Raw genomic sequence first — 57,671 nt, 5'->3', positions numbered from 1 at the left:
TGTTGATGAAGAGGTTTATCAAACACAAGATGCCATTATATTAGTGCCAAATGTTTTAGAGACACTACAGCAATTGGCCAATTATCATCGCAAACAACTTAAAGCTACAATTATTGGTTTAACAGGTAGTAATGGTAAAACTACAACCAAAGAGTTGATATTTGCTGTACTCTCTAAAAAATACAAAACCATTGCCACTAAAGGAAACCTTAACAATCATATAGGAGTACCTTTAACCCTACTTTCTATGCCCATAGATACTGAAATGGGGATTGTAGAAATGGGTGCAAACCATCAAAAAGAAATCGAATTTCTTAGCAATATCTGCGAACCAGATTTTGGATACATCACTAATTTTGGAAAAGCACACCTAGAGGGTTTTGGCGGAGTTGAAGGTGTCATTAAAGGAAAAAGTGAGTTGTATCAATTTTTAGAGCAGAATAATAAAATTGCGTTTATCAATCCTGATGATAAAATTCAGGTTGATAAAACTAAAAATGTCACAACCATTCCTTTTCAACCTAGTATAGCTTTAAAAGAAGCAAATCCTTTAGTGCAGTTATACTATGATAATCTAGTTATAAATAGTAATTTAATTGGGACTTATAATTACACGAATATTGCAATTGCAATAACTATAGGAAATTATTTTAAAGTTAAGGATGATGTTATTAAAGAAGCGATAGAAGGTTATGAATCTACCAACAATCGTTCTCAAATCATCAATCAAAATTCTAATGTAATTATTCTAGACGCTTACAATGCAAATCCATCAAGTATGAAAGTTGCCTTAGAGAATTTTCAAGCTTTAAAGGCAGATCACAAAATTGTTATTTTAGGCGATATGTTTGAGCTGGGTGATGCCAGCTTACAAGAACATCAACAGATTGTAAATATGGCTACCCAAATGAATTTTAATGGCTATTACTTTGTTGGAGAACACTTTTATCAAACTAAAGAAAATGAAAATCTCTTTAAGACGTTTGATGACTTTAAGAATGACTTTGAAGATAATATCCCTAATAATTCCTATATACTCATTAAAGGTTCTAGAGGAATGCGCTTAGAACGTGTTGTAGAGCTACTTAAATAATATTATTTTTATGATATTCCAATAGATTATCAATGGGTCTTTGAATAATTCCAGTTATTTGAAGGTTGTTTTTTTGAGCTACTTTCTCTAAAGTTTCTCTGAAATAATGGGCAATTGAACCAATGAAGTACAAAGGTGTAGTTGTATCTTTCTCAAAAGGTAGTATTCTATATTTAAAGAATTCCCGAAAGCCTCTTTTAATAATCTTTTTAATGTACTTCTCCTCTTTAAATTCAAACATAAACTTCGCAAAAGAAGCTAAATACATATTCGGATTTGGCATTCTATAAAGATTCTGTTTGATGTAATCTGCATCTAAATTGAATTCATTTTCAAAACGCTCTGCCATAGGTTTAGGCATTTTGTTATAGTAATATTCCCTTAGAAGCACTTTTCCAAAATAATTACCACTAGCTTCATCCATCAAGACATAACCTAAAGAAGGAGTATTCATTTGAACAGTTTTTCCATCAAAATAACAACTGTTAGAGCCTGTTCCTAAAATACAAACTAATGCAGGTTTTTTACCTGATGCAGCATACACTGCTGCTAACATATCTTCTGCTACATGTACTTTAGCATTTATAAAAATAGCTTCCATGACGTCTTGTAAAATTTTAGACGGCTTAGGAGTTCCACATCCAGCTCCATAAAAATGAATTTCAGTAACCTCATCTTTAATATTGATAAGTTGAAACATATTTACAATTCTGTTGTTCAATTCCTCTTGCTCTACAACAGCCGGATTTAAACCAAGGGTTCTTACACGAAATACTTCATTTTTATTCGTATCCAATGCTATCCAATCTGCTTTTGTAGATCCTCCATCTGCAATTAAAATCATAATACTGCTATTTTTGTCAAATATATTGCAAGTTATTTTAGTGAGCAATAGTATTAAAAACTTCAATCGTTTTCGTTATTATTTAACACAATTAGAACCTTCTAATATTGTAAATTTGCACTATAATTTGATATTTATGTTATTTTTTAAAAAGAAAGAAATTCTGTTAACCGAATTTTTCCCTTCTAATTTTATTGATATACATTCCCACTTACTACCAGGTATTGACGATGGCGCAAAAGATATCGAACAATCAATAGGTTTAATACAAAAAATGGCTTCTTATGGTATTAAAAACTTTATAACTACTCCACATGTTTTAGGAGATGTATACCCTAATTCTTCTGAAACTATTTTAAAGAAATTAGAAGAAGTAAGAGCAGCCTTAAAAGATCAAGGTTTACCAGATATCAAATTAAATGCTGCTGCAGAATACATGATGGATGAACAATTTTCAGCACTATTAGAAAAAGATGATATTTTAACTTTAAAAGACAATTATATTTTAGTAGAAATGTCTTATTTCAGTCCACCTATAAATTTATTTGACGTTTTATTTCAAATTCAGCTAAAAGGATACAAGCCTGTACTTGCTCACCCTGAAAGATACAATAGCTACCACAACAATTTTGAGATTTATTACAAACTTAAAAAAGCAGGATGTCTGTTTCAATTAAACTTACTTTCCCTAACACCTCAATATGGAGATAGTGTTACCAAAACCGCAGATCGTTTACTAAAAGAAAATTTATACGATTTTGTCGGTACTGACACCCATCATAAAAATCATTTGCATTTATTAAAAAGTATCAGCACTAAAAAGAATCTTAAAAAGATTAATCATTTGTTAGAAAATAATCTAAAGTTTTTAAAGTAAGAAGTTATTTACTAAACACATCAACTTTGATATTTATCATTTGGATCTTGTGGAGAGATCTCAAAATTATCATTTGATTTTTTTATTTTCCTGACATAAATTTAATTCGAAGTAGGATTTATGAATTTACTTTTTCGACATACTTTTATCATCTGTAGAAATTCAAAATTTATAGAATGTTTAGCGTCCAAAGAGCGCAGTGGTCTGGACTCGTTAATGGAATAAATTGTAGAATTTAAAAATGATAAAATAAGTCTAGATTTTTTTGATTCTTTTTTCATCAATGGAAAAAAGAAGAGAGTTGAAAAGAAATTTATCCATTCCGCTAAACTAAGCTTCGCTCAATACTTTAGATTGAATACCTTTTAATCTCAGTATTAGTCGAAATGACAAATAGTATTTTCTTTATAAGTTCCAATAAAAAAAAGGAAACAATACTGCTTCCCTTTTTTACTCGATTAAGAACTAAATATTCTTTTATACCAAGGTTTGGTTACTTCTTCCAAATAACCATTACCATAGCCATAACCGTAGCCATAGCCATAGCCACGTTTCATGTCTGTATCATTCAAAACAAAAGCCATATTTGGTAATTTTTTCTCTTCATATAATTTCTGAGGAACTACTAACATTCTCTTATCTAAGTAGTTTGCCCTAGAAACATATAACACCATATCCGCATATTTGGAAATTAACAAAGTATCTGTAACTAAGTTTACAGGTGCTGTATCCACAACAATATAATCATAATCTTTCTTTACTTCTTCCATTAATTGTTTTACACGATCTGTCAATAACAATTCAGCTGGATTTGGTGGAATCACACCAGAGGCAATGATATCTAAGCCTTTAATCTCAGGTATAGAAAACTTTAAATCGTCCAAAGTAAGCTGGCTATTCGTTATGTAATTCGTAATTCCCTTGCGTTCGGCTAATCCTAAGTATTCTGTTACTTTCGGAGCTCTTAAATCCATTCCTAATAACAATACTTTTTTACTCGATAAGGATAAGGCTGCAGATAAATTAATAGAAATAAACGACTTTCCTTCACCACTAGTAGTAGAGGTAATAAAAATAGTTTTCCCCAGATTATTCGTATTTTCAGGCAACATGAACGCTAAATTGGTTCTAATTAAACGGAATGCCTCAGCAGTACTTGTTCTAGCATTATCACTAATTACAATTTTCTGTTCTGTTTCCGAATGTGGCACATCACCTATAAAAGGCACTGTAGTCAATTGTTCAATATCCTTACGAGTATGAAGCTTAGTGTCTAATAAATTTTTCAGATAGATAATTACGAAAGGAATAATAACACCTAATAATAAAGCCACTAAAAATATAATTTTCTTTTTAGGTGCAACAGGAATATCTGAACCATAAGCATAATCAATAATCTTAGCATTAGGTACAGTTACTGCTAATGATATGGCAGTCTCTTCTTTTTTCTTTAACAAATATGAATACAACTCCGAGTAAATTTCTTTCTGACGCTCAATATCAATAATCCCTCTTTCGATTAATGGAATGTTCGCTATTTTAGCATTCACTTTTCTCGCTTCATTATTTAATTGCGATAGTTGAATTTCTAACGAATTTTTTAAATTCGCAATACTCGATAATAAGTTTTGTTGCAAGGTATTTATTTGATTTTGTATCTCAATCAAACGTGGATTCTTAATACCAGCGGTTGTTAATAAAGTGTTTTTTTGCAGTACCAAGTCATTGTACGATTGAATGGCTGCAGATATACTTTCATCGGTAAACCCTAAATTTGTAGGCAGCACGTCATTGTCCTGTGCTTGAACCTTTAATTTTTTCTGTATCCAATTGGCTAAGCTTAACTGACTTTTTAAAGTAACAATTTGTTGGTTGTTTCGAGTTACTTCTTCCAAAGCCAACTCGCCCTCTGTTGATAAACCTGTAATACCAAATTTGGTTTTGTAATTCTTAACGTTATCCTGTATTGAGGCTAAATCATTTCCTACACTAATTAATCGGTCTTCTATAAACTGTTTGGTTTTCTCGGAAACAATATTCTTATCAGAAATAGCATCTAGATTATACTGTATCACTAATTCGTTTAGAATATCCTCTGCTTTTCGTTTTACTGGATTGGTTAAACTTAAATTCAATACACTAGAGTTTTTATCCACAGGTGAAACATCTATTTTTTTAAGATATTCATCAATTAACTTATCCTTATTCAAAATTGAAACAAAAATTTCGAAATCTTTATTAAATTTATCCTCAGAATGTAAAATCTTAAAAGTTCCTATCTTATTGGAAATTGGTTCACCAAATTGATAATATGATTTTAAAGCCTTGTCCATATCAAACAAGTTGAAATTTTTAGCATCTAAGATTTGAACTATGAATGTAGTATCCGTTAATTCAAAATCTTGATTTCTATCAATAAATTCCAAACGAATCGGTGCGTCTAAATAAACTTCTGTTTGCTTAACCCTTCCTTCTACAAAATATTTGGTTGTTAATGCCAAGGAATCGATCACATTGCCAATGATTTTGCGAGATTTTATAATATAAATTTCATTATCGGTATTATTTGTAGAACCTGTTCCTACAATTCCTAAATCTGCCACTGCTTTTAGCTCATCAGAAATCCCGGATTTCTGATTATCTTTAATCATTATAGTAGAGGAAACACTATACGAAGGAGTACTATAACGCAAATACATAAAAGCTATCGTAATTGCTAGTATTACTCCTAACAAAAACCAACGCCAATAACGAAAGTATTTTTCAACCTCTTCACGAATATTTATAGTATCCGTATCTTCATTTTGAAAACTATTCAAATTATCTTTCATATTATCGGGTTATTAAAGTAACTAAGGTAATTACTACACTAGTTATAGAAATGAATAATGAAGTATTTGAATTGGCGGAAGCCGATTGAATACGAGCGTAGTTCTGCTTTACATACACCACATCATTTTGTTGCAGATAATATACTGGTGATGTAAAAATATCTTTTGACAATAAATCAATCTTGTATTGCACTTTTTTTCCGGCCTCTTCACGAGTAATTAAAATATCATTACGCTGCCCAGAAATATTTAAATCTCCTGCTAAGGCTAGTGCATCTAAAATGGTAATACGTTCATTAGGAATATTATAACTTCCTGGTCGTTGCACATCTCCTAACACTGATATTTTATAGTTCGCAATTCGGATATTGATATTGGGATCTTTTACGTAATCAGGGTCCAGTTTGTTCCTAAGCAAATCAATTACTTCGTCTCTCGTCAAACCACCAATTTTTAGTTTTCCCAAAACAGGAAAATCGACTTCTCCATTGGTATCTACTAAATACATTTGCTGCTGTGCTTGGCCTATCGCGCTATTCGTAGACGTTGCATACGATACCGCTGCCAAATTAAAAGGCTGTACTGCCTTTAAATCTTGGGCAGTAATGTTAATTTGTAATAAATCGTCAGGTTTAATAATTGTTTTGTAGCTGTTCGAAACCTTTGACTGGTCTATTTCATCATTTTGAAAGTAGATGATTTCTTTTTTAGAAACACAAGAGCTTATTAGTAATACCGATACTAGTGCTATGATACTTTTCTTCATTAAATAGTTTTTGGCGAAAATAACAAATTTTGAAATGATAGACCTAATTAATATCTAACTTTTCAAACTCAGAGTTATTAGAAATGTATTCAGGAACTATGGTTTTAATTAAACTTACAATTTCAGTATTTGACAAACTATTCTTATGCTTCTGTAAATTCTCAATAACATGTTGCACCCCTTCTTTATGAAATGATTGTGTTTTCGCAATCATAATTTTCTCATGATAGGTTTTTACGGTATTCTCTCCATTGGCGAGTAACTCCTCATATAATTTTTCTCCCGGTCGCAACCCAGTAATTTGTATGTCAATATCCTCCGGATATTTTAAACCAGACAACGAAATCATTCGTTTTGCCATATCAAATATTTTCACAGATTTTCCCATATCAAAAATATACACTTCACCCCCTTGACCCATTGTAGCTGCCTCAAGCACCAATCTACAAGCTTCAGGTATGGTCATAAAATAGCGGGTAATGTCTTTATGAGTTACCGTTAAAGGTCCACCTTTTTCAATTTGTTTTTTGAATAGCGGGATTACTGATCCATTTGATCCTAACACATTTCCAAAACGTGTTGTTGTAAATTTTGTATCCGATTGTTGTTTGCTTAAACAGCTAATATACATTTCAGCAACTCTTTTAGTAGCTCCCATAACATTTGTTGGGTTCACTGCCTTGTCCGTAGAAATCATAACAAAGCGCTCTACCTTATATCGAACAGCTAAATCTGCAACTTTTTTGGTTCCTAAAACATTAATTTTTATCGCTTCATAAGGGCTCTTCTCCATTAATGGAACATGTTTATATGCTGCTGCATGGAAGACGTTATGTGGTTGATATTTTTTAAAAACCTCTCGCATTCTCTTTTTATCTCTTACATCTGCTACTAAAGCAGAAAAATTAAGAACACCATTTAATTGTAGTTCTTGTTGTAAGTCATATAAGGCAGATTCTGCTTGATCTACCAAAATTAAGTGTTTTAAATTATAACGACTTAACTGCCTAGAAATTTCGGATCCTATGGAACCAGCTGCCCCAGTTACCAAAACCACTTTATTATCTACATCTCTTTTTACAATAGGATTATTAATTTCAATTTTATCTCTCCCCAGTAAATCGTCAATATTAATTTGTTTGATTTGATTTGCCTGCAGATCACCATCAATCCAAGTTACCAATGGAGGCACTATCTTTACTTCGACCTCTAAAGCTAACAAGCGATCTGTAATTTCCAATAAACGAGAAGGTCTTATTTTTTGAGTGGATATAATGACTTCTGTTAACTCATTTTTTTCAACAAACTCCTTGCTAATTTTATCAAAGCTGAAAATCTTAATACGATCAATTTTTTTATTAATTTTATTGGGATCATCATCAATAAAACCTAAAATATCGTAATTGTATTTTTTGTCTCTGTTTAAAGCGCCATAGGTAATTATTCCAGCTTCACCTGCACCATATATTAACACATTTTTAATCGTATTTACTTCAGTTGAAATTACATCATAGAAGGCTTTAAAAACATATCTGCTAATAATTAAAATAAAGACAGACACCAAATAGTGAATCACAATAATAGAATTTGGCACTGTAAAATAATTCAACTTAAAAAGTGAATTTAAAGCAACCATAAATCCTAAAGAAATAGTAGCTATAGTTACCCCCAAAAAGACATTAAAGGCGTCTTTGGTTCCTGTGTGACGAATAATTCCTTTGTAAGAACCTACAATGAGAAAACTAATAAAAGCTACAAAAGCTACAACAGGTATTTGAATTAGAAAAGTATCTGTATTAAAGTCTAAACTAATATTAAAACGAATAGTGTAGGCCAACAAAAAAGAGATACAAACTAGGATAACATCAATACATAATACCAACCACCTGGAAGCATATTTATTTAATGTTTTTAATAAGAAACTTCTTAGCATAATAGAAAATTGGCAAAATAACCTAAAGTGCGAATTTACAATATTTTTTAATATATACTTACAGGTGATACAAGGATTTAGCCTACTATTTTCTGTAATTTCCTGAAAATTATTATATAAGCGATTATAAAAACCAAAATCAATCCGAAAAATAATAACCACTGAACTTCTAAGGAAAGCTTATATGTTTTTAGTATGATTAAACTAATACCAAATTGCAGAATAGCATATAAAAATGAAACTTGTAAATGTGTAAACCTAGTTTTATCTACTAATTTTTGATAGATATGATGACGATGTGCTTCAAATATACTTTCTTGAGTAAAAAATTTACGATACAATAGAGTGTTACCAGCATCCCCTCCATAAACAATAACAAAAAGTAACATTAACGGAGATTCTAAATAATACATAAAATACAATCCCGTAAAAAACACCAGAGCACCAATGGCGATACTACCTATATCTCCAGCAAAAAATAAAGCTTTCGTTCTAAAATTGTAAAATCCAAAAATCAAAAGTGCTATAATCGAATATACTATTAAATCACTTTGAAGTAATTGCTCATTTTCATTTAAAAAATAGAATCCAAATAGGACTGATAAACTATACAACCCAGTTATACCATTAATACCATCCATAAAATTGAACATATTTATAATGCCAACCCCAAAGAGTAGTGCTGTGCAATATATATAAATGGGTGAATAAGGTAAACCAATTTCTAGCAAAATAAGAAATACCGCAATGAATTGAAATGGAAACCTTATTTTAGAAGAAAGTGTGTATATATCGTCTAAAAAACTAACAATCGCAATTAAGAAAATACCTAAGGTTAAATACGGATAGGTAAAATTATAAATAAGGTAAAAAAGCAAAACAGCAATTGGGAAAATAATTCCTCCACCTCGAACTGTGATTTTCGTGTGTGAACTTCTTTGATTCGGCTTATCGATTATATTAAATTTAATTGCTAATTTTAAATAGATATAAGATAATACACCTAATGTTAATATAATAAATATATAGTTTTTCATAATTAAACAATATCTTTCAAACCACTTAAAGGGCGATAATTAATTTTTTTTAAAATCTTCCTATTAGAAAATGTTAGAGTACTTGTTAATTTTTCAAATTTATTTGAATTAAAAGGAAAGAGAGGAATTATATCTCCAAATTTACCTATAACTTTAAGAATTATTTTTGGCAATTTTCTTATTTTCTTATTGTATTCCCTTGCTATAGCTGAGTCTATTTCAGCTATTTCCGGGTGATGACAATCTGTATAATTATAAACACCATTTAAATTCAATAAATGAGGAATAACATTAGCAACATCCAATGCCGATATTAAAGAACGTTTCGCTTCTCCTTTTCCTATTCTAAAATAATATCCTTTTTGTATGGCCTTAATTATACTACTTAAATTACCAACAGGATTTTTCCCTGTTATTAAGGGCAATCTTAATATTACGATTTTAATATTATTTCTTTTTCCAAAATCAATCAGAAGTTCTTCCGCTTTAATTTTACTAAGTGCATAAGGAGTATTTCCTTTAAGTGGATGGTTTTCTTCAATTAATTCACCTGAATCGACACCATAAACAGCAACTGAACTGATAAAAATAAAAGTTTTTAGCTTTTTTAAATTTAATCCATCTACCAAATTTTTTGTCCCTATAAAGTTTACTTTAAAAAAAGCTTCTTTTTCAAGCTCGGTTTTAGGGATGACATGTGCTTTTCCGGCAACATGTATGACATAATCTACATCAACCTTTGGTAATGTATCTTTTAGCAAATTAAACTGTATATCGGACTCTTTATTGCGACCAGCTTTAATAATTTCATAATTTTCACTTTCTAAAAAGTTTAAAATAGTACTTCCTAAAAAACCTGAAAAACCAGTTAATAATACTTTTCCCATTATCCTTTAAATTGAAAAAATTTGGGTATAAGTCTGAAAAATGGATATAAAAACTTGTTGACTTTTAAATCATTTTTTTTAAAAGCTCTTATACATTCTACATTTTGATTATAAATATTTTTAAAGCTTTTATTTGTTTCACCACCTAAACGCATTTTCACTAAAGGCTCCTCCAAATAAGTTGTACTTATTTTATATTTATCCAAAAATCGAAGCATAATTTCAAAATCAGCGGCAAGTTTAAAGCGTAGATCAAATAATCCATACTTATCATAAACCCTTTTCTTTACATAAAAAGTTGGATGTGCAGGATGCCAACCGTACCTAAAAGGTTTCTGTTTACCCGTAACCCATCTTCTCACAATTTTATCGGTATCATTTTGAGCTACATAAAATAAGTCAGCATAGACAGAGTCTAAATTGTCACTCATTAAAATACTTACCACTTTTTCAATTGCATGATCATCACAAAATAAATCATCTGAATTTATTATTCCAATAATATCACCAGTAGCCATTAATATTCCTTTATTCATTGCATCATAAAGTCCTTTGTCCGGTTCAGATATCCATTTTGATATCAATGTTTTTCTTTCCTTAATTAATTCTAACGTATTGTCTTTCGAACCACCATCTACAACAATATATTCAATATTCTTATAGGTTTGTGAAGCTACAGAATTAAATGTAGACTCAATAGTTCTTGCACTATTATAGGAAACCGTAATTATTGAAACTTTCATTATTTATTCTCTAAGATATTTAAAATTTTCTTATTAAAAATAACCGAATCATACTTTAAACTTGATTCAGTAATATTATGTTTTTGTATCTTTTTTAGGTTTGAAACACTTCCCAACAAATCTAAAATACTATTTTTTAATGCTTCAACACTATTAGGTTCTATTAAACATCCATTATTACTTGAAACTATGTCTGCCAAATAATTATGATTTGTAGTTATAATTGCATTTCCAAATTTCATAGCCTCGATTATACTTATAGGTAAAGCTTCTGTTTTATAAAAGGTTGGAAGAACAAATATAGAGCTTTCTTCTAGTAATTTTTGTTTGTCTTTACCATGAACTATTCCTAAATAAATAATTCTATTAGGATATTTATCTTCAAGTAAAGCAACCTTATCAGAAAACTTATACCAAATTTCATCTCTGCTCATAAAATCATCAGCCATAGGTTTTCCTGCTATAAATACCTTGGTGTTTTGATTAGTTTCTAAAATAGAGTCTAGTGAGCTTAAAAAAACTAAAATACCTTTACTGTACATTAAATTTGAAAGATATAAAATTTGATTTTTTTTGCTATTTAAATTTATATCCAAACCCATGTAATCAGAAGAATAACAATTCTCAACAACATTAATCTTCATTTTAGTAAACTGATTAAATTGAGACTTCATTGATGGTAAAAGGACAATAGTAGTATTTACTTTATTATATAAAAAAAAAGCTACTTTTCTAAAAAAATTATATGAGTTAATGAAAGTTTTAAAATCAGCCCCATGCAAGTGATTTACAATTCTAATTTTAAAAATATAGGCTAAAAAAATTAAATAAAAATCTTTTATTGCGCTTACTTTATTTCTACTACATGTGAAATAAATTACATCAATTTTTCTTGTCAATAAATAATATGTACTTATAAGGATACTATAAAAATTAGAAATATACTTATTATTATATCTGGTTGTATTTATTAGTATTTTCTTTTTTTGATAATTATCAAACACTTCTTTAAAAGATATAGATTGCCCTGTAATAGGATTAGGGTATGGCCCAAAAAACAATACTTTATTACTTTTATTCATGAATAAAATTTAAATTGATTATATTAAGATTCTACATTAATTTTAACGGTATCCAAACTTCTAATTGGCAAATATAATATATGTTATCTTTTTTATTAGGTATATAGAAAAACTTAATATCCTACATTAAATTTTGAAATCATTTTTTATTGAAATACTAATTGAAAATATTGCATCTTTTAACAGTCGTTTGGAATATTTAAAAATCTTACAATAATATTCAATTTCATTTTTATTTTATCCTTAAAATCCACTCCTTAGCACTAGATATTTTACTTTGGTGAATACTACACCAACCATATTGAGTTTTAATTTTATAGTTATTCACAACCATCATTGGCTCACCATCTGCAAGCAAACTAATTTCTGGTATATTTATAATTGAATCTAAAATAGGGAAATTAAAAACCACTTTCTCCTTTCTACTATTATCAAATTTAATTATAATTGTGTTTCCATCTTCTTTAATTTTGAACTTTGATATAATTGGAATTGTTTTAATATAATTTATTGATTCTATGTTAGGTAGCAACCTGTTTATAATCCTATTTTTAGACCAATTTTTGTTATGTTTAATTTTAAGCAACCCAATATAATTTCTTAAAACAACATTGCCATAAGTGTTTTTATTTCCAAACATTCCTAACCAAGGGCCAAATGTTCCTTTATTTATCATTCCATATTTCTTCATCCAAAATGAAGAAATAATTGGACCAGTTTCGGCAAGATATTTTTTTCGTCCATTAAAAGTAGAAATAAAATAATTGGCTGTTCTATAAATAGTAACTCCAGAATCATTTAATTCACTAGTTTTAGTTTTAATCGCTTTTTTCTGAAAATCTACCAAAGATAGAACCATCCAAAATAAAAAGTGGGAAGTATACACAGAGCTATAATGATAGTCCCACCACAAGTGCTTTTCTTGACCTTTGCTATTATTAAGCATTAAGTTGTTGTTTTCTAACATAATAGCAACTTTATTACTTAGAAAAGAAATGGCTTTTTTAATCTCTAAATCATCCTGTGAAGAAGACAATAAATACAGCCACATGCCCCAAGCAAAAATCTGATTAGTTCCTCTTCCTTGATAATTAATATCACCATCAGGAGCAACTGAATTTAATAGAAAACCCATTTCTTTAGAAAGATCTATTTCAAGCCCTCTACAATTCATAAATTGCAAAACAGCAACTGTAGCTAAATCGTATTGTAAATTAAAACTTTTTCCTTTAGGCAATATATCTTCAATACCCCCATCTTTGTTTGTTGCCCTTTTTATTTTAGATCTACAAGCTTCCCCTATATTCTTATATTTCTCATCTGTAGTCCATTCATATCTTTTAATATTTACATACCAACGCATTGGCAACCAATTAACTGTATCATGATTGCTATCAGAAGTTGAACAAACTTTCTCCTTGATTTGATTACATAATTCAGAATCAATATCTTTTAATATATCAAAAGCGACACATAGTGCAAAATTATTAAAATCGGCATGAAAACTATGGAGTAGTTTACTGGTATCCCATCTTTTAATGACACTTAATAACAAAGTTTTTCCTTTTTTTAATAGAGGTAAATCATCTCTTAAATTACCTAAAAGAATAAAAGCAGTAGCTATATGCGTAGCACCATAATGTGCAGAAATTTCTTTTTTATCTATTGGATCAATAAAACACAGTAAACCATTTTGATCAACCTTAATCCAGTTTTCGCAAGTTTTAAGTGTTAAATTTACCAATTCATCAATTTTTTTCATCACCTATAAATTATTATTTGGTTGTTCGATTTTTAATTGATCTATTACAGTAAGAGTATCGAATGACTCTTTCAAAGACACAAGTATACTCTGCTTCTTATTATTCTTCAAACAGCGTGTAACCTCTTCTACCTCATATTCAAAACCCTGATATTTATACTTATAAACACACTCTTCAATTTTATGACCATTAGAATTAAATAAACTAATTTTGTTAGTTCTATTAAATTGAGAACTCCACTCTATGGATCCTTTTTCACCAATAATGGCAGCTTTACTTTGTGAAGAAAAATTTGACGAAATATTAATAAAAGCCCTCTTTTTTTCTTTTTGAGCTGATATTTGCCAGTCAGAATCTATTCCAAAAGACGAAATTCGTTTAGAAAACAGCATGCGCTCTGGAATACCTTTAAGAAAGGTGGTCATAAATGATATCGCATAAACTCCATAATCTGATAAAACTCCGCCACCCTCATTTGCATTAAATATAGTATCTTTTGGATTAATTTGTTGTTTTTTATAGAAATCTGCTTTAATTAACTCAATTTTTCCAATTTTTCCTGCATCTATCCACTCAAATGCTTTTTTAAAAGTTGGTAAACATTTCATCCACATTCCTTCCATTAAAAAGCAATCATTCTGTTTTGCAATTTGAATAAGTTCTTCGAACTGCTTTAAATTAGAAGTAATAGGTTTTTCACATAAGACGTTTCTTTTTGCCTCTAAACAATCTTTTATGATTTGATAATGTTGTTTAACAGGAGTAGCTATATATACAACATCTAAATTTAAATTTCTATCATTTACCATTTCAAGATAGCCGCCATAAGCTTTGCACTTACCATTCCTAGATGCAAAAGATTGTGCTTTTTCTATAGATCTAGACGCTACTGCTTCTAAAACAGCTACTTTATTTCCATGAATAGTAGCCGATAAAACTTGAGCCATGTTTCCTAAGCCGATAATTCCCCATTTTAAGACATCGGGTTCTTTTTTTACCAAAGGTAGCCCATAAGCAACAATTTTTTTCTGAACAAAAAGTTTTATTCTTTTCAACATCTTTACGATTGTTTATTTATTTGATTCCTATTTACCTCGCTGCTATCTTTAATACCATTTATAGTGTTTTTATACGCTGTATGCATAAAACTTACCATTCTATCTATTTCATTTGACATACTCCCAGCAATATGAGGAGTTAAAAAAACATTCTTTTTTCTTAAAAGAGCAGACCAAGGTCTTATAGGCTCTTTTAATGTTACGTCTAAAAGCGCACAAGCATTTGGTTTTTTACGCATTGCTTTTGCGAGGTCTTTCTCTATAATTTGTTCGCCTCTTCCTGTATTGATAAATGTTGCACTATCTTTTAATAAAGAAAGTACATCCCAATTAATTATTCCTTTGGTTTCCTTAATATTTGGTAAATGATTGGTAATTACATCGCAATTGCTAAAGATAGCATCTAGTTCTTTCAGTTTTATGTTTAGTGCTGTAATTTTTTCATCAGAAATAAAAGGATCGTACACCCAAACTTCTATATGATAAGGTTTTAATAATTCTGCCACTTTAGAACCGATTGCACCGCATCCAATAATACCTACTTTAGCATTGTAATTACCATTTTTACTATTTGTATAGCTACGCCCTTTATTAAAGCTAAACCTCCATAAAGGTGTTTTATATGCTTTTTGAGCTTGAAAATATCCTTTGTTTGCGAGTAGGATTTGTGCGGTTACAAATTCTGCTACTGGAATTGCATTTGCTGTGGCTGCAGAAAAGACTTTAATCCCACAATTTAAAAAAGGTTTGGCAAAATATTTTACTGTTCCAGCTGCATAAAAAACTGCGATTAATGATGGAAAATATGCTATAATTTCATCTTCTGAAAACAAGGGCATATTCCAGGTAGAAAAAATATATTTAACGTTTTTAAACCTACTAGGATTTTCTTTAAGATTTAGTTGTGTACAAAATTCTGTTGAAGAAAAGGCGTCATCTAAATTATTTAATTTGGCCTTTAGGTTTGCTCCATCATTAAGATTGGTTGTTAAGACTATTTTATCCATTTATTTCTCTAAGCTTTTATATAACTCTATTGCATAAGCAGAGGTATACACAAATGCGGTACTTGTATAAAAATTATGTACAACAGCTCCTTCCATACAAAACGAAAAAATTCCTCCTTGAGCCTCTCCTTTATTAGCGGTATGATTTGCACACCATTGTAAAGCTTTTTTAGAGCTATTAATTATTTGGTCGTTAGGTTTTATTTCATTCCAATCCATCAAGTTCTTTGCTATAACAGCAACACCTTTACAATCTTGACCTAAAAAAGGTTTCGAAAAGTTATAAGACCATCCTCCGTCTTTAGATTGTTTTTGCAATATACTTGAAATGGTATCGTCTATAACGTTTTCAATTCTTTTAGTTTTAAGTACTTTATACGTAGGTATTAAACCTTCTAAAGCCCAAGCTTGTCCACGAGCAAACAAACCTCCTACTTGTTTGTTTTTAGAGCTTAAACTGGTGCAAAATGCCTTTTGGGACTCATCGTAAAAAAGATTGATAAATTGGTCCGTAAACTTTTCTAAAAATAACTTGTACTTTGGTTTATTTGTAATATCCACCAAATTAGCAAATAAGGCAGCAGTAAATCCAGTGTCTACTATGGTATAGTCTTTTAACCATTTTTTATTTTTAAAATCATATCCTGTCCAAACTAAGCCATCTTCTCTAGCCGTATCCATAATCCAGTCTGCACATTTTATAGCTATATTAAGATACTCTTCATTTTGAGTAGCCCTATACAACTGAATAAATGCATTATTTGCTACATAAGCCGAATCATTTGGCGCCAATACAGGTATTGGTCCTTTTGCATTATAATCATTTCTAACTATCCAACCTCCGCAATCTAGTTGTTTAGATTTTAGAATCTCTCCCAATTCGATAGCTTTTTCCATTTCTCCCTTTTTACAATATAGTCTAACGATGGCTGCATTTGTCCAGAGCCAACTAGGTAAGCACCATTTATTAATAGTACTAGAAATATAACCTGTATATAGTAAACCTGAATATTTATAGCCTTTTGGAATAACAGAACTTTGTATAAACTTCCCCCAAAAACTAACAGCGTCCTTAAAGCTAACTCCTAAAGATAATTTAGAACTACTTCCTTTCTGAAAAGAATCTTTTAAATGCGGATTACTTGCTAATTCTACAATATTTTCAATCGGAAAAAACTTCTCTTTTTTAACCTTGGCAGGTTCAGTTAAATTATTTTCATTTAGAAAAGCTCCATCTATCTTAATTTCATTTGATTTACAAAAATCTTCGGAAGACGCATTAACAAAACGATATTCGCTTTTTTTTGATTTTCCAAGTAGTAATTTTGCAAGAAAATGTAATTTACATAAAAATTTATAGTAAAAATTTCTCATTTAGTTTTATATAATTAAGTAAGTGAATAAGACATTTTCTGGATTTACTCTTAAATGATAAAGGACCGAATTCTTTAACTTTAGTATAGTATTCTTTTGCTAGTTCATATTGCTTGATTTTTAAAGCTTGTTCTGCAATGGAAATATAATTATGCTTATATATATAGTTTTGTTCTTTTTGAGATAGTCCTTGAATAACATATTTAAATTTAGACAAATATTGCTTTTTAATACTAATCATTTTTTGGACATTAGGCAGATTAAAGTTCTCATTGTTTTTTATAACAAGAACTTCAGTGATTGCCTTTAAGGAATATTTTTGAAATAGACGAACTAAAAACTCGTAATCTTGGTGTCTTAAAAATTTTTCATCGAATCCGTTTAACTCTTCTATTATATTTCTACGAACAAAAATATTAGAACCCGTTGAAAACATAAATGTACATGCTAAAGTTTCTTTTATAAACTTTCCATCAAAAACTTCTTTATGAACCTTGTATCTTTTTCCATTTCGTCTAAATTCACATCCCGTATATACCCCAGCAATGGATTCATTGCTGCTTTCTGCAATATCATAGCATTTTTGCAATCTATCGTTAAGGTATTGGTCATCACTATCTAAAAAAGAGATATAGGATCCTTTTGCGACTGCTATACCTGTATTTCTGGCAACAGCTCCATTTTTATTTTTATTGTGTTTTATGTACGTAATCCTTTGATCTAGACTTGTATGTTTCTGCACAATTTTCTCCGTTAATTGTCTGACCTCAGTATCAGGATTATTGTCATCTACAATAATTAACTCGATATTTTTCAGTGTTTGATTTAAAACACTAATAATTGCATCATTTAAAAAAATAGGCTTTCCATAGGTTGGGATAATAACCGATACTTTTAACATGTCATTTTTTACTTAAAATTATACTTTCTACTTAAATTTTAAAAATTATCCTGTTCTCAAAATCCAAATATTAGTTAAATTATAAAAATATATTTGAATATTTACGCATAAAAGTAATAACCCTTTTTTATATAAGCTCAATAAAGCTAAAATATATAAAACTTTTCCAATAAAATCAGTTTAAAACTACAGATTTATTTATAACCCTTGGGCTTGTAAAAAACCTATATAACTTCATAAGAATAAAAATAGTGAATGGATATGATTGCATAAAAAAGTGATTGCTAAAAAACATTTCTACAACTGCTAAACTCACGCAAGCATAAATGGCTACATCGAAAGGAGATTGCGAGACTTGGTATTTTGAATATACTTTTTTTACAAAAAACCCTAAAAAAAGAGACATAAATACAGAACCATAAAATCCAAAATCTTTATAAGCACAAACTATATAAGTAAACGTATTAAATGAGGAATATGATTCTAGTTCATATTCCTTTTCAAAATCATCATCAAATTGAGCATATCCAAGTAATGGTTTTAAAGTCCATAAGCCTTCTGTGCTTTTAGTTTGAGTTTCGGTCACATATTGCAAATTTGACCAAGCCGTTGTAAAGTACATATACGGTAAGAAAAAACTTGCATCTAATGACCAGTCAACTCCTTGCTGAGAATAATAATGAAGTCCATCATTAGCATCATAATCACCTCGATCTTTATTTGCAAAAGAAAATGCATAAATCATAAAACAAACTCCAATTAGAGAATAAATCAACAGTTTTCGTCTTTGTTTTAGTGTTTTTATATAATATTTTTCGTAAGTAATTAAAAACGTTAATAAGTTTAGGAGAACAATCATTTTTGACTTTCCAAATAAGATAGAACTACCTACAATAAAAGCCACAAAAACGAGCATTATTTTATTTTTACTTTTTACCGCACATGTTATAGCTCCAATAGAAAACACCCATAAAACTGAACTTAAAGAAGGAAAAAACCTAGCACTAAAACCTAACAAATACAAAATTATTGCATGTACTATAAGATGACTAGACAAATTAATTCCTGCATAATATGGCACATTTTTAGCCCCTCTAGTAATTTTAATTGCAAACACAAATGCTGCCATATTTAATATAGCCAACTGGTATGTTTCATGCTTAAGATCTAACATATAAAATGACCCTACATTAACATAAGCCAAGAGTGATAAAGGTGTAATGGCAAAAAGATAAAAAGGATTCATAAACCTAGCTTCCTTTTTTCCTGATAGAATACAGGTTACTAAAACTAAGAATACTGAAAATTTATCTAACAACATTGAATTGAATTGAAAGCTAATAAAAATAGCTAAAAACAATAACGAAAATGTAACCTTCAAATCTTTTCCTATCATAGACGTAATGTAATACTATTTTATATTAATAATTTTTTTGACTTTTCCAACAAGTTCTAACTTCTCTTGTTTAGCTAACCCAAATAAAAAGAATAGAGCAATATAAATACAAACAAAAATTACAATTTTTATAATAAAACCATGCCATTTATTGATATCAATAATAAAATCTACAAGTAGACCAAAACATAATGCTAGTAATAAAGAAGGCAATAGCCGTAAAAATGAAGCTAAAAAGAACTTTTTTATATCTAGTTTAAGTATTTTAATATAAACAATATTGTTAAAGATTATTGAAACAGAATAAGCTATCGCAACAGAAACTGAAACTCCTAAAACACCATAATATTTGGCTAAAGGAAATACAAATAACAAACTAGTTAAGACTTTTAAAATCCCAGAATATGCTAAATATTTCACTTTACTCTGTGCAATTATTGTAGTGTAAGCTATCTGTTGTGGTAAGCTAATATAAGATGGTAAGATCATAATTATAGAACAAATGTATACTATACTAAACTCTTCGCCAACCCACAAGTTAATAAACTGCTTACCAAAGCTAATTAAGCCAATATAGATCATACTGGTCATAAAAATCTGTATTCTACCAACTTTAATCATTAATTCAATAATATTATCCGCTTCCTTATTAGCTATAAGTCTAGAAACTTTTGGTAAAAAAAGCCCATTTATAGCATTTGCAAATAGAAAAAAGTATCCTTCAACAGCAATAGCAACACCTAAAAGTGCAATATATTCCGAGCTATAATAAATACCTAAAATAGAAGGAGCTACACTTAACACTCCTCTTTGAGAAATTGCATAAATGGTAACCCACATTGAGAAAGCTATAATTGCTTTTAAAATACTATTATCCCAATATTCCCAATTGACTTTAACTTCCGTAAATCTTTTTAAAACAATTAACTTTAAACCAATTCTAACAATACCAGCAACAACATTAACAAGCACTAAGGCATATAGCCCATAGCCAAAGTATAAGAAAATTGTCATTGAAGATGCTATTAAAATCTTGTAGAGAAGATCACATAGCTTTAACTGCACAAATTTTTCATGAGCTAAAATTGTACCATCTAAATGAACAAATGGAAAAGAAAAAATACTAAAAATTGCAACAACAGCATATATAAATTCAAATTTCACAAGTTCCTCTGGAGATAAACCCTGAAAAATATTAGGAATAAAAAAATAAACAGAAATAAGAACAAGAAAAATGATTACATCTGCAATAATATATAGTTTATAAGTAACACTTAAGAATTGGTTTACTTTATCTAACCTCCCTTCGGCTAGGTATTTTGACACAAACCTTTGTACAGCATTACCCAAACCAAAATCGAACACGAAAATATTTATTACTGACATTGCAAGTACATATAAACCATAATCTGGTTTACCAATTGAGCTAATCATCCAAGGTGTATAAATAATCCCAATTAGAATAGTTATAAACAATGAAATATAGGACATTATTGCGCCTGCTTTAATTTGACTAATCATCTAATCAAATATATTTAGATTTAGGCACAAAATTGAAATGGCGGAATAGAAATAAATCAATTTTCCCAATTAACTTCTTATAAGTCTCTTTCACTAAAGGTTTTGGAGGAGTATGGCGTATTAGCATTTCTGGTTCATTTGTAAAAATATCATTTGTAAATTCAAAGGACTCAGATGCATCAACTAATTGATTTAAATTATAATCTAATAGTTTATTATTTTTACTTTTAGAATTTACCCCCGTGCCATCTGTTCCAATATTTTTGACTTTAGATATTTTAGGAAATACACAAAACTTATCTTCGAGGCAAATGTAACTTCCTCTTGCTGAATCTCCATAAACTATATTATTCTTTATCATGTTTATTATAGAATAGACAGTTGATGTCTTGTATTTCATTAACTTATTAAAACTTCCTTTATCTTTAAGGAGCTGTTTTAAAAAGTCCAAATTATAATATTTTTTAATATGTTCTTCCTTAGAAAACCATGTAGCATAACCCCAAGGACTTGCATGCTTTGAAATGTAAAAGTTATTTTTAAAACTTTTGGGAAACTCCATAGGGTAGTTATAGCCACATATAAAACTTATTCTATCATCATCTTTAAACTTTTCTAAACCTTTATTTAAAAAAACTAAAAAATTAGGACTAAAAACGTTATCATCCTCTGAAAAGATATATCTATCATAATTAAGTTGTACATCAGCAACAATAGCTCTCGAATTACTATTAGGAAATTTAATCCCATAATTGCGTTCTCTTCTAACAACGATTAACTTTTTAAATAAGTGAGAAGTCTCCTTTTTGTGAAGATACTTACTCAACTTAGACCAACCTGCTCTATATTTATCTGACGGAGGATAATCCAGAGCAACATATACATCAGTTTTGTCAGCCAAAGTACATTTTTCCAACGATTCTAAACATGCCTTAAAGTGGTCTAATCGGTTAAGTGTTGTGATTACTACAGGTGCATATTCGCTATTCATAATTATAATAATATTGAACTTTTTATTTGTTTATTAATCCTAAATTGTATCTAGGCGTTACAATACAACGTGTAATACTTTTAAATTTCACACAAACAAAAATTATCATATTCTAATATTTTGTATTTCAAAACTATTTCGAAATTTATTTTTTTTGTGATGATAGGTTGTCAAATAGTAAAACTTAAATTTAAGTCGTAGAAATCGGTTTTAAATTATAAAATTAAGCAATTATCATAAATTTCTACTACCGCATACTAAATAATAAATTAATATAGTGACTTTTAACTATTACTTTCTTTTAAGAAGTCTAGCTGGATTACCAATGAAAATAGAATTACTAGGAACATCTTTTAATACAACTGAACCGGAACCTACTATTGCAAATTCTCCAATATTGACATTTTCTCTTATTGTTGCATTCGTCCCTATATGAGCACCTCTCCCCAAGGTTACATTACCTCCAACAACAGAGTTAGCTGTAATATGTGAAAACCTCTTCATAGTACTGTCATGTCCTAAAAACGAATTAGGTAATAGTATACAATTATCTTCTATAGTTGTATCTGGAGAAAGTTGAGCTAAAGGAGAAATTAAAACACCGTTACCAATACTACAGTAACCACGAGGTATTATTGCAGTCGGATGAATTAGTGTTGCAAATCTCGATCTAGGTATGTTTAAATTAGATATTTTTTCAAAAACTTCCTTTTCATTTTTCATTCCAATGTAGCCAATAAAAAAATAGATATCTTCATCATCTAAAAATTTAGCAACATCTTTTGATGTGCCTATTACCTTATGTTTTTTATAAACACCTACTGTATCTCCAACTGGAACAAAATCATTTAAAAAACCAAGCATTTCATAAGTTCCTAAGTCTTGAGCTACTGAAGCTGCAATCATACCTATACCTCTTCCTCCAAGTACTATAAGCTTTTTCATCTGTTTTTTTCAATTAAATTTTGTTTATAAAGTATTTTTTTTGCCGATTTTATCATTGGTGGACCAATAAACTTACCATTTATTATTGCTACACCTTCACCTGATTTCTGTGCCTGTTCTGATAATACCAACATTTCCTTAGCACTTTTAACTTCATGTTCGGAAGGTGAATAATATTTGTGAACCAAAGGAATTTCTTTTGGATTGAGCACAAGCATACCTTCAAAACCTAAATTTTTAGAAACAATTAAGTTTTTCTCTAAATCTTCTAAGTCATGAACCCTTATATGAACAGTATCTATAGGAACCTTATTCGTTGCTCTTGCTGCCATTGCTATTATAGATCTTGGAGTAAATAGACTTACATGTTCGGCATCATGTATCCCTTCGAGATCTGTAATAAAATCTTCAGAACCATATGCAATTGCAATAACCCTTTCGGAAGCTAAACAAATTTCTTGAGCATTTAATACAGCTGCTGCAGTTTCAATTAATGGAATAATTTTAAATGTGCCTACAGGAATATTTTTCTCGTATTCAATAGTTTCTAACAATTTATCGAAAAAATACACATCTTCACCGTTCTTAGATTTTGGATACATAAAACCAGTAATCCCTTTAACAGCTAATTGAGCAATATCTTTTAATAGCTCACCACTCTCTCTATCATTTACTCTTGGAAAAATTTTCCTCCCTTTGAGTAATCCAGAATTTAAGTATTTTAAAATTGTATCTCTTGCTACCTGTTTATTTGCCTGTGGTTGCACGGAATCTTCAACATCTAAAAGCAAAACATCTGCTTTAGATTTACATGCACTAGTCATTAATTTTTCATTATGACTAGGAACAAACATAAGGCTTCTTAATAATATTTTTTCCATAATTATGATTTTTTAAATACAAGTACTTTCCTTTTAAAAGAGAGCACATCAATATTATTTTGATTCTTCGCAATTGTTTCTACATAAACAATACCTCTATCATTTTTTGATGTTTCCCATTTATCCAATATTGTAGTTCTTACGTATAAAGTATCATTTATATGAACAGGGCTAAGATGTTTAATAGACTCATACTCTAAATTAGCTATAGCTTTACCACTTATATCTGAAACCGTAATTCCAACTACTAAACTAAAAACTAAAGTACCAACAACTAATATCTTACCGTGTTGTTTTTGTTCTGCATAATCTACGTTTAAATGTATTGGATGATGATTCATAGTCAATAAACTAAAAAAGTTATTATCACTTTCAAAAATTGTTTTAGTCAATTCATGATTTATGGTTTCTCCTTTAATGAAATCTTCATAAAAATTTCCGAAATTATTTTTCATTTACTTAGTGTTTTTTTTTAATATTTCAAGCGCTTTTAAAGCATGTGGTTTTTCTATTACTTCTTTATTAAATACAAATGGAGCAAAATCTTCTCCATTATAATTTTCAGGTAATTTGCTTAAAATATTTTTTGCCCAAAAAGTATCTTCTTCGTTTTGTTTATTTGTTTTTAGCCATTCTAATTGTTTTGGATGAATTATAAATTTTGCATTATAACCATTATCTATACCATTTTTTACCTCATTATTAAATTTTTCTTTATTAAAAATTTCCATTGAAGCTATATCAATTGCAACAAAATCATATGCTTTAGCTATATATAATAATTCTTTCCTAGGATAATCTAACTGATTTTCTTCATGTTTTGCATTTAAAAATGTTGTTAAATCATGAGAGCCAAGTGCTAAACCTATTATATTTTTTAAGTTCTTATTATAATCCATCATTAAAGCGAATCTCATTTCTAAAAGAAGTTTAGGGTGTTCTATTAAAACAATAAACTTAATATCTTGAAATTTCTCACAAATAGTTATAAGCTCTGCTGCAGATTTTAATTTTGGTAAAATAATTAAATTGATTCCATTATCTTTAAACTTTTGAATATATTTTAAATCTACATCATTATCAAAGTCACTTCTAACAGGCAATCTATACCAATAAGATTGATGATTTTCAATAAGATGTAATTCTTTAAAATAAATATCAATATCTTTTTCAATAATTGCATCTTCAAAATCAATAATTATAAAGTTAGGTTTACTTTTTTTGATTTTTTTTAAATTCTGTAAACGAGAAGCTGGTATAAAAAAATAAGACTGCAATTTTTAATTATTTAGTTTATTTAAAATTAAACAAATTTGACTAACATCATCTGAACTAAGATTTGAATATAATGGTAAGCACAAAATTCTTACTGAAATGCTTTCAGATATTGGCATACTTGTTTGGATCACATAATTTAATGTATTGAGGGATGGATAAAAATATCTTCTTGGAAAAATATTATTTTCATTTAATATTTTTTTTGCTTTTAGCAATTGTTGTTCAGTTTTGAAAATAATCGGATAGTAGCTATAGTTCCAAACCGTATCTTCTCTATGTAACATTCTATTTATAGAATCAAATTGTAAGTTATTGTTATAAAAATCTACAACTCTTTTTCTATTCTTAAATATTTCATCAATATGAGCTAAAACTGTTAGGCCCATAGCTGCTTGTAACTCACTCATTTTAGCATTAATTCCAACACCATGAAAATCTTCTGGTCCGTTATGCCCAAAATTATGACTATAAAAAAGTTTTTTATTTAATTCTTCATCATTACAAAAAAAAGCACCGCCTTCACCTGTATGAAATATTTTTGTAGCATGAAAGCTACAAGTGCTTACATTTCCATAATTAAAAATACTCTGTCCTTTATATGTAACACCAAAACAATGAGCTGCATCATATATTACTTTTAAATTATATTTTTGTGCAATTCTTTCAATTTCAAGTATATTACATGGATTACCGAAAACATGAGTCGCAAGAATTGCCTTTGTGCTTTCTGTAATTGCCGCCTCAATTTTAGATTCGTCAATTGTTAGGTATTCTTCATGAATGTCCACAAAAACCGGTGTGCATTTTTCCCAAACTATTGATGATGTTGTGGCAACATAACTAAAAGGTGTTGTAATTACTTCACCACATCCAGCCAAAACATTAAGTGCTATTTGTATCGGTAAAGTACCATTTGTATTTAGAGTAATATTATTTATTCCTAAATGGTTTTTTATTTTTTCTTCAAGTTCTAATACAAGTTCCCCTCTATTAGTTAACCATTCATTTTTCCAAATACGCTCAAGTTGTTTATTATATTCTTTTAACGGAGGAAAATAAGTTTTAGTTACTGGTATCATAAGTTTTTTTGTCTGTTTACTTAATGAAAATGTTTGGTTTTAAAAAAATAATTTGTTCTAATATAAAATTCATAAACCAGAACTTAATAGAATCTTCATCTTAACATTAAAAAGAAGATCTATTCATTAATCTATTATCTTATTCAGATAATCATAGTAATTACCCTTTAAATTTTTAATTTTTTGTTTTAAATCGAGACTTTCTATCCACTTGTATTTTAATGCTATTTCCTCCAAACATGCTATCTTAAGTCCAGTACGTTTTTCTACAGCTTTCACAAACTCCGTTGCCTCGGTAAGTGATTCATGAGTTCCTGTATCTAACCAAGCAAACCCTCTACTCAAAACTTTAAGTTTTAAACTTTTCTTCTCTAAATAAGTTTGATTAACTGAAGTAATTTCTAGTTCTCCACGAGATGATGGTTTAACTTTTTTTGCAATTTCAACTACAGATTTGGGGTAAAAATATAACCCGACAACAGCATAATTAGATTTAGGGTGTGTTGGTTTTTCTTCTATTGAGATAACGTTATTGCTTTTATCAAACTCCGCAACCCCATATCTTTCAGGATCATTTACATAGTTACCAAAAATAACAGCTTTCTGTTCATCTTTAACAACTCTAACAGATTCTTTAAGAATGCTTTGCAATCCAGCTCCATAAAAAATATTATCTCCGAGCACTAAACAAACATCATCATTCTGAATAAAATCTTCGCCAATTATAAATGCCTGAGCTAAACCGTCAGGCGAAGGTTGCTCTTTATAACTTAACTTAATTCCAAATTGAGAGCCATCTTTTAATAGCCTCTTAAAATTGGGTAAGTCATTTGGGGTAGAAATGATTAAAATTTCTTTAATACCTGCTAACATTAAAACTGATAACGGGTAATAAATCATTGGTTTATCATAAATAGGCAGCAACTGCTTACTTACACTTATTGTTAAAGGATGCAACCTTGTACCAGAACCGCCTGCTAAAATAATGCCTTTCATAATTAACTGTATTGCTTTTCGTAGTATTTCAAGTAATCACCATTAATAATATTACTCATCCATTCTTCATTTGCCAAATACCAATCTATAGTCTTAGAAAGTCCTTGTTCGAATGTAACACTTGGTTCCCAACCTAATTCTTTATTAATTTTACTTGCATCTATGGCATATCTTAAATCATGACCTGGTCTATCTTTAACATAAGTGATTAACTTTTCACTTTCTCCCTTTTCTCTTCCTAATTTTTCATCCATTTGTTGACATAATAGTTTAATCAAATCTATATTTTGCCATTCATTAAAGCCTCCAATGTTATAAGTTCCTCTCATTATCCCCTTATGAAAGACTAAATCTATAGCACTTGCATGGTCATCTACATATAACCAATCACGTGTATATTTACCATCGCCATAAACTGGTAATGATTTGTTATTAATAATATTGTTTATAAATAAAGGAATTAGTTTTTCAGGAAACTGATTTGCACCGTAATTATTAGAACAATTTGAAATTACATATGGTATTTTATATGTTTCTCCATAAGCTCTAACAAAATGATCTGAACTTGCTTTTGAGGCAGAGTAAGGTGAATTAGGGTCGTATGATGTTGTCTCAGTAAACAACCCTGTATCTCCTAAAGTTCCATAAACCTCATCCGTACTTACATGATAAAACAGTTTACCTTCCCAATTATTTTGCCATAAATTCTTAAATGAATTCAACAAAATCATCGTTCCCAAAATATTCGTTTTAGCAAAAGCTAAAGGATCTGAGATAGATCTATCTACATGGGATTCGGCAGCTAAATGAATTACACCATCAAATTGATGTGTTTCAAATATGGATTTGATATATTCATCATCTGTAATATCTCCTTTCAAAAATGTATAATTCTCAGATGATTCTACATCAGTCAAATTCTCTAAATTTCCTGCATAAGTTAACGCATCCAAATTAAATATTCGATAATCTGGATAGTTGTTAACAAACAACCTTACAACATGAGAGCCTATAAAACCAGCTCCTCCTGTAATTAATATTTTTTTTGACATATATCTTTAAAATACATTTTAAATTTAATAATTCCTGCTCAGTTACTCAAAAACTGTAGAAGACTTAATATCTATAAATAAAATTTAGAAAAAACTTTTGAATTTTAATTAGTAATAAAAAGACTAATCTCTACCTAAATCTTATTCAGCTTGTTTCAAAATTTCATGACCTGCTTTCAACAAATCTACATCTTTTCTCATCAGAGCAACATCACCTTTCATCATATCTTTAACAAGAGAAGCTAAATCATGCTCTGGCACCCACCCTAACTTTTCTTTTGCTTTTGTTGGATCACCTAATAACAAATCTACTTCCGTTGGTCTAAAATAAGTAGGGTCAATAGATAAAACTTCTTTACCTAATTGTATTTGATAATCTTTGAAATTACAAGCTGTAACAAATGCTTTTTCTTCTACCCCTTCACCTTTAAATTCTAATTCTATACCTACTTCACTAAAGGCCATCCTTACAAAATCACGAACGGTTGTAGTGACACCAGTTGCAATTACCCAATCTTCTGGCTGTTCTGCTTGTAAAATCATCCACATCATTCTTACATAATCCTTAGCATGTCCCCAATCACGTTTTGCCTCTAAGTTCCCTAAATAAAACTTATCCTGAAGCCCTAATGCTATTTTAGCAACGGCACGTGTAATTTTTCTTGTTACAAATGTTTCACCTCTTCTTGGAGACTCGTGATTAAATAATAAACCATTACATGCAAACATATTATAAGCTTCACGATAATTTTTTGTAATCCAAAAACCATAGATTTTTGCAACACCGTATGGAGATCTTGGATATAGTGGTGAATTTTCATCATAAAAACCGCTGCTATTTTTATTTTCTGGTAATCCTCCAAATAACTCAGATGTAGACGCTTGGTATATTCTTGTTTTCTTTTCTAAACCTAAAATCCTTACAGCTTCTAATATTCTGAGTGTTCCTAATCCATCAACATTACCTACATATTCTGGCATGTCAAACGAAACTTTTACATGAGACATCGCACCTAGATTATAAATTTCATCAGGTTGACATTCTTGAATGATTCTCGTTAAATTCATAGAGTCTGTCAAATCTCCATAATGTAATTTCAATCGTTGATTAGGATCATGAGGGTCTTGGTATAAATGATCTATTCTGTCTGTATTAAATAAAGAAGCCCTTCTTTTAATACCATGAACCATATATCCTTTTTCCAATAATAGTTCTGCTAAATATGATCCGTCTTGACCTGTAATCCCGGTGATTAATGCTACTTTCATATAATTTAATTCGCTTCTAACTTTACTTCTTTTATATTCTCAATATTTTCTAAAAACCATTCATAGGTTTTTTCAATTCCATCTTGTAATTCTGTTGAGTATTGCCAACCTTTATGCTGCATTTTTGAAACATCCATTAATTTTCTTGGTGTTCCATCTGGTTTTTCAGAATCCCAAACTATATTTCCTTTGTGACCAGTAACTCTTTGAATTGTTTCAGCCAATTCTTTAATAGTTATGTCTTTACCAGAACCAACATTATATAGGTATTCTGGCAATTTATTCTCTAAAGCATAAACTACTGCTTCTGCCATATCATCTACAAATAAAAACTCTCTCATTGGTGTTCCACTACCCCATAACGTCACATCTGAATTTCCATTAATTTTAGCTTCATGAAACTTTCTTAACATTGCAGGTAAAACATGTGATGTTTTCAAATCAAAATTATCAAAATATCCATACAGATTAGTCGGCATCAAGCTCACAAAATCTTTTTTGAACTGCTTTCGAATGGCTTGACATGCTTTAACCCCTGTTATTTTCGCTATTGCGTACCATTCATTAGTTGGTTCTAAAGAATTAGTAAGCAAATACTCTTCTTTGAGTGGCTGTGGAGCCAACTTTGGATAAATACAAGAACTTCCTAAAAAAATAAATTTATCAATACCCGTTTTTAAAGCACCGTCAATTAAACTATTTTGAATTTGTAGATTTTCCATTAAAAATTGATATGGAAAATTATTATTTGCTAAAATGCCACCCACTCTTGCAGCAGCATCAATAATAGCCTCAGGCTTTTCTGTTTTTAAAAACTCTAAAACGGCTGCTTGATTTTTTAAATCTAACTCCTTACTAGTTTTACCGATTAAGTTTGTATATCCTTTTTTTTCTAAAGCTCTCCAAACAGCAGAACCTACCATTCCGCGATGACCTGCAATATAAATTTTGGTGTTTTTATTCATTACAAACTATTTACCAATTTGAAAATATTCAAATCCCTTATCCTCTAAATTAAATGCATTGTATTGATTTCTGCCATCAAAAATAACTGGTGCTTTCAATTGTGTCAAAATTTCCTCAAAGTCCGGAGATCGAAACTCCTTCCATTCTGTTAATAAAATCAAAGCATCAGCCTCTTGTAAAACTTCATATTTAGAATTACAATAGGTTATGTTTTTTGCATCTTTTAAGTAAAATTCTTTTGACTCCTCAATTGCTTTTGGATCGTAAGCCTTTACATTTGCTCCTCTTTTCTCTAATTCTTTGACGATATAAATAGCAGGAGCCTCCCTCATATCATCAGTTCCTGGCTTAAAAGCTAAGCCCCACAAACCAAAAGTAAAACCTGTTAAATCTTCTCCAAAACGTTTTACTATTTTTTGAGCAATCACTAATTTTTGAGCATCATTAACATTCTCTACAGATTCTATTAGATTTGCTTTATACCCATTTTCTTCAGCAATCTTCTTTAGAGCTTTAACATCCTTAGGAAAACATGAGCCTCCGTAACCTGCGCCAGGGTAAATAAAACTGTAACCAATTCTTTTGTCTGAGCCAATACCAATTCTTACTTTATTGGCATCTGCACCAACCCTTTCACAAATATTCGCAATCTCATTCATAAATGAAATTTTTGTTGCCAACATTGTATTTGCAGCATATTTTGTCATTTCCGCAGAACGAATATCCATAGTGATAAAGCGATCATGCGTTCTAAAGAAAGGTGAATATAATTGCTTCATTTTATCAAAGGCATAATCGGAATCTGCACCAATCACCACTCTATCTGGTTTCATGAAATCATCTATAGCCGCTCCTTCTTTTAAAAATTCCGGATTTGATACGACATGAAACTCAATATTTTCTCCTCTTCTATCCAATTCAATTTGAATGGTAGTTTTCACTTTATCTGCTGTACCGATAGGAACCGTAGATTTATCCACAACAATTAATCTTTTAATCATCGTTTCGCCAATAGATTTAGCAACCGCTAAAACGTATTGCAAATCCGCAGAACCATCATCACCCATGGGTGTACCTACTGCAATAAAAACAATTGCGGCATCACTAATGGCATCTCCTAATTGGGTGGTAAAAAACAAATTCTTGTTTTTTACATTTTTTTGAACCATCTGTTCCAAGCCTGGTTCGTAAATTGGAATAACCCCTTGTTCTAATTTTTGAATTTTATTTTGATCAATATCAACACAGGTCACTTTGTTTCCCATTTCTGCAAAACAAGTACCAGAAACTAAACCTACATAACCAGAGCCTATAACAGCTATATTCATAAACGTGTACTAATTTACTATTTTTCTGTGAAGATATAAAAACAATAATCTTTTAAGGAATTAAAGTTAATATTTAGGGGAAATCTCCTTTTTCTTTTTATTGCAAATATAATTCTATTTAACAGTTAACAAAATGAAATTAACAGATTTCACAATTTGATAAAACAATCAAACAGAACTTATTAAAGTAGTATTAAATTCACCATATTTTAAGTTATTGAAAAAAATGGATGCTTTAAATATTTGAAACTAGCTTCTTGATTTCGAATGGTATGAATAATTTCAATCGATGGTTTGGCTTCATTGATGGCATAACCATTACCTTTTAAAATTTCTTGGTAAGATAACGTATGTAAATCAGTGAATCCATTACTAAATTCTAGTTCCTGGCCATCTACAGTAATAGAACGAAAAGTACGTTGTTGTTTTTCTTTAATTTGTAATGGTAAATCATTTGCATCTATGGATAGAAACCAACGGACTCTAGCATTTTCAAATTCCAAATACCCAGAAGCTCTGTGCGGTTCATGCAGATGTGTTTCAATAGTTTGCACATTACCAAAGATCCAAGATAACATATCAAAAAAATGCACTCCTATATTTGTCGCTATTCCTCCTGATTTTTCTAAAGCTCCCTTCCATGATATATCATACCATTTACCGCGAGAAGTGATATAGGTTAAATCTACTTCATGTTTGGTTTTTGAGTGCTGATTTTTAATTTTGTTTCTTAATTGAATGATGCTCGGGTGCAAACGCAATTGCAAAATAGTATGGATTTGTTTCTCATACTGGATTTCAATTTCTTGTAAGGCATCAATATTCCAAGGATTCAACACCAATGGCTTTTCACAAATGGCATCAGCCCCAGCACGCAATGCCATACGAATGTGTGCATCATGTAAATAATTTGGTGTACAAATACTGATATAATCTAGAAACTGCCCATTTCGTTTTAATTTTTCTATGTGACGATCAAAGCGTTCAAATTCCACAAAGAAATGCGCATTAGGAAAATACGAATCCATAACACCGACCGAATCAAATTTATCTAAGGCACAAACTAAATTGTTGTTGGTTTCTTTGATTGCTTTTAGATGTCTAGGCGCAATATAACCTGCAGCTCCAATTAATCCGAAGTTCTTCATTATAAACTTTTATCTACCATTTCTTTAGGCAATATACCTTTTACATCATATACTACCGAAAGTTCTTTTTTTATTTCTTTTAAATTTATGCTCAGAAACTCATCATGAGCTACCGCCAAAACAATACCATCGTATTTCTTATTTGGCAATTGATTCACTGCTTCAATTCCATAAACCTGATCCACCTCTTTTGGATCTGCCCAAGGGTCAAATACGGTTACCCTTGCACCATATTCCTGTAGCGCAGAAACCACATCGATAACTTTAGAATTTCGAATATCAGGACAATTCTCTTTAAATGCAATTCCTAATACTAAAATACTAGCGTTTTCGATTGGCACCTTCCGTGAAACCATCAATTTAATCACTTGAGAGGCCACATAATCTCCCATACTATCATTAATTCTTCTACCCGCTAAAATAATACCTGGATAATACCCAATTTGCTGCGCTCTCTGGGCTAAATAATAAGGATCTACACCAATGCAATGCCCACCTACCAGTCCTGGTTTAAAAGGTAAGAAATTCCATTTCGTACCTGCTGCCGCCAATACTTCTTGGGTATTGATATTCATTAAACAAAAGATTTTTGCCAATTCATTAACGAATGCAATATTGATGTCTCGTTGCGAGTTTTCAATTACTTTTGCAGCCTCCGCAACTTTAATACTTGTTGCCAAATGTGTACCTGCTACAATAACTGATTGATACAATTGATCGACTTGTTTGGCTATTTCAGGAGTAGAACCTGACGTAATTTTTAAAATGTTTTCAATCGACCGGTTTTTATCACCAGGGTTTATACGCTCTGGAGAATATCCCACAAAAAAATCTGAGTTATAGTTTAAACCAGAGGTTTTTGCCAAAACCGGTACACAAGTATCTTCAGTTACTCCAGGATACACGGTTGATTCATAGATAACAATAGCATCTTTCTGCATTACCTGCCCAACAGTTTCACTAGCCTTTATCAATGGCGTCAAATCCGCTTGATTGTTAATATCCACTGGTGTAGGAACAGTAATGATATAATAATCACATCCTTTTAAGTCTAATGATTGATCCGTAAAAAACAATCCGTTTTCTTGATCATCAACCTTCTTCAAAACGTTTACCAATTCTTTTTTCTCTACTTCCAAAGTCGCATCTACACCTTCTTTTAGAGCTAGAATTCTATCTGGCTTAATATCAAAACCCACCACCGCATACTTTTTCGCAAAAAGATTTGCTAGTGGTAGTCCAACATACCCCAAACCAATCAAACCAATTTTTGTTGTACTCATAAATAATTCCTACTAAATCTAAGGAACAAAAATAAGAAAAAGAAGGGCAAATACAGCCCCTCAAGTGGAAAACAAAAAGCACGAATGTGAAACAAATACATTTTTGTAGTAAAACGAATCAAACCAAAAGGAACATTTGCCTATTTAAACTGTAATATTGGAGCCCAATAAGCTTAAAAAGAAAATAGTCATGAGGATTAAAACTCTTTTACAAATAAGATATTTGTAAACATAAGCTTATTTAAAAAGTATTGATAGTATCTGGTAAAAGTTAAGATACTTTTTAACTAAAGTTACCATACTTTTGGATTGCTGTTTCCTAACTTTTTATCAAAACACAAAGGCAAAAAAAATTGGGATTTGGATGTTTGCACAACCGAAACCCACTTACTATAAGGCTATTTTCTTAGCTCAGGGTATAACTTACGCTAGAAAATACATTTCGCAAACGTTTGTCTGGTCTAAAATTGATATGTGCCTTTTTCACTGCAGCAACAGTCAATTCATCTTCGTTTAAAATTCCTTCTGAATTTACACCAATCTGAAATGAACCCAACTTATCCGGTTTTACAATTTTTCCTTGTTTTAGTTCGTCGGAAATATTGTGCAGTAAAGAAAGTAAAACAGCATAACAATCTGCTTCTCTCACTGTACTTTGATTGGATACTAAATAGGCTAATCGTTCTAGATCTGTTGTTCCTGTTTATACGGCTCGAGCATAAAATTTATTTTCCGCTGTTCTGTCCTGCGGATTAGGACTTGAAATTGATTTCAATTTAATCATCTTCCAAAAAATTTAATTATGAATGCATTACTTTTTTAATGAGGCTATTGCAAATACACCTCTTCCGTACACTTTTTAAAACTCAGTAAATACTACTCTTTTACTCACGAATTTGAGTTAAAGACACCACTATTTGTTAGCAGTAATGGAGTTGTAATAAAATTTAAGTCATTTTGCTTAAACCACAGGATGTTGGCCTGTTTTAAAAATTAAACATTTCCTTGGTAAGCTTTCGGAAGTATTTTAATTTTATGGTCTGAAGATAAAACACACACAACACGAAAGTGTTACCGTTTTAAAAGTCTTAAAGCAACATCTTTAAGGCTTTTTTTATGTCTATGAAATTCTAAGCATCTCATTGCACATTGTAAAGATTAGAACTCTTGCAGGAAAAGTCAATAGTGTTTTAACTTTAAACCCTCAAAGTTTTGAACAACCAAAAATTAACTTTGAACAGAAATAAAATAACAATAAATCAATGTAGTATTATTGAATTTTAGTATCTTTTTTAAATGAAATGATTGCTTGTACTTCATACAAAATATTGAAGCAAAAAGGTGTTTTCGCCATTTAATTATCTATCAGAAACCTAAATTTACATGTCATTTTAGTATCATTATTGATGATATAAAACTGATTAGGTTAATTCTTCTTAAGATTCATAACTCTAAAAACATCTGGTTTTTTCTCGAAATTGTTGATAACTCTGAAATATATTTTGTGAAAATCTGATCAAATTTTTAAAATTTCTTTTTGTTTTTGACTGGTTTTAGTTCGATTTTTATTAAAAAATGTTCATTTTCATTAGTAAGCGATTAGTTTTTAGATCTCTCCACAAGGTCGAAATGACATTTAGTTCTTAAATGTAATTTGTAAACTAACAACATGACTCAATTTGTCATTTCGAGTACAGCGTAAGCGGAATCGAGAAATCTCTTTTTATAATGAATTGTACATTTAGATCTCTCCACAGGGTCGAGATGACAGGTTGGAACAATTCTAACTCTAAAACGAAAAATATAAAAATTCTTGTCATTTCGAGTATTACTGAGATTAAAATGTATTTTAATCGAAAGTAGCAAGCGTAGCTTTTTGGCGGAACCGAGAAATCTCTTTCTAAATCTCAAGTATAATCTTGGGATCTCTCCACGAGGTCGAGATGACAGGTAGGTTTATAAATATAAAGGGATTAGATATCCCTAGCAACCGCTCCTGCAAATACAATCCTGTAAAACGCGATCACAGCCTCTTTTTTTATTTCATCAAAACCGCAATGCGGACATACACTTTTATATCAAAATAAAAAATCCTGTCGATTTCTCGACAGGATTATATTTGAAGTGGGCAATGAGGGATTCGAACCCCCGACCCCCTCGGTGTAAACGAGGTGCTCTGAACCAACTGAGCTAATTGCCCTAAGCGGTTGCAAATATAATACAGATTTTAAATCTACCAAACATAAATTCAAATTTATTTTAAATTATTTCCGCAACTACAAATGTACTACCACCTACATAAATGACATCTTGTTGATTAGCAATTGTTAATGCTTCTTGATACGCTATTTGAACACTTTCAAAAAAATTACCTTTAAGATTGTATTTTGACGCCTTTTGCATTAATGCTTCTGCTGATAATCCTCTTGGAATATTAGGTTTACAAAAATAATAGGTTGCATTTTTTGGAAATAAGGGTAAAATTTCCTCCAAGGCTTTATCAGATACAACACCAAGTACTATGTGTAATTTATGGTAGGTTTCTTTTCGAAGTTGTTGCATTACAGTTAGCAAACCCTCTTTATTATGCGCGGTATCACAAATGACTTTTGGTACTTCTCTTAAAATCTGCCACCTTCCTTGTAAATTGGTATTTTGAACGACATGTAACAATCCTTTTTGGATGGCTTTTTCGGAAACTTTAAAAGTGTCTAAATTATGAATGGCTGTAACAGCCGTTTTCACATTGGCTTTTTGATACTCCCCTAATAAATCTGTTGCATATTCATAATTTGTATCTGAAGCAAAGTGAATTTCAGCGTCTAACGCTTTTGCTTTTTCTAGAAACACATGTTCAACCTCAGGTTGCCTTTCACCTACAACCACTGGAATCCCTGGTTTAATAATTCCAGCTTTTTCTAATGCAATTTTTAGCAAGGTATCTCCTAAAATTTGGACATGATCTAAACCAATATTGGTAATAACTGCTATTTCTGGAGTGATGATATTGGTAGAATCCAATCGACCACCTAAACCGACTTCGATAATGGCAACATCTACCTTCTCATTCGCAAAATAATCGAAAGCCAAACCAACTGTCATTTCAAAAAAGGAAAGCTGTTGTGTTTTTAAAAACGTTTGATGTTTTGCAATAAATGAGGTTACATTTTCTTTCGGAATCTCATCACCATCAACTCGGATGCGTTCTGTAAAACTTTTTAAATGGGGTGATGTATACAATCCTACTTTATACCCTGCCTCTTGCAAGATAGATGCCAACAGGTGAGATGTAGAGCCTTTTCCATTAGTTCCACCAACATGAATGCTTTTAAACTTTTTCTCTGGATGTTTTAATTCCTTCGAAAAAGCAACAATATTAGTTAAGTCTTTTTTGAAAGCAGTTTTCCCTTCCTTTTGATACATTGGAAGTTGCGCAAACATCCAATCCAAGGTTTGTTGGTAGGTCATAAAAAGAAAAAGTATGAAATTATTTTCCTTTTGATTTTAAGTTTTCTTTCTCTTGCACTTCTTTTCTTAATCCACTGCTTGAAAAACGGTGTTCTCTTTTATTAAAGTACAAATCTATTCCTTTTTCTTCGCAGTATTTTCTACCTGTAAATTGCTTACTGGCATACTCTTCACCAATGATTCTTACATCAATTTTAAACGCACGCAATACATCTTCTAAATCTTGCTCTGTAGCATAAGGTACAACCTCATCAACAAATTTACATCCCTTTAATTGAATGTAGCGTTCTACTACAGATTGTACTGGCATGTTTTTTTCAGGACGATCTAAAGTTGGATCTGTTTGTAACCCACAAATTAAATAATCACACTGACGTTTTGCATCTTCTAGCATCGTGATATGCCCTGCATGTAATAAATCGAAGGCACTAAAAGTAATTCCTATTTTCATAATTGATTTTTTCTAAATTTATTTTTTTCCTAACAACCAAGAAGAAGATTGTATTTTATCTCCTAAACCATCAATAAGTTGAATACCTAATTCATTACAAATTGGAGCTTCTGGAATAGAATTATTGTCTTGATCTCCACCATTTGCAAAACCTAATTGATAGTCATCTCCATACTTTTCTTGTAAAGAACGAATTGATTCACATACAGTTCTGTCTTTATCAATAGAAATAATCGCTTTATCTACAGCCTTAATATTCTGTACGATGAACAAACGTTCATCTTCTTTTTGAAATTCTTTAGAACCTTTTAAACCTCTTTGTAAATCGCTATTTACGATAACAAACAACTCATCTGCCAATGCCTTTGCATTGTTAAAATATTCTAAATGACCTTTGTGAATTGGATTAAAATAACCAGAAACGATAATTGCTTTTTTCTTCATTTTTTTTTAAGTTTTGAGTATAATTAAATCCTTTCTAAACAGATTATAAACGATTCAATTACAAATTAATAGTTCACAAAAATCTAAATTTAAAGCTTTTCTCCACCTAAATTTCGACAAATAAACGATATCTATTGTTCATTGTAAAAAAACAACTGATAACCATTTGTAGGCTAAAGATATAAAATTAGGTTTATTTAGTTAACGAAAACTTGTAAATAATTGTACCTGCTTGAGTTGCAGGTGCATTTTTATCTACATTCCATGTGGTTTGTAATGCTGCTTCTTTTGCAGGCTTTAAAAGACAAGGATTTGTATTCGTAGAGCCCTTAAACCCAGGTGTAGCCTTAATCACTTTTCCGTTTCTATCTACTATAATTTCCACAACTACAATACCTTCTTCTTGACATTCAGGTTGTTTTTTAGGTTTTTTCAAGGCCGTTCTTCCTTCTAAATCGTAATCACCCCCAGAACCTTCTTTTGTATTTCCATAATAATTCTTGGAGTTTTTATCGCCATTCTTAGTACCTTTTACACCATCTTTAGTATCATCTCCTTCTCCTTTTTGCTGGCCATCTGAGGTAGCACCATTCAACAAACTATTTAATGCATCTGTAGTTTCTTTTGATGGTTTAGGTTTGGGTTTTGGTACAACCTTCTCTTTCTTTTCAATTTTCTCTACAGGCTCTTTTTTTACTTCTTTTGTTTTTTCTACAACAGATATATCTTTAGCAGTATCGTCTGTAATGATATCTTCTTTAATAATTTCCTCAGGTATTTCCTTTACTTCTTCAACTACCTCTTCTTTTTCAACTACTTTAGGTGTTGGATCTTTTTTAGTTTCTTGAACTGGTTCTCCTTTACCAACTTCAGCATCTCCAAAATTAATGGCTAAGCCATATTCTTCTGGCGGATCTAAATACGTCATTCCGTAATTCAAAATTGCAAAAACAAATAACACCAATAGTATTGATGTGATGATTGCAGATTTTCGTTTATGATTGGTATTTAATATTTGCATTATTCGTTACATATAGATTCTTACTTTCTCAGAAATGAGCATAAAAAGATGATAAGCTAAACTAAATTCAGCTTGACCTAAAAATCACTTTCCTTTTACAGCTAGAATCATTTTTAATTTATTCTTGTTAGCAATGTCTATCACTTGCATTACATTTTTATAAGGTACGTCTTTATCTCCTCTAATAACAATGGTTTTCTTTTTATCTGAACCTACACTTTTCAATATTTCATTCTCTAAATTAAGTGATGAAACCTTAGTTTTATTAATATAGAATTGTGAATTATTGGTAATGGAAACTGCTACTGACTTACTATTCTCTGTTTTACCACCTGCTTTTGGCAATAATACATCAATAGCACTAACAGTTACTAGAGTTGATGTTAGCATAAAAAATATCAACAATAGAAAAACAATATCTGTCATTGATGACATATTGAATGATGGGTCTACTTTATTTCTTCCTCTTAAATTCATACAAAGTTCATCTTAAACAGGTTCATTTAAAAGATCTAGAAACTCAACAGATTTCGCTTCCATTTGATACACCACTTTATTGGTTCTAACTACTAAATGATTATATGTGATGTATGCAATAATACCTACAATTAAACCAGCAACTGTAGTAGTCATTGCTGTATATAAACCATCAGACAACATTTTTATGTCTATTTGTCCACCTGCATTTGCAATTTCATGAATGGCTACAATCATACCAATTACAGTACCTAGAAAACCAATCATTGGTGCTGCACCAGCAACTGTTGCCAAGACTGAAACATTTTTTTCTAGTTCGTAAATTTCTAATTTACCAGTAGTTTCTATGGCTGTATTTATATCTTCTAAAGGTTTACCAATTCTAGAAATTCCTTTTGATATTAATCTTGCTGTTGGTGTATTTTTACTGTTACATAAAGCATTAGCAGATTCTAATTTGCCATTAGAAACGTAATCTTTAATTTGATTCATGAAGTTTTTATCTACTTTAGAAGCTGCTTTTATTGCAAAGATTCGTTCAAAATAGATATACAAAGCCACTGCCAAAAGCACAAATAAAATGGCTATTATTATTTGGCCTCCCAAACCACCATCCATAATAAGTTTATAGATAGACAAGGTTTTTTCTTCTGAAACTGAATCTTCTATTATTGCTGCATTCTCTTGAAAAAATGATATCATTCTTCTTAAATTTTAATTCTATATTACTAACGACTATCCTATGGTAAAATTGTTTCAAAAAGGGTTTACAAATTAAAAACACAAAAAAAATGCCATTCTGAAATTCAAAATGACATTTTTATATACTTATCTGTTGTTTATACAAACATTCTTAAAATAATAAATGATACAGAACCTACTAGGAAACCTACCAAAGCTAACCAAGATATTTTCTTTAAGTACCAAAAGAAATCAATCTTTTCCATACCCATTGCAACCACACCTGCTGCAGAACCAATAATTAACATACTACCTCCTGTACCTGCAGAAAATGCAATAAAATGCCATAAAGGATTATCTAATGGTTCAGAAAACATACCTAAACTTGCTGCTACTAAAGGTACATTGTCAATCACTGCAGAACCTACACCTAATAAAATAACTACTAAATCTGATACTTGAGTACCCTCTAATTCTGTACCCATTAAAGGAACACTGGTTTTTAAACTATCTGCAAAATTGAATAAAATTCCTAACGATTCTAAAGCTGCAACTGCCATTAAAATACCTAAGAAAAATAAAATACTTGGCATTTCTATTTTAGATAATGACGAATGTACAGGACTATGAGCTGCATGCTCATCATGCTCATCTGCTTGCTCACCTTCTACACTAGATAATGAGAATTTTCTTCTACTGTATATTTCTGCGCACGTTGCAACAATACCTAAAGACAACATCATACCTACATAAGGTGGTAAGTGAGTAACTGTTTTAAATACTGGTACAAAAACGATTGCTCCTAACCCAATTAGTAACATACGTCCACTATACTTACTTTTTGGTTTATCTACCTCATTAGGATCAAAATCGATATCACCCTTAAATGCAGGTAACATTGATGCGATAAATGAAGGCACTACCATACATAATAATGATGGTAAGAAAAGGTAAATAAATAACATTCCTGTACTTACTTTATCACCAATCCAAAGCATAGTTGTGGTTACATCTCCAATAGGAGAAAAAGCCCCACCTGCATTGGCTGCAATAATAATTAAACCTGCAAACCAAATTCTATCTTCTCTTGTTTTTACAATTTTCTGTAAAATTGAAATTAACACAATTGTTGCTGTAAGGTTATCTATAATTGCTGATAAGATAAAAGCTAACACAGAAAACATCCATAATAACTTCTTTTTACTTTTAAAGTTTACATAGTTTTTAATGGTAGAAAAGCCATCAAAATAATCAATAATCTCTACAATAGTCATTGCACCTAAAAGGAAAACCAAAATTTCTGCAGTTTTACCTAAATGATGTAATAAGGTTTCTTCTACCAAATGCATTTTATCATCATGCACTAAAGAGGCAAAATTATCTACCAAAGCATGATTGCTAGAATCGAACCAATTAGAGAAGCTGTCTACCCCAAGTGCTACAATTGCCCAACAAACAGCCATCATTACTAAAGCTGGTATTAGCTTATCTAATTTAATATTATGCTCTAATGTAATGGCTAAGTAACCTAATACAAATACTATTATAATTATTGATTCCATATATTTATTTAATTTATATCAATTGTTCTAGCGCAATTTCAAACGCTGTTTCACTAATTTTTGTTTTATAAGGGCTTTTTTCAAATGTTTTTTCTAAAGCTCTTTTAATGGTTTCTGAAGTATCATTAAAAATAGCTTCATCTGTCATTTCTACTCTTCTTTCCATAAAATAGGCAAACACTCTAGCCATTCCACAATTACTAATAAAATCTGGAATTAAACTTACTTGTTTGTCTGTATTCTCCATGATTGAGCCAAAGAAAATTTCTTTATCTGCAAATGGCACATTAGCACCACAAGAAACTACCTCTAAACCTGTTTCTATCATTTGGTTGATTTGCTCTTGCTTGATTAATCTTGAGGCTGCACATGGTGCAAAGATTTCACAAGGTAAGCTCCAAATCTTTTCGTTAATTTCATGAAATGGAATCATGTTATCTGCCACAAGTGTGTTACCATCTTTGTTTAGGAAATAGTTTTTAATTTCTTCAAAAGAAAAACCATCTTCATTGATTACCCCTCCATCTCTATCTATGATTCCAACAACCTTGACACCCATTTCAGCCAAATAATAAGCTGCTGCAGAACCAACATTACCAAAACCTTGCACTACTGCTCTTTTGCCTTTTACAGAACCACCATAAATATCATAGTAATGACGCACAGCTTCTGCGACACCAAAACCAGTAATCATATCTGCAACTGTGTACTTTCTGCTAATGTCTGGTGATAAACTTTCGCTTTCAATCACCTTAATAACACCTAATCTTAACTGACCAATTCTATTGATTTTATCTGCTTCTGTAGGTTTAAAATGACCATTAAAAACACCTTCTTGAGGATGCCAAACTCCACTTTCTTCAGTAATAGGTATTACTTCATGAATTTCATCTACATTTAAATCTCCTCCTGTACCATAATAACTTTTTAACAAAGGAGCTACAGCTTTATACCAGCGTTCTAAAACACCTTTTTTTCTAATATCTAAAGGATCGAAATTAATACCAGATTTAGCACCACCAATTGCAGGACCAGAAACTGTGAATTTTACTTCCATTGTTTTAGCTAATGAAAGTACCTCATTCATATCTAAACCTTTACGCATTCTTGTACCTCCACCAGCTGCACCTCCTCTAAGTGAGTTTATTACTGTCCAACCTTCTGCTTCAGTTTCAGAATCTTTCCAATTAAAGATAATTTCTGGTTCTTTATTCTCGTATTTTTTTAATAATTCTTTCATGTTTAATTTGTTATGATTTATATCAACTTCTGTGTTTTCTAATGCAATTTTTAACGAAATAAAAGTGGCTTAGCGAAGTTAAAGTTGATTCATATTATAAATTATTTTAAGAATTAATAGTACTTACGATGTCAAAGACAAACTTACTGTAAAAAAAGTAATTCTTAAAATAAATAATATAAAAGAATTGTAAATTTCTATGGTAAAATTACTACTCCAGAAGAATGATTTTTGCTAGCCCCAGTTACTGATTGTAAGCAATTCACTTCATCCTTTAATTTTAACAAACCTAGAAAAGAAAACACCACTGCTTCTTTAAAATTAATTAGTTCTTCACTTACCAAATCTATTTGATTTGAAGCATAAAACTGAATTCTTTGCATCAAATAAGTATTAAAAGCACCTCCTCCAGTAACTAAAACTGAATCACTATTAAAAATTACTTTGCTTATTTGTATCGCAATATGTTCTACAAAAGTGTTTAGAATAACTGGCACATCTTGTTCCATTTTATCGACTAACGGGTATATATTTTCTTGCACCCATTCTAAGCCTAAAGATTTTGGAGGTTGTTTGTTGTAAAATTCTAAACTATTTAATTGCTCTAGAAGTGCGTGGTTTAATTTCCCACTAGCAGCAATGTCACCTTGATCGTCATAAGCCAAGCCCAATTTATTTACATAATGATTCAGAACAATGTTCACTGGGCAAATATCAAAAGCAATTCTTTGTTGATTTTGTTGAAAGGATATGTTCGAAAATCCGCCAAGATTTAAACAAAAATCATATTGAGAAAAAAGGAGATCATCTCCAACAGGCACTAAAGGCGCTCCTTGCCCACCCAATTTTACATCTTGGGTTCTAAAATCATAAACAACTTTAGTATTGATAATTTTGGCAATTTCTTTTCCATCACCTATTTGTAAAGTGATTCCTTTATCTGGTTCATGTAAAATGGTATGTCCATGAGAGGCTATAAAATCTACGTGATCAATTTTATGATTGCTGATGAAGTTTTGTATGGTTTGCCCTAAGAACTTTCCATACATCACATCAAACTGCGCTATTTCCTTTTTAGAATTGTGAATTGCATTTTGCAACAACTGTTTCCATTCTGTAGAATAAGCAATCGTATCTGCATGTAAAATCTTAAAATTTTGATAATTAGTGGTATCAAATTTTACATACACCAAATCTATACCATCTAAAGAGGTGCCAGACATTACTCCTATTGAAAAAACATCATTATTCATCATATATGTAAAATTAATAAAAGTCTGTTGAAAATATGTTACGAAATCGATATCTTTGCACTCGAAAATTATCAATATAATAAAACAGATATACAAATGGATTTTAGTTTAACAGAAGAACATTTAATGATTCGTGATGCTGCAAGAGATTTTGCACAAACTGAATTGTTACCTGGTGTTATTGAGAGAGATAACAAACAAGAATTTCCACAAGAGCTAGTTCGCAAAATGGGCGATTTAGGTTTTATGGGAATTATGGTTGATCATAAATATGGAGGAAGTGGAATGGACACTATTTCTTACGTTTTAGTAATGGAGGAATTATCTAAAATTGATGCTTCTGCTTCAGTAATGGTTTCTGTAAACAACTCATTAGTATGTTATGGTTTAGAAGCTTATGGAACAGAAGAGCAAAAACAAAAATACTTAACCAAATTAGCTACAGGAGAGCAAATTGGTGCTTTTTGCTTGTCTGAGCCAGAAGCAGGCTCAGATGCAACTTCTCAAGCAACTACTGCTATAGACAAAGGCGATCATTATGTAATTAACGGTACTAAAAACTGGATTACAAATGGTGGTAGATCTGACGTATATTTAGTTATTGCACAAACAGATAGAGAAAAAGGACATAGAGGAATTAATGCTTTTATCGTAGAAAAAGGCATGGAAGGTTTTGATATTGGACCTAAAGAAGATAAATTAGGTATTCGTGGTTCAGACACACATACATTACAATTTAATGATGTAAAAGTGCCAAAAGAAAACAGAATTGGCGAAGATGGATTTGGTTTTAAATTCGCAATGAAAACACTTTCTGGTGGTAGAATTGGTATTGCTGCTCAAGCTTTAGGTATTGCTTCTGGTGCTTATGAATTGGCTTTAAAATATTCTAAAGAACGTAAAGCATTTGGTACAGAAATCTGTAACCACCAAGCCATTGCATTTAAATTAGCAGACATGTATACAGAAATAGAAGCTGCAAGAATGTTAGTTATGAAAGCTGCTTGGCAAAAAGATCGTAAAGAAAATTACGACATGGCTTCTGCTATGGCTAAATTATACGCATCTAAAGTAGCTATGGAACAAACTGTAGAAGCTGTTCAAATTCATGGAGGTAATGGTTTCGTAAAAGAATACCATGTAGAACGTTTAATGCGTGATGCAAAAATTACTCAAATTTATGAAGGAACTTCAGAAATTCAGAAAATAGTAATTTCTAGAGGTGTAATTAAAGGATAATACATTACTTTATATGTAATAGAAAATCCATCTTTTAATTAAGATGGATTTTTTTTGTGGCACAACCTTTCAGGTCAGGCTTTCTGCACTCGCTTTTTTGTAGAACAAAAAGAGCTCAAACAAACGCTTCAATCCTTTGTGCAGGCTTGTATAAAATCTACAGTTCTAAATCAATGGTATAGAGTTGTAAACCAGAGCCAGGTGCAATAGTTCTAAAAAATTGTCTATCATTATCTTCTTTTAAAGAGTCTTCTATATATTGTAAAGACAAATTTCCTTTTCCTAATTCAAATAATGTTGCCATCATCAAACGTATTTGATATCTTAAAAAACCTTTTCCTCTTACTTTTAGAATATAAGATTCTTCAGGAAAAAAACTAGCAGTAAGAATGGTATTCTCTACAATTGAACAACTTTCAATAGTTCTTTTAAATTCTGTTTTCGCAGAAGGCTTAGTACAATACTTATGAAAATAGTGTTCACCCTCAAAAAGACTCGCTCCTTTTTTCATCAATTCTATATTCAATTCACTTTCCTCATTCACGATAAAAGGCGCTGCAAAAGGATGATTTACAGCTCCAAATGAAAAGTAATAATGGTATTCTTTAATTTTTGGAGCATTAATGATATTAAAACTTGTGGCAACTTCAGAAACAGTATATGCTTTAAAATCTGCAGGGAAATTAGAGTTTAACTTGTTTAGAAATGCATCTGTTTGTAAAACTTCATTGGTAAACAACTGAAATAAATACCCATTAGCAGATACTTTTGCATCTGTTCTTCCTGCCCCAATTGTTTTGTAATCAACATCTTTTAACACAAAAGAGAGGCTTTTATCTACAATATCATGTAAAGTTTTAGCATTTGTTTGCTTTTGCCAACCAGAAAACCTAAAACCGAGAAATCCTAAAGAAATTAAGTAACTTTTTGAATATTTCATAGGTGCTAAAATACAATAATTACATTTTTTTTTACAAAAAGGGCATTTTTATGAATATCCTAAAATTATACTGCATTTTTTTACGAACCTAATATTTTCTATCCTCCAGATAAGCCAAAATATATTTATCTCAATATAACCCCCTTTTTTTTGAGGGTACCCTACTCAAAAACTATGTTTTTGAAATTTACACCCCTTGTTACTTTATTATTAATCAATACATTTACACCGTTCAAATAATAAAAAATCAATAAAAACTAAAAGGACATTATTATGAAAAAAATTATTTTCACTTTATTTTTAGCAAGTAGCTTGTTAGTAAATGCACAAGATGACAAAGGAACTTTTTCTTTAAGTGGTAGCGTAGATGTATATCATACAAGCAATTTAAAAAGTGGTTCTCCAGGATCTGTTGGAATTCTTTATGGAGGTTCTGCAGTACCTAACGCATTTGGTTTAGGTATGGCCAATACAATATTTGCTTATGAAAAAGGAAAAGCGGGTGTTGTTGCAGATTTAGCTTTTGGTCCAAGAGCAAATGCAGCAAATGCTTACGAAGGAGCAATTAACCAATTGTATGCTTACTATAAGCCATCAGAAAAAATTACTTTAACATTAGGTCAGTTCAATACTTGGTATGGTTATGAAGTAATTTCTCCTGCAGGAAACTTCAACTACTCTGTTTCTTACTTATTTAATGCTGGTCCTTTCTCTCATACAGGATTTAAATTAGATTATGCAGCTTCAGAAGATTTATCTTTCATGTTTGCTTTAACTAACCCTCATGGTTTAACTTCTGGTGCAAACCCAAGTAACGATTACCAATTAGGTTTTCAAACAGGTTACAAAGGTCAGTACTTTAACTTAGCTTATGGTTCAGATGGTTTCGGTTTTACAGATGTATTATATTTAGATTATACAGGTGGTTTCGATTTATCTGATTCTTTCTTCTTAGGTATCAATGCTGCTTACGCAAATTCAAGTGATGCTGATGCTGGTTACCAAGGTGTAGCTTTATACTTACAAAACACATTCTCTGATTCTTTTTCTTTAGGATTTAGACCAGAATTTTTCAAAACTACTTCAGGAGCAGGAGATGCTAATGTATCTGCTTTTACATTAAGTGGTAACATTGCTTTAACAAGCGCTTTAACTATTATTCCAGAATTAAGATATGACTCTTCAGATGATTTAATCATTCCTGGATTTCCAACTGAAACTAGTATGACAGGTGCAACTTTGGCTGCTGTTTACTCTTTCTAATACAATTACAACTATTAAAATTAACTAAATTATAAATTATGAGTTTATTACTAACATTATTCCAAGACACTTCTGAAGCTGCTGCAGTTTTAGAACAAGTAAATGGAGATATGGGAATGCTATGGATGCTTATTGCTGGTATCTTAGTTTTCTTAATGCAGGCTGGTTTTACATTAGTAGAATCTGGTATGACACGTTCTAAGAATGCTGTAAACATTGCAATGAAAAACCTATTAGACATTTGTGTAGGTTCATTAACTTTCTGGTTAGTTGGGTATTCATTAATGTATGGAGATACTTCTAATGGATGGTTCTTCTGGAGTGGATTATTCCAAGGAGAAGGAGCAGATTTATTCTTCCAAACAATGTTTGCTGCAACAGCTGCAACTATTGTATCAGGAGCAATTGCAGGTAGAACAAAATACACTACTTATATTGTATTTTCTATTGTAATGACTGCTATCATCTATCCTATTTCAGGTGGTTGGCAATGGCAAGGTGAAGGTTGGTTAACCGAATTAGGTTTTATTGACTTTGCAGGTTCATCAATTGTACACTCTGTAGGTGGTTGGGCTGCTTTAGTAGCTGCATTTATGGTAGGACCAAGAATTGGAAAATTTGTTGACGGTAAAGTATTACCTATACCAGGTCATAACCAAGTTTTAGCAACTTTAGGTGTTTTCATCTTATGGTTTGGATGGTTTGGTTTTAATGGTGGATCTCAATTAGCTTGGGGTGGTGCTGATGCAACTGGAGCTTCAAACGTAGTTTTAGTAACAAACTTAGCTGCTGCAGCTGGTGGTTTAGGTGCATTAATTACCACTTGGATTTGGTATGGTAAACCTAATTTAGCACAAACGCTAAATGGTGCTTTAGCTGGTTTAGTAAGTATAACTGCTGGTTGTGGAAACATGACTCCTGAAGGTGGTGTACTTGCAGGTTTAATTGGTGGTATTATTGTAGTATTCTCAATTGAGTTTATAGAAAAGAAATTAAAAATTGATGACGCAATTGGTGCAGCTTCTGTACATGGTGTTGCTGGTGCTTGGGGAACTTTAGTAATAGGTCTTTGGGGTGTAGATGGTGATACTGGAATCGGACTTTTCAATGGTGGAGGTGCTTCTCAATTAGGAGCTCAAGCAATTGGAGTTTTAGCTTACGCAGTTTGGGCTGTCGTTTTATCATTTGTAGTTTTCGGAATTTTAAAAGCTACTATGGGACTTAGAGTAAGTAAAGAAGTAGAAATTGAAGGTTTAGATATTTCTGAACATGGTTCTATTGCTTACCCAGGTAAGAGAGTAAGAGAATTTGAAGAAGACAAATAGCAGATAATTTAATTACAGTTTTATATAAAAATCACGCAACTTTCTAAGTTGCGTGATTTTCTACTGTAAAGAATTTTATACTTTTAGAAAAAAGAATAGTAATTAATTATATATAAAATGAAGAAAATTGAAGCAATCATTAGAAAATCAAAATTTAGAAATGTAAAAGAAGCATTACACGAAGTAGGTGTAAATTTTTTCTCTTATTGGGATGTTACTGGTTTAGGTAACGAAAAAGAAGGGCATGTTTACAGAGGTGTAAGTTATAGTACAAGCGATATTCAAAGAAGACATATTGCAATAGTTGTTAATGATGATTTTGAACAAATTACAATTGATACAATTTTAAAATCAGCAGCTACAGGTAAAGTAGGTGATGGTAAAATATTTGTAAGCGATATTAACGAAGCTTATAGAATAAGAACTGGTGAAAAAGGAGGAGAAACATTAAATTAAATAGATTACACAATTAAATTATGGAATTATTAACAATCAACAATGTATGGATGATGATCTGTACAGCCCTAGTATTCTTTATGCACTTAGGTTTTGCATTTTTAGAAATAGGATTAACCAGACAAAAAAACACAATCAACATACTTTTTAAAAATATATTTATCATTACAGTAGGTCTACTACTCTACTGTTTTGTTGGCTTTAACTTAATGTATCCTGGTTTTTCAGAATCATCTTTAGGTATTTTCGGATTCGCAGGTTTTGGTTTAACTTCTCCAGTTACAGATGCCGGAACTTTGGATTTAATGTATAATGAAGGGTATACTTATTGGACAGATTTCCTTTTTCAAGGAATGTTCGCAGCAACTGCAGCAACAATAGTTTCAGGAGCTGTTGCAGAGCGTATGAGAATATTACCATTTATGATTTTTACATTATTATATGTAGGTTTAGTTTATCCAATAGCTGGTTCTTGGAAATGGGGTGGAGGATTTTTAGATCAATTAACAACTCCTTTTTATGATTTTGCAGGTTCTACGTTAGTACACTCTGTAGGTGGTTGGGCAGCTTTAGTTGCTGTTTATCTTTTAGGAGCTAGAATTGGCAAATTTAAAAATGGTAAAATTCAAGCTATACCTGGTCATAACATACCTTTAGCAACAGCTGGTGTATTGATTCTTTGGTTAGGATGGTTTGGTTTTAATGGAGGCTCTGTATTATCTGCAGACCCAACATTAACTTCACTAACCTTAGTTACCACATGTTTGGCAGCAGCTGCTGGTGGTGTTGTAGCTGCAATGGTTTCTACAATACTTTATAAAAATTTAGATTTAACCATGTTTTTAAACGGAATTTTAGGTGGTTTAGTTGGTATTACAGCAGGTGCAGATCAAATGTCTCCTACAGATGCTATTGCTATTGGTGCAATTGCTGGAGTTATCATTGTTTTTGCAGTTAGCTTAATAGATAAAATAAAGTTAGATGATCCTGTTGGTGCAATTGCTGTTCACCTATTCTGTGGAATTTGGGGAACATTAGCAGTTGGTATTTTTGGTAACCTAGCTAGTATGGATCAATTTATTAGCCAATTAATTGGTGTAGGTTCTTATGCTGCATTTTGTTTAGTAACATCATTCGTAATTATTTATGTACTTAAAATTACAATGGGCATTAGAGTAAGTGAAGAAGAAGAACTAGAAGGTTTAGACGTTCATGAGCATGGAATGGATGCATATCCAGACTTCAGATTAAACGAACATTAATTGTTTATTGATAAAATACATCTTCAAAACCAATTTTGAAGGTGTATTTCTTCTTTTTATGAATATGATAAAATTGATTGGGTCAAATTATGATTATTATATTTTTAATATTGATATTTTATTTTCATCATAAAAATTACATTTAAAACTTCATATTCTTAAATTATATTCAACAAAATACATAGATTTGTAAATATAATTTAATTTGATATGGAGAAACAAGGACTGTATTTACCAGAATTTGAACATGAAAATTGTGGTGCTGGTTTTATATGTAATTTGAATGGTGATAAAACAAATCAAATTATACATGATGCTTTAGAAATTCTAGTAAAACTAGAACATAGAGGTGGTGTTAGTGCAGATGGAAGAACAGGTGATGGTGCTGGTTTACTTATAGATATACCTCATGAATACTTCACTAGAGTTTGCGATTTTTCGCTTCCAAAGCAGAGAGAGTATGCTGTTGGTATGGTGTTTTTACCTAAAGTTTCTAATCAGTATAATTTCTGTAAAAATGTATTTGAAAAAGAAATTGCAGAACAAGGCTTAACCGTTATTGGTTGGAGAGTTGTTCCTGTAGATTCCTCTCAGTTAGGAGAAATTGCTTTAGCATCAGAACCTAATATTGAGCAATTATTTGTTTCTAAATCAGATGATATTGATGAAGCTACTTTTAAAGCAAAATTATATGCTGCCAGAAAAATTACAGAGCATACCATAAGTAATTCTAAAATTTCTGAAAGTAATTATTTCTACGTTCCAAGTTTATCCATTACCACCATTATCTATAAAGGTATTATTATGCCAGAAGATATTGGTCCTTATTATAAAGATCTTCAAGAAATAGATTTGGTAACACGTTTGGCATTAGTACACCAACGTTTTTCTACGAATACCATGCCAACTTGGGAACTTGCCCAACCATTTAGACACATGTGTCAAAATGGAGAAATCAATACCTTAAGAGGAAATGTAAGTAGAATGAGAGTAAGAGAAGAAATCATGAAAAGTGATGTCTTTGGCCCTCAAATAGACAAATTATTCCCAATTATATTACCAGGAAAATCAGATTCTGCATCTATGGATATGGTTGTTGAACTACTAACACATACAGGTAGATCATTACCAGAAATTATGATGATGATGATTCCTGAAGCTTGGGAAAAACATGCAACAATGTCTCCAGAACGTAAAGCGTTTTACGAGTACAATGGTTGTATTATGGAGCCTTGGGATGGCCCTGCTTCTGTGCCATTTACAGATGGTGATTATATAGGAGCTTTATTAGACAGAAATGGTTTAAGACCTTCTAGATACACAGTTACCAAAAGTGGTAAACTTATTATGTCTTCAGAAATTGGTGTCGTAGATATTGATCCTTCAGACGTAAAAGAACATGGACGATTAGAACCAGGAAAAATGTTCTTGGTAGATATGAATGAAGGTAGAATTATTGAAGATAAAGAAATTAAAAGTAAAATTGTTACTGAAAGACCGTATCAAGAATGGTTAGATAAAACTCGTTTACACCTAAAGGATGTTCCATATACTAGTGAAACTTGTCCTATAGAAACTATCGATATCAAAACACGTCAGCGTTTATTTAATTATACATTCGAAGATATTCAAGAGGTAATTACACCAATGGCTCAAGTTGGTAAAGAAGCTTTAGGTTCTATGGGTATAGATACTCCTTTAGCAGTTCTATCAGACAGGCCACAATTAATTTCAAATTATTTCAAGCAACTTTTTGCCCAAGTAACGAACCCACCTTTAGATGGTATTAGAGAAAATATTGTAACTGATATTAGCTTAAACTTAGGGAAAGACAGAAATATTTTCAGCATTACAGAAAGACAATGTAGAAAACTAAGAATTCAGAATCCTGTAATTTCAAATGCTGATTTAGAAAAAATTAGAAGTATAAATATTGAAAGCTTTAAAGCTGAAACTATACAAATTTTATATCCGAAAAGTGAAGGTTTAAACGGATTAGAAAATGCACTGGAAGACATTGTTATTCAAGTTGAAAAAGCATTAGAAGCTAAGAAAAACATTATTATTCTTTCAGATAGAGGTGTTAATCAAAAATTAGCTCCAATTCCAGCTTTATTAGCATGTTCGTTTGTAAATCATCAATTAAATCGTTTACGCAAACGTTCTTATTTTGATATTATCATTGAATCTGCAGAACCACGTGAACCACATCATTTTGCAACGTTATTTGGTTATGGTGCAAGTGCCATAAATCCATACATGGTGAATGAAATCATTAGGATGCAGGTAAAAGAAGGTTTCATTACAGATATGGATGAACAAAAAGCTGTAGATAATTTCAATACAGCAATTGGTAAAGGTTTATTAAAAGTGATGAACAAAATCGGAATCTCTACTTTACACTCATATAGGGGGTCTCAAATTTTCGAAATTGTAGGTTTTAACTCTCAATTTGTCGAAAAGTACTTTCCTTATACAGCCTCTAGAATTGAAGGAATTGGTCTGTATGAAATAGAAAAAGAGATAGATCAGCGTTACAAACAAGCCTATCCAGACAATCAAATTGATAAAAATTTAGGTTTAAATATTGGTGGTGATTATAGATGGAGAAGAAATGGTGAACGCCACTTATTTAACCCAACTACGGTTTCTAAATTACAGCAAGCAGTTCGTTTAAGCGATCAAAAAAGTTACGATGTTTATGCGAAAGCAATCAATGAACAAGCAGAAAACCTAATGACAATTAGAGGTTTGTTCGAGTTTGATAATCTAGATCCTATTCCTTTAGAAGAAGTAGAACCTTGGACAGAAATTGTAAAACGTTTTAAAACTGGAGCAATGTCTTACGGATCTATTTCTAGAGAAGCTCATGAAAATTTAGCCATTGCTATGAATAGAATTGGAGGTAAATCCAATTCAGGTGAAGGTGGAGAAGATAGAAAACGTTTTCAAAAAGATAGTAATGGAGATAGCAGAAACTCTGCTATTAAACAAGTTGCTTCTGGTAGATTTGGAGTTACCTCTCACTACCTAACCAATGCAAAAGAAATTCAAATTAAAATGGCTCAAGGAGCCAAACCAGGAGAAGGTGGTCAATTACCAGGTTATAAAGTATTACCTTGGATTGCAAATGCGAGGAATTCAACCCCTTTTGTAGGTTTAATTTCTCCTCCTCCACATCATGATATTTATTCAATTGAAGATTTAGCACAACTAATTTTCGATTTAAAAAATGCCAACAGAGAAGCAAGAATTAACGTGAAGTTAGTATCTGAAGTTGGTGTAGGTACAATTGCTGCTGGTGTTGCAAAAGCAAAAGCCGATGTCGTATTAATTTCTGGTTATGATGGTGGTACAGGTGCCTCGCCTTTAACCTCTTTGAAACATGCAGGTTTACCTTGGGAACTTGGTTTGGCAGAAGCACAGCAAACTCTTGTAATGAATAGCTTACGAAGTAGAATTGTTGTAGAGTGTGATGGGCAATTAAAAACAGGTAGAGATGTTGCTATAGCAGCACTTTTAGGTGCTGAAGAGTTTGGCTTTGCCACAGCTCCATTAGTAGCCTCTGGTTGTATTATGATGCGTAAATGTCACTTAAATACATGTCCAGTAGGTATTGCTACTCAAGACAAAGAATTAAGAAAAAACTTTAAGGGAACTCCAGAACATGTAATTAACTTCTTCTACTACATAGCCGAAGAGTTAAGAGGAATCATGGCTCAATTAGGTTTCAGAACATTAGCTGAAATGGTTGGTCAAACGCATAAAATAGATGCGAATAAAGCCATCAAACACTACAAAGCCAAAGGTTTAGATTTATCGAGCATTTTACACAGACCTGATTCTTACAGAAAAATGACTGTGAATAACACAGAAAAACAAGACCATAATATAGACGATGTTCTAGACTTCACTATACTAAAAGACTCACATAGAGCAATGTATAGAAAGGAAAAAATGAATCTTAATTATCCAATTAAAAATACAAACAGAACTGTTGGGGCTATAGTAAGTAACGAAATTTCCAAAATTTATGGTCACCTAGGTTTACCTGAAGATACTTTAAATATAAATTTCACAGGATCAGCTGGTCAAAGTTTTGGTGCATTTGGAGCTTATGGTTTAACATTTACATTAGAGGGTAATACCAATGATTATTTGGGTAAAGGTTTATCTGGTGCCAAATTAATTGTTAAAAAACCTGCATCTGCTGATTTTCTAGCAGAGAATAATATCATAGTTGGTAATGTATGTCTCTTTGGAGCAGTGAATGGCCAAGCCTATATAAATGGAATTGCTGGTGAACGATTTGCAGTTCGTAATTCTGGTGCAACAGCAGTTGTAGAAGGTGTTGGTGACCATTGTTGTGAATATATGACAGGTGGTCAAGTTATTGTATTAGGTAAAACAGGAAGAAATTTTGCAGCTGGAATGAGTGGTGGTATTGCCTACGTGTACGATCCAGAAGATAATTTTAAAAACGGATTATGTAATACTGAAACCATTGAATTTGAAAATATTTCAGAGGAAAATGCTGCAGAATTAAAATCAAATATCGAAAAACATCTTTTATTTACGAATAGTAAAAAAGCAGAAGAATTACTTTCTGATTGGGAAAATAGTCTATCCAATTTTGTAAAAGTAATGCCTACTGAATACAAAAGAGCCTTGGAACGTTTAAAAACAGAAGAACCAATGGTAGAAGAATTAACAATAGCATAATGTCATGGGAAAAGTAACAGGATTTAAAGAATTTGAAAGACAGGATGAGACGTATAAGTCTGTAATGGATCGTGTAAAACACTATAATGAGTTTACAGTTCCTTTATCTGATAAAGAAATTACAAAACAGGGTTCTAGATGTATGGATTGTGGAATACCATTTTGCCATAGTGGATGTCCATTGGGAAATTTAATTCCAGATTTCAACCACATGGTTCATCAAGGAGAATGGAAAAAAGCTTCTTGGATTTTACACTCTACAAATAACTTTCCAGAATTTACAGGAAGATTATGTCCTGCTCCTTGTGAGCAAGCTTGTGTACTAGGAATCATTGAAGATCCAGTTTCCATAGAAAATATAGAAAAGAATATCGTTGAACGCGCCTTTAAAGAAGGATGGATTAAACCTCAAATACCAAAAACTAGAACTGGAAAAACAATTGCTGTTATAGGTTCTGGACCTGCTGGTTTGGCAGCGGCTCAACAATTAAACAGAGCTGGACATATAGTAACTGTTTTCGAAAGACATGATGAGATAGGAGGTCTTTTGAGATATGGAATTCCAAATTTTAAAATGGAAAAACATATTATCGATAGAAGAATAGCAATTTTAAAAGCTGAGGGTATCACTTTTAAAACCAACATCAATGTAGGTGTAGATTATGATGTTAAAAATTTAGATGAATTTGATGCAATTGTATTATGTGGAGGAGCTACAAAAACAAGAAGTTTACCAACACCAGGTATAGATGCAGAAGGAGTAGTACAAGCAATGACATTCTTAACTCAACAAACTAAAGTTATTTTAGATAAAGAAGTTAATGATCAAATTCTAGCCACAGACAAAGATGTGATAGTAATTGGAGGTGGAGACACTGGATCTGACTGTATTGGTACATCAAACAGACAAAGAGCAAAATCAGTGGTAAACTTTGAAATTATGCCTAAACCTCCTGGCCATAGATCTCCAACTACACCTTGGCCATTTTGGCCTTTAAAACTAAAGACTTCTTCATCCCATCAAGAGGGTGTAGAACGTAACTGGTTAATAAATACCAAAGAATTTGTAAAAGATGAAAATGGTAAATTAATTGCTCTTAAGACTGTTAATGTAGAATGGAAGACCATTCCTGGCCAAAGACCTCAATTGAATGAAATACCGGGTACTGAAAAAACATGGCCTTGTGATTTAGCACTACTAGCCCTAGGTTTTACAGGCCCTGAAGAAACCTTAGCAGATAAATTAGGAATTAAAACAGATAATAGATCAAACTATATTGCTGAATATGGCAAATACCAAACTAATGTAAAGCACATTTTTGCAGCTGGTGATATGAGAAGAGGTCAGTCCTTAATTGTTTGGGCTATTTCAGAAGGAAGAGAAGCCGCCAGACAAGTCGATTTATATTTAATGGGTAAATCAGAACTACCATCTAAAGACATAGCAGGAGATTTGGTTGCAATGTAATAGAAAATAAAAGCGTTCATAAAAAAAGGTCCAATACAAAGTATTGGACCTTTTAATTTATATGAACCTG

At 31.1% G+C, this 57,671-nt stretch carries 47 protein-coding genes, 1 tRNA gene and 1 pseudogene (1 of these 49 running past the window's edge); 9 read left to right on the top strand and 40 right to left on the bottom strand.

The window, feature by feature from the left end:
• A protein-coding gene (locus V7R38_RS11975; protein WP_334058756.1) for a UDP-N-acetylmuramoyl-tripeptide--D-alanyl-D-alanine ligase crosses the window boundary here: on the top strand, positions 1-1,093 show its 3' portion. It extends 164 nt beyond the left edge of the window; 1,093 of the gene's 1,257 nt are visible here — the last part of the coding sequence; its start codon lies beyond the left edge, outside the window; it ends in the stop codon at positions 1,091-1,093.
• Here V7R38_RS11975 and V7R38_RS11970 read toward each other — a convergent pair.
• Positions 1,086-1,937 (bottom strand): N-acetylglucosamine kinase, encoded by an 852-nt coding sequence (locus V7R38_RS11970; protein WP_334058754.1) that lies wholly within the window; start codon positions 1,935-1,937, stop codon positions 1,086-1,088. The two genes, V7R38_RS11975 and V7R38_RS11970, sit on opposite strands and share 8 nt — an antisense overlap.
• Positions 1,938-2,073: 136 nt before the next feature.
• Between V7R38_RS11970 and V7R38_RS11965 the strand changes: the two genes are divergently transcribed.
• Positions 2,074-2,814 carry a tyrosine-protein phosphatase gene (locus tag V7R38_RS11965; RefSeq protein ID WP_334058752.1) on the top strand — a complete coding sequence of 247 codons (741 nt, stop codon included), beginning with the start codon at positions 2,074-2,076 and terminating at the stop codon, positions 2,812-2,814.
• 458 nt (positions 2,815-3,272) lie between these two features.
• On the opposite strand, the gene V7R38_RS11960 is transcribed toward V7R38_RS11965, so the two are convergent.
• From V7R38_RS11960 to V7R38_RS11775, 38 genes and pseudogenes are all read right to left on the bottom strand, one after another.
• On the bottom strand, positions 3,273-5,645 hold the full coding sequence (locus V7R38_RS11960; protein WP_334058750.1) for a GumC family protein: 2,373 nt from the start codon (positions 5,643-5,645) through the stop codon (positions 3,273-3,275).
• Position 5,646: 1 nt separating this feature from the next.
• Positions 5,647-6,411 (bottom strand): polysaccharide biosynthesis/export family protein, encoded by a 765-nt coding sequence (locus V7R38_RS11955; protein ID WP_334058748.1) that lies wholly within the window; start codon positions 6,409-6,411, stop codon positions 5,647-5,649.
• 43 nt (positions 6,412-6,454) lie between these two features.
• Entirely contained in the window at positions 6,455-8,344 is a 1,890-nt protein-coding gene (locus V7R38_RS11950; protein ID WP_334058747.1) for a polysaccharide biosynthesis protein, read from the bottom strand.
• A gap of 77 nt (positions 8,345-8,421) precedes the next feature.
• Positions 8,422-9,381, bottom strand: a complete 960-nt coding sequence (locus V7R38_RS11945; RefSeq protein ID WP_334058746.1) for an MraY family glycosyltransferase — start codon at positions 9,379-9,381, stop codon at positions 8,422-8,424.
• Positions 9,382-9,383: 2 nt separating this feature from the next.
• Positions 9,384-10,268 carry an NAD-dependent epimerase/dehydratase family protein gene (locus V7R38_RS11940; RefSeq protein WP_334058744.1) on the bottom strand — a complete coding sequence of 295 codons (885 nt, stop codon included), beginning with the start codon at positions 10,266-10,268 and terminating at the stop codon, positions 9,384-9,386.
• Positions 10,268-11,011 carry a glycosyltransferase family 2 protein gene (locus tag V7R38_RS11935; protein WP_334058742.1) on the bottom strand — a complete coding sequence of 248 codons (744 nt, stop codon included), beginning with the start codon at positions 11,009-11,011 and terminating at the stop codon, positions 10,268-10,270. The genes V7R38_RS11940 and V7R38_RS11935 overlap by 1 nt, the downstream gene beginning before the upstream one ends.
• On the bottom strand, positions 11,011-12,093 hold the full coding sequence (locus V7R38_RS11930) for a glycosyltransferase family 4 protein (protein ID WP_334058740.1): 1,083 nt from the start codon (positions 12,091-12,093) through the stop codon (positions 11,011-11,013). Before V7R38_RS11930 ends, V7R38_RS11935 begins: the two co-directional genes overlap by 1 nt.
• Positions 12,094-12,325: 232 nt before the next feature.
• Entirely contained in the window at positions 12,326-13,855 is a 1,530-nt protein-coding gene (locus tag V7R38_RS11925; protein WP_334058738.1) for a hypothetical protein, read from the bottom strand.
• A 3-nt stretch (positions 13,856-13,858) separates the two neighbouring features.
• On the bottom strand, positions 13,859-14,914 hold the full coding sequence (locus V7R38_RS11920) for a Gfo/Idh/MocA family protein (protein WP_334058736.1): 1,056 nt from the start codon (positions 14,912-14,914) through the stop codon (positions 13,859-13,861).
• A 2-nt stretch (positions 14,915-14,916) separates the two neighbouring features.
• Complete coding sequence (locus V7R38_RS11915; protein WP_334058734.1) at positions 14,917-15,921, bottom strand: NAD(P)-dependent oxidoreductase; 1,005 nt, start codon at positions 15,919-15,921, stop codon at positions 14,917-14,919.
• Positions 15,922-17,295 carry a glycoside hydrolase family 88 protein gene (locus V7R38_RS11910; protein ID WP_334058732.1) on the bottom strand — a complete coding sequence of 458 codons (1,374 nt, stop codon included), beginning with the start codon at positions 17,293-17,295 and terminating at the stop codon, positions 15,922-15,924.
• Positions 17,276-18,196 (bottom strand): glycosyltransferase family 2 protein, encoded by a 921-nt coding sequence (locus tag V7R38_RS11905; RefSeq protein WP_334058730.1) that lies wholly within the window; start codon positions 18,194-18,196, stop codon positions 17,276-17,278. Before V7R38_RS11905 ends, V7R38_RS11910 begins: the two co-directional genes overlap by 20 nt.
• A 175-nt stretch (positions 18,197-18,371) precedes the next feature.
• Entirely contained in the window at positions 18,372-19,592 is a 1,221-nt protein-coding gene (locus V7R38_RS11900) for an O-antigen polymerase (RefSeq protein ID WP_334058728.1), read from the bottom strand.
• Positions 19,593-19,607: 15 nt separating this feature from the next.
• Entirely contained in the window at positions 19,608-21,113 is a 1,506-nt protein-coding gene (locus V7R38_RS11895; protein WP_334058726.1) for a polysaccharide biosynthesis C-terminal domain-containing protein, read from the bottom strand.
• A gap of 4 nt (positions 21,114-21,117) precedes the next feature.
• Complete coding sequence (locus V7R38_RS11890; RefSeq protein ID WP_334058724.1) at positions 21,118-22,104, bottom strand: glycosyltransferase family 2 protein; 987 nt, start codon at positions 22,102-22,104, stop codon at positions 21,118-21,120.
• A gap of 291 nt (positions 22,105-22,395) precedes the next feature.
• Positions 22,396-23,049: a NeuD/PglB/VioB family sugar acetyltransferase gene (locus tag V7R38_RS11885; protein ID WP_334058722.1), complete on the bottom strand. Its 654-nt coding sequence runs from the start codon at positions 23,047-23,049 to the stop codon at positions 22,396-22,398.
• Positions 23,046-23,930, bottom strand: a complete 885-nt coding sequence (locus V7R38_RS11880; RefSeq protein WP_334058720.1) for an HpcH/HpaI aldolase/citrate lyase family protein — start codon at positions 23,928-23,930, stop codon at positions 23,046-23,048. Before V7R38_RS11880 ends, V7R38_RS11885 begins: the two co-directional genes overlap by 4 nt.
• A 2-nt stretch (positions 23,931-23,932) precedes the next feature.
• Positions 23,933-24,385: a MaoC family dehydratase gene (locus V7R38_RS11875; RefSeq protein WP_334058718.1), complete on the bottom strand. Its 453-nt coding sequence runs from the start codon at positions 24,383-24,385 to the stop codon at positions 23,933-23,935.
• Positions 24,386-25,207 carry an aldolase/citrate lyase family protein gene (locus V7R38_RS11870; protein WP_334058716.1) on the bottom strand — a complete coding sequence of 274 codons (822 nt, stop codon included), beginning with the start codon at positions 25,205-25,207 and terminating at the stop codon, positions 24,386-24,388.
• A 3-nt stretch (positions 25,208-25,210) separates the two neighbouring features.
• The gene (locus tag V7R38_RS11865; RefSeq protein WP_334058714.1) at positions 25,211-26,287 is read right to left on the bottom strand and encodes a DegT/DnrJ/EryC1/StrS family aminotransferase; all 1,077 of its coding nucleotides are present in this window, start codon (positions 26,285-26,287) and stop codon (positions 25,211-25,213) included.
• 126 nt (positions 26,288-26,413) lie between these two features.
• Positions 26,414-27,283: a glucose-1-phosphate thymidylyltransferase RfbA gene (rfbA, locus tag V7R38_RS11860; RefSeq protein WP_334058712.1), complete on the bottom strand. Its 870-nt coding sequence runs from the start codon at positions 27,281-27,283 to the stop codon at positions 26,414-26,416.
• Between the two features lie 2 nt (positions 27,284-27,285).
• On the bottom strand, positions 27,286-28,335 hold the full coding sequence (gene rfbB / locus V7R38_RS11855; protein WP_334058710.1) for a dTDP-glucose 4,6-dehydratase: 1,050 nt from the start codon (positions 28,333-28,335) through the stop codon (positions 27,286-27,288).
• 141 nt (positions 28,336-28,476) lie between these two features.
• Positions 28,477-29,604, bottom strand: coding sequence for a GDP-mannose 4,6-dehydratase (gene gmd, locus V7R38_RS11850; protein WP_334058708.1), 1,128 nt, complete (start codon positions 29,602-29,604; stop codon positions 28,477-28,479).
• Between the two features lie 5 nt (positions 29,605-29,609).
• A complete protein-coding gene (locus V7R38_RS11845; RefSeq protein WP_334058706.1) occupies positions 29,610-30,569 on the bottom strand; it encodes a GDP-L-fucose synthase family protein in 960 nt (319 codons plus the stop codon).
• A gap of 6 nt (positions 30,570-30,575) precedes the next feature.
• Positions 30,576-31,898, bottom strand: a complete 1,323-nt coding sequence (locus V7R38_RS11840) for a UDP-glucose dehydrogenase family protein (protein WP_334058704.1) — start codon at positions 31,896-31,898, stop codon at positions 30,576-30,578.
• Between the two features lie 209 nt (positions 31,899-32,107).
• On the bottom strand, positions 32,108-33,046 hold the full coding sequence (locus tag V7R38_RS11835; RefSeq protein WP_334058702.1) for a Gfo/Idh/MocA family protein: 939 nt from the start codon (positions 33,044-33,046) through the stop codon (positions 32,108-32,110).
• Entirely contained in the window at positions 33,046-34,329 is a 1,284-nt protein-coding gene (locus tag V7R38_RS11830) for a nucleotide sugar dehydrogenase (RefSeq protein ID WP_334058700.1), read from the bottom strand. The genes V7R38_RS11835 and V7R38_RS11830 overlap by 1 nt, the downstream gene beginning before the upstream one ends.
• Positions 34,330-34,735: 406 nt before the next feature.
• Positions 34,736-35,020 (bottom strand): annotated as a pseudogene (locus V7R38_RS11825) (HU family DNA-binding protein); the annotation flags it as partial.
• 1,434 nt (positions 35,021-36,454) lie between these two features.
• Positions 36,455-36,529 (bottom strand) — tRNA-Val (locus tag V7R38_RS11820).
• Positions 36,530-36,588: 59 nt separating this feature from the next.
• Entirely contained in the window at positions 36,589-37,797 is a 1,209-nt protein-coding gene (locus V7R38_RS11815; RefSeq protein WP_334058698.1) for a bifunctional folylpolyglutamate synthase/dihydrofolate synthase, read from the bottom strand.
• 19 nt (positions 37,798-37,816) lie between these two features.
• On the bottom strand, positions 37,817-38,248 hold the full coding sequence (locus V7R38_RS11810; protein ID WP_334058696.1) for an adenylyltransferase/cytidyltransferase family protein: 432 nt from the start codon (positions 38,246-38,248) through the stop codon (positions 37,817-37,819).
• Positions 38,249-38,266: 18 nt separating this feature from the next.
• Positions 38,267-38,692 carry an adenylyltransferase/cytidyltransferase family protein gene (locus V7R38_RS11805; protein WP_015480914.1) on the bottom strand — a complete coding sequence of 142 codons (426 nt, stop codon included), beginning with the start codon at positions 38,690-38,692 and terminating at the stop codon, positions 38,267-38,269.
• 193 nt (positions 38,693-38,885) lie between these two features.
• The gene (locus V7R38_RS11800; RefSeq protein ID WP_334058693.1) at positions 38,886-39,713 is read right to left on the bottom strand and encodes an energy transducer TonB; all 828 of its coding nucleotides are present in this window, start codon (positions 39,711-39,713) and stop codon (positions 38,886-38,888) included.
• An 84-nt stretch (positions 39,714-39,797) separates the two neighbouring features.
• The gene (locus V7R38_RS11795) at positions 39,798-40,190 is read right to left on the bottom strand and encodes an ExbD/TolR family protein (protein ID WP_334058691.1); all 393 of its coding nucleotides are present in this window, start codon (positions 40,188-40,190) and stop codon (positions 39,798-39,800) included.
• A gap of 12 nt (positions 40,191-40,202) precedes the next feature.
• Entirely contained in the window at positions 40,203-40,892 is a 690-nt protein-coding gene (locus V7R38_RS11790) for a MotA/TolQ/ExbB proton channel family protein (protein WP_015480917.1), read from the bottom strand.
• Between the two features lie 137 nt (positions 40,893-41,029).
• Positions 41,030-42,433 (bottom strand): sodium:proton antiporter NhaD, encoded by a 1,404-nt coding sequence (gene nhaD / locus V7R38_RS11785; RefSeq protein WP_015480918.1) that lies wholly within the window; start codon positions 42,431-42,433, stop codon positions 41,030-41,032.
• A 13-nt stretch (positions 42,434-42,446) separates the two neighbouring features.
• On the bottom strand, positions 42,447-43,673 hold the full coding sequence (locus V7R38_RS11780; protein ID WP_334058687.1) for a Glu/Leu/Phe/Val dehydrogenase dimerization domain-containing protein: 1,227 nt from the start codon (positions 43,671-43,673) through the stop codon (positions 42,447-42,449).
• A 197-nt stretch (positions 43,674-43,870) separates the two neighbouring features.
• A complete protein-coding gene (locus V7R38_RS11775) occupies positions 43,871-44,929 on the bottom strand; it encodes an anhydro-N-acetylmuramic acid kinase (RefSeq protein ID WP_334058685.1) in 1,059 nt (352 codons plus the stop codon).
• Between the two features lie 93 nt (positions 44,930-45,022).
• Between V7R38_RS11775 and V7R38_RS11770 the strand changes: the two genes are divergently transcribed.
• A complete protein-coding gene (locus tag V7R38_RS11770; RefSeq protein ID WP_334058683.1) occupies positions 45,023-46,165 on the top strand; it encodes an acyl-CoA dehydrogenase in 1,143 nt (380 codons plus the stop codon).
• 157 nt (positions 46,166-46,322) lie between these two features.
• On the opposite strand, the gene V7R38_RS11765 is transcribed toward V7R38_RS11770, so the two are convergent.
• Complete coding sequence (locus V7R38_RS11765; protein ID WP_334058681.1) at positions 46,323-47,105, bottom strand: tRNA pseudouridine(38-40) synthase TruA; 783 nt, start codon at positions 47,103-47,105, stop codon at positions 46,323-46,325.
• A 273-nt stretch (positions 47,106-47,378) separates the two neighbouring features.
• On the opposite strand from V7R38_RS11765, the gene V7R38_RS11760 reads away from it, so the two are divergent.
• The 6 genes from V7R38_RS11760 to V7R38_RS11735 all read left to right on the top strand — a co-directional run bounded on the left by V7R38_RS11760 (position 47,379) and on the right by V7R38_RS11735 (position 57,601).
• Complete coding sequence (locus V7R38_RS11760; protein WP_015480923.1) at positions 47,379-48,368, top strand: outer membrane beta-barrel protein; 990 nt, start codon at positions 47,379-47,381, stop codon at positions 48,366-48,368.
• 38 nt (positions 48,369-48,406) lie between these two features.
• On the top strand, positions 48,407-49,693 hold the full coding sequence (locus V7R38_RS11755) for an ammonium transporter (RefSeq protein WP_334058678.1): 1,287 nt from the start codon (positions 48,407-48,409) through the stop codon (positions 49,691-49,693).
• A 117-nt stretch (positions 49,694-49,810) separates the two neighbouring features.
• Positions 49,811-50,149 carry a P-II family nitrogen regulator gene (locus tag V7R38_RS11750; protein ID WP_015480925.1) on the top strand — a complete coding sequence of 113 codons (339 nt, stop codon included), beginning with the start codon at positions 49,811-49,813 and terminating at the stop codon, positions 50,147-50,149.
• A gap of 20 nt (positions 50,150-50,169) precedes the next feature.
• A complete protein-coding gene (locus tag V7R38_RS11745; protein WP_334058675.1) occupies positions 50,170-51,411 on the top strand; it encodes an ammonium transporter in 1,242 nt (413 codons plus the stop codon).
• A 210-nt stretch (positions 51,412-51,621) separates the two neighbouring features.
• A complete protein-coding gene (gene gltB, locus V7R38_RS11740; protein ID WP_334058673.1) occupies positions 51,622-56,133 on the top strand; it encodes a glutamate synthase large subunit in 4,512 nt (1,503 codons plus the stop codon).
• Positions 56,134-56,137: 4 nt separating this feature from the next.
• Positions 56,138-57,601 (top strand): glutamate synthase subunit beta, encoded by a 1,464-nt coding sequence (locus V7R38_RS11735; protein WP_334058671.1) that lies wholly within the window; start codon positions 56,138-56,140, stop codon positions 57,599-57,601.
• Positions 57,602-57,671: the final 70 nt, after the last annotated feature.

It is taken from the genome of Polaribacter sp. P097 (genome assembly GCF_036864555.1).
Classification (GTDB): domain Bacteria; phylum Bacteroidota; class Bacteroidia; order Flavobacteriales; family Flavobacteriaceae; genus Polaribacter.
The sequence above is the reverse complement of the archived record's forward strand: the minus strand, read 5'-3'. Positions and strand labels throughout refer to the sequence as shown.

Excerpts from the sequence above, each read along its gene's own strand:
- V7R38_RS11830 (WP_334058700.1), bottom strand. The coding sequence starts at position 34,329 with ATGAGTACAACAAAAATTGGTTTGATTGGTTTGGGGTATGTTGGACTA.
- V7R38_RS11885 (WP_334058722.1), bottom strand. The coding sequence starts at position 23,049 with ATGAAAAAGCTTATAGTACTTGGAGGAAGAGGTATAGGTATGATTGCA.
- V7R38_RS11910 (WP_334058732.1), bottom strand. The coding sequence starts at position 17,295 with ATGAGAAATTTTTACTATAAATTTTTATGTAAATTACATTTTCTTGCA.
- V7R38_RS11920 (WP_334058736.1), bottom strand. The coding sequence starts at position 14,914 with ATGTTGAAAAGAATAAAACTTTTTGTTCAGAAAAAAATTGTTGCTTAT.
- V7R38_RS11840 (WP_334058704.1), bottom strand. The coding sequence starts at position 31,898 with ATGAATATAGCTGTTATAGGCTCTGGTTATGTAGGTTTAGTTTCTGGT.
- V7R38_RS11810 (WP_334058696.1), bottom strand. The coding sequence starts at position 38,248 with ATGAAAATAGGAATTACTTTTAGTGCCTTCGATTTATTACATGCAGGG.
- V7R38_RS11965 (WP_334058752.1), top strand. The coding sequence starts at position 2,074 with ATGTTATTTTTTAAAAAGAAAGAAATTCTGTTAACCGAATTTTTCCCT.
- V7R38_RS11950 (WP_334058747.1), bottom strand. The coding sequence starts at position 8,344 with ATGCTAAGAAGTTTCTTATTAAAAACATTAAATAAATATGCTTCCAGG.
- V7R38_RS11845 (WP_334058706.1), bottom strand. The coding sequence starts at position 30,569 with ATGAATAAAAACACCAAAATTTATATTGCAGGTCATCGCGGAATGGTA.
- gltB (WP_334058673.1), top strand. The coding sequence starts at position 51,622 with ATGGAGAAACAAGGACTGTATTTACCAGAATTTGAACATGAAAATTGT.
- V7R38_RS11760 (WP_015480923.1), top strand. The coding sequence starts at position 47,379 with ATGAAAAAAATTATTTTCACTTTATTTTTAGCAAGTAGCTTGTTAGTA.
- V7R38_RS11900 (WP_334058728.1), bottom strand. The coding sequence starts at position 19,592 with ATGATAGGAAAAGATTTGAAGGTTACATTTTCGTTATTGTTTTTAGCT.
- V7R38_RS11805 (WP_015480914.1), bottom strand. The coding sequence starts at position 38,692 with ATGAAGAAAAAAGCAATTATCGTTTCTGGTTATTTTAATCCAATTCAC.
- rfbB (WP_334058710.1), bottom strand. The coding sequence starts at position 28,335 with ATGTCAAAAAAAATATTAATTACAGGAGGAGCTGGTTTTATAGGCTCT.
- V7R38_RS11835 (WP_334058702.1), bottom strand. The coding sequence starts at position 33,046 with ATGAAGAACTTCGGATTAATTGGAGCTGCAGGTTATATTGCGCCTAGA.
- V7R38_RS11925 (WP_334058738.1), bottom strand. The coding sequence starts at position 13,855 with ATGAAAAAAATTGATGAATTGGTAAATTTAACACTTAAAACTTGCGAA.
- V7R38_RS11970 (WP_334058754.1), bottom strand. The coding sequence starts at position 1,937 with ATGATTTTAATTGCAGATGGAGGATCTACAAAAGCAGATTGGATAGCA.
- V7R38_RS11775 (WP_334058685.1), bottom strand. The coding sequence starts at position 44,929 with ATGATGAATAATGATGTTTTTTCAATAGGAGTAATGTCTGGCACCTCT.
- V7R38_RS11755 (WP_334058678.1), top strand. The coding sequence starts at position 48,407 with ATGAGTTTATTACTAACATTATTCCAAGACACTTCTGAAGCTGCTGCA.
- V7R38_RS11795 (WP_334058691.1), bottom strand. The coding sequence starts at position 40,190 with ATGAATTTAAGAGGAAGAAATAAAGTAGACCCATCATTCAATATGTCA.
- V7R38_RS11880 (WP_334058720.1), bottom strand. The coding sequence starts at position 23,930 with ATGGAAAAAATATTATTAAGAAGCCTTATGTTTGTTCCTAGTCATAAT.
- V7R38_RS11750 (WP_015480925.1), top strand. The coding sequence starts at position 49,811 with ATGAAGAAAATTGAAGCAATCATTAGAAAATCAAAATTTAGAAATGTA.
- V7R38_RS11890 (WP_334058724.1), bottom strand. The coding sequence starts at position 22,104 with ATGAATAGCGAATATGCACCTGTAGTAATCACAACACTTAACCGATTA.
- V7R38_RS11895 (WP_334058726.1), bottom strand. The coding sequence starts at position 21,113 with ATGATTAGTCAAATTAAAGCAGGCGCAATAATGTCCTATATTTCATTG.
- V7R38_RS11800 (WP_334058693.1), bottom strand. The coding sequence starts at position 39,713 with ATGCAAATATTAAATACCAATCATAAACGAAAATCTGCAATCATCACA.
- V7R38_RS11905 (WP_334058730.1), bottom strand. The coding sequence starts at position 18,196 with ATGTTAAAAGTATCGGTTATTATCCCAACCTATGGAAAGCCTATTTTT.
- V7R38_RS11865 (WP_334058714.1), bottom strand. The coding sequence starts at position 26,287 with ATGATACCAGTAACTAAAACTTATTTTCCTCCGTTAAAAGAATATAAT.
- V7R38_RS11875 (WP_334058718.1), bottom strand. The coding sequence starts at position 24,385 with ATGAAAAATAATTTCGGAAATTTTTATGAAGATTTCATTAAAGGAGAA.
- V7R38_RS11745 (WP_334058675.1), top strand. The coding sequence starts at position 50,170 with ATGGAATTATTAACAATCAACAATGTATGGATGATGATCTGTACAGCC.
- gmd (WP_334058708.1), bottom strand. The coding sequence starts at position 29,604 with ATGAAAGTAGCATTAATCACCGGGATTACAGGTCAAGACGGATCATAT.
- V7R38_RS11960 (WP_334058750.1), bottom strand. The coding sequence starts at position 5,645 with ATGAAAGATAATTTGAATAGTTTTCAAAATGAAGATACGGATACTATA.
- V7R38_RS11780 (WP_334058687.1), bottom strand. The coding sequence starts at position 43,673 with ATGAAAGAATTATTAAAAAAATACGAGAATAAAGAACCAGAAATTATC.
- rfbA (WP_334058712.1), bottom strand. The coding sequence starts at position 27,283 with ATGAAAGGCATTATTTTAGCAGGCGGTTCTGGTACAAGGTTGCATCCT.
- V7R38_RS11915 (WP_334058734.1), bottom strand. The coding sequence starts at position 15,921 with ATGGATAAAATAGTCTTAACAACCAATCTTAATGATGGAGCAAACCTA.
- V7R38_RS11940 (WP_334058744.1), bottom strand. The coding sequence starts at position 10,268 with ATGGGAAAAGTATTATTAACTGGTTTTTCAGGTTTTTTAGGAAGTACT.
- V7R38_RS11770 (WP_334058683.1), top strand. The coding sequence starts at position 45,023 with ATGGATTTTAGTTTAACAGAAGAACATTTAATGATTCGTGATGCTGCA.
- V7R38_RS11945 (WP_334058746.1), bottom strand. The coding sequence starts at position 9,381 with ATGAAAAACTATATATTTATTATATTAACATTAGGTGTATTATCTTAT.
- nhaD (WP_015480918.1), bottom strand. The coding sequence starts at position 42,433 with ATGGAATCAATAATTATAATAGTATTTGTATTAGGTTACTTAGCCATT.
- V7R38_RS11735 (WP_334058671.1), top strand. The coding sequence starts at position 56,138 with ATGGGAAAAGTAACAGGATTTAAAGAATTTGAAAGACAGGATGAGACG.
- V7R38_RS11790 (WP_015480917.1), bottom strand. The coding sequence starts at position 40,892 with ATGATATCATTTTTTCAAGAGAATGCAGCAATAATAGAAGATTCAGTT.
- V7R38_RS11935 (WP_334058742.1), bottom strand. The coding sequence starts at position 11,011 with ATGAAAGTTTCAATAATTACGGTTTCCTATAATAGTGCAAGAACTATT.
- V7R38_RS11930 (WP_334058740.1), bottom strand. The coding sequence starts at position 12,093 with ATGAATAAAAGTAATAAAGTATTGTTTTTTGGGCCATACCCTAATCCT.
- V7R38_RS11815 (WP_334058698.1), bottom strand. The coding sequence starts at position 37,797 with ATGACCTACCAACAAACCTTGGATTGGATGTTTGCGCAACTTCCAATG.
- V7R38_RS11765 (WP_334058681.1), bottom strand. The coding sequence starts at position 47,105 with ATGAAATATTCAAAAAGTTACTTAATTTCTTTAGGATTTCTCGGTTTT.
- V7R38_RS11955 (WP_334058748.1), bottom strand. The coding sequence starts at position 6,411 with ATGAAGAAAAGTATCATAGCACTAGTATCGGTATTACTAATAAGCTCT.